Genomic DNA, 57,671 nt, shown 5'->3' with positions numbered 1-57,671 from the left:
ACTCTTTTTATATGAGGTACTTGGTGAATTGAAATTCCAAATTTAGAATCGATATGTCCAACAGATATTTTACTATTTCCACCTGCCATAACATGTGGATTGATACGAATACACACAGGTATTGTTGGGTGCTTTTGTCCGAATAATTCTAAAATAGATAAATTATCAATGTTAATTTGAACACCTAACTTAGCAACATCTTCTATTTCTTGAAGAGAAACACCGTTAGGAGTGTAGATAATTTCATGAGGTTCAAACCCTGCTAATAAACCTAATTTTACTTCTTGAATAGAAACTGTATCTAATCCGCTATTAAGCTTATTAAACACCTTTAATATATTAATGTTAGATAACGCTTTTACGGCATAATTAATTTTTACATTTTTCACTTTTGAAAATGCAGAGGTAATCTTCTTGTATTGAGAAATGATTTTTTCAGTGTCGTAAACATACAAAGGAGACTGATACTTATCTGTCAACTTTAAAAGGTCTCGTCTATTCATTTAATTATTATTTGCCACAAAAATAGATAGGTGTTATTTTGCAAAAAATTAAATAAAAGAAATATACAAATTTGTGTTTTTTTGTGAAATAAGGGGTTTTTAAGATAGGTAAAAGGGAATTTTCCTGTTTCTAAGCTTTTTAAAAAGGTACATATTTGTGGTGAAATAAAGTTAAGGGGATTTATTTCAAAAACTATGATATTTTCTTTAAGGGGTAGATGATATCATTAAAAAAACTCTAGCTGCAGCTAGAGTTTTTAATTTTATAACGTAGTAATAGATTATTGGAATTTTACTGCTACTTTTTGAGCAATACCAACAATAACCTCACTAGCTTTTACAATACTTTCTGCAGGAACGTATTCATAACGTCCGTGGAAATTATGTCCACCAGCAAAAATGTTCGGACAAGGTAATCCTTTGTATGATAATTGAGAACCATCAGTACCACCACGAATAGGTTTGATTAACGGAGTAATTCCCATATCTTTCATTACCTCTTCAGCAATATCAACAATATGCATTACAGGAGTTACTTTTTCTTTCATGTTGAAATATTGATCTTTAATTTCAACAGAAACTAATTTTTGTCCACGTTTAGCATTCAACACTTCGGCTAAATCTAACATAGCTTGCTTACGGTTATTGAATTGATTCATGTCGTGATCTCTAATAATATAGTGTAAAGTTGTTTTTTCAACTTCACCTTGCATGTGGTGTAAATGGAAGAAACCTTCATAACCAGTAGTTTTTTCTGGCACTTCATCTTCAGGTAAAGCATTGATGTACTCACTAGCAATTAACATAGAGTTGATCATTTTTCCTTTCGCGTAACCTGGGTGTACAATTTTACCATTAATAATAACTGTTGCTCCAGCAGCATTAAAGTTTTCGTACTCTAATTCTCCAATCTGACTTCCGTCCATAGTGTAAGCCCATTCTGCACCAAATTTTTCAACATCAAACATGTGAGCTCCTTTACCAACTTCTTCATCAGGAGTAAAGCAAATACGGATTTTACCGTGCTTAATTTCTGGGTGTTGGATTAAGTATTCCATCGCTGAAACGATCTCCGTAACCCCAGCCTTATCATCAGCACCTAATAAAGTAGTACCGTCAGTAGTAATAATTGTTTGACCTTTGTATTGTAATAAATCCTCGAAATAATCAGGAGATAAAACGATGTTTTCTTCCTTGTTTAATAAGATGTCTTTACCGTCGTAATTCTCATGAATTTGAGGTTTAACATTGGCTCCTGTAAAATCTGGACTAGTATCTATATGAGCAACAAAACCAATAGTTGGCACTTCGTAATCTAAATTACTAGGTAACGTTGCCATTAAATAACAATTCTCATCTAATTCAACATCTTCCATTCCTATTTCCTTCAATTCTTTTTCAAGAACTTTGGCTAAGTCCCATTGTTTTTCAGTACTAGGAAAAGCAGGATTGTTAGGATCACTTTCAGTATCAATAGTTACATACTTAATAAATCGGTCAATTATATGTTGTTTGTTCATCGTAGTATTTTTAAAGCCTCAAAAATAGCTATTTCAAATGTATTTAGTGAAGTGAAATAAGATGAATTTATGTTAATATTCATTTTTAAAATAAGCAATCAATAAATCGACAACATAGCTATACGATTGTATTCCTTTTGATTGATTGTTGGCTTTTAAATAAGAATTGTACCCTTTTTTTAGGTAAGGTTCAATAGGGTTTTTAAATTGTTGCCAATGTACGTAACTAGCTTTATAATCTTTATAAACACCTTCATTTAACGTTTTAGCCAGTTCTTTCCCTAATTCTTTATCTCTTTTATACACTTGACGAATACAATAGTTGTAAGCCATACGGTAACCAGAATATTTAAAGTAGAGGTCATCATTTGCTACAGAAGCTAAAAACCCCACAAAATTAGCATCATTTTCTGCTGCCCAGCCAATTTGGTGTGCTATTTCATGACAGGTAGTAGCTGGATAACCTGTTTTAGGAATCATATCATTTACTTGAGCCTCACCGGTTAATGGATTAAGGTATCCTGAAGTTCCATTGTACGATTGAAATAAACTTACCAAAGAACTTTTTATTGATGAAGTTTGATAGTTTAACTGTGGGTAAATGGCTGATAACGATTTAAAACCATTAGGAGCCAATTTATATATTTCTTTTTGAGAATAAGGAACGACCACTTTTACAGAATCGTTAGAGGTAATTTGTAGGTGAACAGCGTTTAATTCTTTAATAATATGTTCTGTTGTAGAAACTAATTCTTCGGTAGTGTAGTTGGATTGCTGTAAGCCTAAATTCTTAGCTAAGGGCTCTCTAAAATAATTCAAACCCCAAAAAGCATAAAAACAACAATAAATAATTGATAGAATCGCTGTGGATTTTATTAAATTAGGAAGCGTGTTTTTAAAACGTTTTTTTATGACTTCGTATATTTTTTTTAGGAATAAAAAAAGGAATATAAAACCTAACACATCACCAACAGAAAAAGGAATCCAACCAAAAAAAACACGAAAAAACCTAGAAAAATAAGGGTAGACACCAGTGCTATAATAGTGTTCAATCCATTGCGGATTTTGGCGTAAAATTTGCACTAAAATTATCTGAATTGGAAGTGCTAACGCAATGTAAATATATTTTTTTTGATGGCTCATACGTCCAAAAATAAGAAAGTTGATACGTTATCAACAAGTTAATAACAGTTTTGTTTACAAAATTTGTGCAAAAAGAAATTTAAGTAATGCTCCTACAAATATCATCTTAATAATATACATTTGCTGACATGGAAAGAACCCAATCTCTAAAAGGAACAAAAATTGATAAAGCTAGAATTATTAGCTTAGAAAAAGGAAAATTACCACCGCAAGCCTTAGAATTAGAAGAAGCTGTTTTAGGAGCTATGATGATTGATAAAAAGGGTATTGATGAAGTAATTGATATTTTGCATCCTGAGGCTTTCTATGACAAAAGACACCAAGAAATTTATGCAGCAATCTATGCTTTATTTCAAAATTCAGAACCAATCGATTTACTTTCGGTTTCTAATCAGTTAAAAAAGAACGGGAAGTTAGATATAGCAGGAGGAGATTTTTATTTAATTGGATTAACGCAAAAAGTAGCCTCTTCAGCGCACATTGAGTTTCATTCGAGAATTATTCTTGAAAAATACATTCAAAGAAGATTAATAACCATTTCTTCAGAAATTATCGAAAATGCCTATGATGAAACCATGGATGTTTTTGATTTATTAGATGATGCCGAAGGAAAACTATTCGAAGTTACACAAGGAAACTTAAAAAAGGGAGCAGAGAGAGCCGATTCGTTAGTACAACAATCCATTAATAAAATCCAGGAGATTTCTACCAAAGAAGGAATGAGTGGTTTGGCAACTGGTTTTACCAAATTAGACGCACTTACCTCTGGTTGGCAGCCTACCGATTTAATTATTATTGCTGCACGTCCTGGTATGGGTAAAACGGCATTCGTAATTTCGATGGCTAAAAATATGGCGATAGATTTCGGACATCCTGTAGCATTATTTTCGTTAGAGATGTCTTCGGTACAGTTAATTACGCGTATGATTTCTTCGGAAACAGGATTAACTTCTGAAAAATTACGTAAAGGAAATTTAGAACCACACGAATGGGAGCAATTAAACGTAAAAGTTAAAAATCTTTCAGAAGCGCCTATTTTTATTGATGATACACCTGCCTTGTCCATTTTCGATTTACGTGCTAAAGCGCGTCGTTTGGTGTCGCAACACGGAGTTAAAATATTAATTATTGATTACTTACAGTTAATGACAGCTGGAGGAGCAGGAGGTAACCGTGAACAGGAAATTTCTACGATTTCACGTAACTTAAAAGCTTTAGGTAAGGAATTAAATGTACCTGTAATTGCACTTTCTCAGTTATCGCGTGCGGTTGAAACTCGTGGAGGAAGTAAACGTCCGTTACTATCCGATCTTCGTGAATCGGGAGCAATTGAGCAAGATGCCGATATTGTATCGTTTATTTATCGTCCTGAATATTATGGTATGACAGAATGGGATGATGATGATCACTCACCATGTGAAGGTCAAGGAGAGTTTATTGTAGCAAAACACCGTAACGGTGGATTGGACAATATCCGTTTGAAGTTTACAGGACACTTAGCAAAATTCTCAGATTTAGAAGAAGGGTTTAGTAGTGAATTCCAATCGAGCATGAACTCTGGATTTAACGATGAAGTAGCATCTAGTAACTTCGCTTCACCAGAAGATGCTTTTGGTCCGAGTGACGATGATGTTCCGTTTTAGACTTTAAATAAAACTTAAAATATGATAGAATACACAATTGCTAAAAAGTAATTGTGTATTTTAGTTTTTTAAATGAAGCAATTTACATACATACTCACTTTTTTCTTGTTCTCAAACACGATTTGGGCTTCCTTTATTTATGTGCCAATGAGTAATGAAAATCAGAAAAATCATTTAAAGGCGTATGGAATTGTGTATTATGTACTCCAAAATGGATTAAAAGCAAAATGGTTGTTAAATTATGATGGTGGCGCTTTTTTAATTGAAAACAACGAAGCGGTTGAAAATGAGTGTAAAATCCGAGGTGTTTCCTATCAAATTATTTCAGATGCTAAATCACAGTTAATTTTAGAAGAAATTTCTTCACCTTCAAAAAATCAAGAAGCGGTAACTTTAGAAAAAGCTCCGAAAATAGCGGTGTATTCTCCTAAAGATAAAATGCCTTGGGACGATGCGGTAACCATGGTGTTGACCTATGCAGAAATTCCTTTTGATGTAGTATACGATGAAGAAGTATTAAATGATAAACTGTTATTGTATGAATGGCTACACTTGCATCATGAGGATTTTACAGGACAATATGGACGATTTTATGGAGCTTTTAGAACCGCACCTTGGTATATCCAACAAAAGAAAGATGCAGAAGCCTTAGCCAAGAAACTAGGATACAATAAAGTGTCAGAAGAAAAAGGAGCTGTAGCCAAGAAAATACGTGATTATGTAGTTGGTGGTGGATTTATGTTTGCCATGTGCTCAGCAACCGATAGTTTTGATATTGCCTTAGCAGCAGATGGGGTAGATATTTGTGAAGCAATGTTTGATGGTGATGCCTCAGAGCCTAGTTATCAATCTAAAATAGATTTTAATAAAACCTTTGCTTTTAAAAATTTTGAGCTGATTCGTAATCCGACTACGTATGAATTTTCTACTATAGATATGACTCGAAAAAGGAGAATTAATAAAGAAGTAGATTATTTTACGTTGAAAGAGTTTTCAGCCAAATGGGATCAAGTTCCAACTATGCTTACTCAAAACCATACCATGCTGGTAAAAGGTTTTATGGGGCAAACGACTTCATTTGATCCAAATACTATAAAATCGACTATTGTTGTTTTGGGAGAAAACAAAACCAACAAAGAAGGCAGGTATATTCATGGAACGAAAGGGAAAGGAATGTTTACTTTTTATGGAGGTCACGATCCTGAAGATTACCAACATAGGGTAGGAGATCCGAAAACAGAATTAGATTTACATCCAACTTCTCCAGGATATCGTTTAATATTAAACAATGTATTATTTCCTGCAGCTAAGAAGAAAAAGCAAAAAACGTAAGTATTATTTAGAGATGAAATTCTAAATTAGGTAGAATCTTTAGTAAATATCAATACTTAGATTACATTTCAGGTAATGTGAAATTTTTCCAAAAATTAGTATTTATTTCGGTATCATTTAAAACAGTGTTTATTTTTTCATTTTCATAATTCTCGTAAGAAATTTCTTTAACATCATTTAATTCAAAATCAAATAAATAACTTTTAGAATTAAAGCTAGAGTTTATTGTTTTTTTACTGTTAAAAGTGACTTCACTATAATTTTTATAATCAAAATTACTAACATAGTACTTATTCTCAATTTTTTTATTGAAAACAGCTATGCTTTGTTCTTTTAATTTTATATCAATAATGTTCCTATGTTTAGTCTTATTAAGATAATAATCTAAATCATTATTTTTAAGAATACCTTCCCATTTTTCAATAATTTTGGCTATCGAAAAATCATTTTTTCTTATGTAAATTGATCCAAAATAGGCTGTAGGATAAGATTTATTAGTGAAATTCCAGTCATCTTTTTCGGTTTTAAATGAAATAATATAATATTGTTCCTCTTCTTTTTTGTTGGTTGTAGCAAAATTTAAAGTAAATTTTTTATGCTTTCTTTTATGCAAAATGTTGGCATATTGTATTGGATTTTCTCTATAGGCAAAAAGTTGAGAAGTATATTTTAAGGTATTGGTTGTGTCTTTTGTTATCCAATTAACACTTTCTAACCCTAAAGTAGTTATGTATTCTTGTCTATACCCAAAACTAAACTCTTTGGCTACAAGTTCTAACTCAAAAATATTAATATCATTTTTATTAGAAAGTATTTTGCTGTAGCGTTTATAATTATGTGGATGCGTAGGGTGGTTTTCTTCTAGTTTTGAAATTACTTCTTTCAGTATAGATTCGGGCGATCTTTTAGTTGTTATAATAACTTCATTTAAAATATCAAAAGAGTTTTCTAACAAAACTTTAGGGGCAATATTCTTTAAAACAATTTTCTTTGTTTCAATACCAATTCCACTAAAAACAATTGTATCATTTAAGTGACTGGTTAGATACGGAAATTCTATTTCACCATTTTCATTAGAAATTCTGTAAATCTGTCTTTTAACATTAGAAATATTTACAAAGGGTATAATTTCTTTATTCTTTTCATCTATCGTAATAGTTGATACGTATTGGTAATCTTCTGTTTTAGTGGTGTTTTGAGCATTTACATTTATAAAATGCAAGAGTAAAAGGAGTAATAATTTTTTCATAGTAAAATGTTTCGTTGTTAATTAAAACAATAGTATAATTTTGAAAATGTGTTTTTGTTAATAAAAACCAAATTAACAATACTTTATAAACTTCAAGTTTTTTTCAAATCTCTAAGTTGATTTTGTACATTTGTGGGCATAAAACAAAACAATAATGCCAACAACACAACAATTACAAGATTTTACACAACAAGTTCGTAGAGATATTGTACGAATGGTACATGCTGTAAATTCAGGACACCCAGGAGGTTCTTTAGGATGTGCAGAATTTTTCACTTGTTTGTATCAAGAAATTATGGATTATTCTACCGATTTTACCATGGACGGTACAAATGAAGATTTATTTTTCTTGTCAAACGGACATATTTCACCTGTATATTATAGTGTACTAGCTCATAGCGGATTTTTCCCTGTAGCTGAGTTGGCAACTTTTAGAAAGTTAGACTCTCGTTTACAAGGTCACCCAACTACGCACGAAGCCTTACCAGGTATTCGTATTGCCTCAGGATCGTTAGGACAAGGAATGAGTGTTGCTATCGGTGCTGCTGAAGCAAAAAAGTTAAATGGAGACGATAAAATTGTATATTCATTACATGGTGATGGAGAGTTACAAGAAGGTCAAATTTGGGAAGCTGCTATGTATGCTTCTGCCAAAAAGGTTGATAACTTAATTTCTACAGTTGATTTAAACGAAAAACAAATCGATGGTTCTACTGATGAAGTATTACCTATGGGAAGTTTAAAAGCTAAGTTTGAAGCTTTTGGATGGGATGTTGTAGAAATCAAAGAAGGAAACAATGTTGAAGCTATTTTAGCAGGAATGGCAGAAGCAAAATCTCGCACAGGAAACGGAAAGCCAGTTTGTGTATTATTACGTACTGAAATGGGGAATGGTGTAGATTTTATGATGCACACTCACGCGTGGCATGGTAAAGCACCAAATGATGAACAATTAGCATCTGCTTTAGCTCAAAACCCTGAAACATTAGGAGATTACTAAATTACAGATAATTTATAGATTAAAAACGCCATTACAAACTACGTAATGGCGTTTTTATTTTATGAATTTCTTTACATATAAACGTAAGTAATACCGTAAATTTACGTCATTAACTATATTCTAAACTTAAAAATAATCAAACAGTAAACATGAAAATAGGAATTGTATGTTATCCAACCTTTGGTGGAAGTGGTGTTGTAGCAACTGAATTAGGAATGGCTCTTGCTGATAAAGGTCACGAAGTACATTTTATAACTTACAATCAACCTGTTCGATTAGATTTCTTTTCACACCGTTTACACTTTCATGAAGTTGTTTTAGAAGAATATCCACTATTTCAATATCAACCTTACGAATTGGCTTTGTCTAGTAAAATGGTAGAGGTAGTAGCAAAATATGAGCTTGAAGTTTTACATGTACATTATGCTATTCCACATGCCTATGCAGCTTATATGGCAAAAAAAATGTTAGAAGATAAAGGTATTGATGTAAAGGTGGTAACAACGTTACATGGTACTGATATTACTTTGGTAGGAAGTCATCCAACCTATAAAACAGCGGTAGAGTTTAGCATCAATAAATCTGATGAAGTTACGGCAGTTTCTAACAGTTTAAAAGAAGATACCCTTCGTTTATTTAATATTGAAAAAGATATTAAAGTTGTCTATAATTTTATTGATGGTGAAAAGTATGATAAAGCGCATGAAGGAGAGTGTAAAAGAGAAGCACTAGCGAAACCACATGAACGAATTTTAACACATATTAGTAATTTTCGTCCTGTAAAACGTACCGATGATGTAATTCGAATTTTTAATAAAGTTCAAAAAGAAATTCCTTCAAAATTATTAATGGTTGGTGATGGACCAGAACGTTTAAAAGCTGAAAACTTAGCGAAAAAACTAAAAATAGAAGATAAAGTACTATTTATGGGAAATAGTACCGAAGTAGCTAAAATTTTATGTTATACCGATGTGTTTTTATTGCCTTCGGAAACAGAAAGCTTCGGATTGGCAGCTTTAGAAGCTATGGCGGCAAGCACGCCAGTAATTTCTACCAATACAGGCGGGTTATCAGAAGTAAATATTCAAGGAGAAACAGGTTTTTTAAGTGATTTGGGTAATATTGATGAAATGGCAAATAATGCTATTAGCATTTTAAAAGATGAAGCTGTTTTAAATCAATTTAAAGAAAATGCGAAAGAACATATTAAATCCTTTTCATTAGAAAATATTTTACCTGTGTATGAAGACATTTATAAAAGTTGCTCTAAAAAAGCGGTAGACATAAGAAAAGCAGGAGTTTAACCTGCTTTTTAAAAACTATCTACTATTTATTATTCTACTTCTTCTAACTTTTTAACGAATATGGCATCATTTAAAATCATATCTCGTTGAGATTTGATTAAGTTTAAAGTAGATTCTGGTAAATGTAACTCCGAGTTAATAACTTCGTTATACTCTTCTAGAGCTGCTTTTTCTCCTCTTAAAGCTTCTTCTAGCATAGCTTCTTCGTCTTCATTAGAAAAAAAAGCTTTGGTGTCCATCCACATTCTGTGGGCTTTACCAGTAATACTTCCGCCTTTATCAGGTTTTTGGTTAAAAGATGTTATTTCTGCTTTAAGTTCTTTTCCAAAATCTTTACGTTCATTAGCTCTTCGATTAAAAAAGTTTGTTAAAGATTCACTTTTAACATTATTTGCAGCTGTTTCATAACCTTTAACAGCATCATAATTCTTTTCTAAAAGGTTATTTAATTTTTCGGCAACTTCTTGTGTGTAACTATACATAATTTAAGATATTTTAATGTTAAGAGTATGTTCTTTTTTGATGCTTACTCATTTTGCATCAATGCTATTCATTGTATTTTTTTGATGTAAAAAAAGATACTAGTAAAACAACTATACCTAAACCAAGTGTTATATAAGCATCTTTGTTGTTTTGTTCTGTAAATTCTGCGATTCCTATATCAACAGATGCCTCTGGAGATACAATTTTAAATACTCCATATAGTGTTAATACTACACCTATTACTATTAGAATTAATTTTATAGTCTTGTTCATTTTTTTGGTTTTTATTAATTATTATTAAAATTGGTATCTAATACCTAATGCGATATCTAAATCTAAATCATCACTATAATCATTGGTTAAACCTAACTCAGGTCTAACATCAAGTGAGATTACCCAAGGGGCATCAAAATTATATTCAATACCAACATCACCAGCAACTAAAGCAAAAATCCCATCGTTATTAGGTGTTTCATACGATCCAACACCTGCACCCGCACCAATAAACCAATTAAATCTTCCGTCTAATTTATTCACCCATTGGTATAAACCAACTAATTTAAATGCATCTACATTGTTAGAGTTTCTAAACCCTAAATCAAATTCTAATCGATTATTTTCTTTTAAATAATGTTGATATGAGATTTCACCTCCAAATCCGTCATTATCACCTAATCTAACACCTAATGCATTTTTAGATATCTGTTGAGCTGATGCTCCAATTGTAAAGAATAATAATGCTCCTGCTATTGCTGTCTTTAATAATTTCATTTTTATGTGTTTTAATATTATACCACAAAATTATATGAAGATAAGAGTTTGCATTTGCTCATATCTTTTTAATCTTTGCTCATTTACAACAAAATGTTTATTTTTTTTATTTAATTATTAAACAAAAAGTATTAATTTTATTGCATACAGCTATAGCATGACTACAATTAATATTACTGCTAAAGATACCAAGGGTACAGTTGAGCAAATTCGAGAAGTAATAGGTGGTACTATTACCGAACGATGGGGTGAGTACATTTTAAATGTTGATAGTGAATTTGCCAAAGGAACTATTACTTTTTTAACTTTTAGTTGGGGTGGAAGCTCACTTCAATACGACATTACTTTTTTAGACGATGTAACACTTGTAAAAGACGCTTCAGAATTTAACCCAATTCTTTTTAATTATACAGTAGAAGGACACAGTTATCACAGGTTTGAACTAGAAAACAAAAAGAGAAAGCTAGATCAATACCAATCTGTTATTATTACTAGTAAAGATGGTGGATATAATTATATGTATTTACAAAAAAATATAAAACTTAAAATCCATCAGATACAAATAAATAGGGTAAAGTTTTTAAAGAAGCGTTTAAACGATGCTTCTTTATTGAATAAGAGACTTTATGAAGTTTTTCACGATCAACAGCATGAAAATGTTTTTGCTTATTTTGGAACCTATAATTTAAAATTAGCAAATCTAGTAAAGCAATATAATAAGATTAAACAAAAGGGAATGATTCGTATTTTGATAAAAGAAGGTATTGTATACCAAATTTTATCAGAGCACATGTTGCAACACAATAAAGATGTTAAAAGAAAAAGAAAACCAGAAACTACTTTAACAAAAAAAGAAATTAGTTTGATTAGAAAAACAGGTCAAAAAATTCTTAATAATGTTGCAGAAGAATATAATGTAGAAGAATTAGCTAATGAAATTGGACTAACGCAGGCTAAATTGCAAGAAGGTTTTAAATTGTTGTTTTCTAGAACTGTGATAGAATATATTAGACACGTACGCTTAGAGAAAGCTCGAGATTTAATGAACTCAACAGATTATAACATCTCACAAATTGTATATTCGATAGGATTTTCAAGCAGAAGTTATTTTTCTAAAATATTTAAACGTAAATACGGAATTAGCCCCAGTGAATTTTTAAAAAACAAGCAAGAAATTAGTGCAGTTAAAATAGCTTAACAAAGAAGAAAGCAAAAAATGATAAAAGAAAAGTATGGGTGTTCTATTGAAAAATTAAAAGATTTAGACCCTAAAACCCCTATAAATTTGGTATTAAGTGGAGGTGCAGAAAAAGGAGTAGCTCACGTAGCATTACTAGAAAAGTTAGAAGAGTTACATATTAAAATCAACGCTATATCTGCCTGCAGTTCTGGTTCGTTAGTAGGATCTATGTATGCATCAGGTATGAAACCTCAAGAAATATTAAATTTTTTCAGGACTACTGAAATTTTTCAATATTCGTGGATTACAATTGCTAAACCCGGAATCTTCAATTCGTATAATTATGCTAGGCTAATTCAAGATAAAATAAAGTCAACTTTTGAAGAATTAGAAATTCCTTTAACAGTATCGACCACCAATTTGAATAAATGTGCTACACAATATTTTTATGAAGGAGAACTGTTAAAACCTGTATTGGCTTCATGTGCAGTACCTGGACTGTTCAACCCTATAAAAATAGATGACATGTTATATTCTGATGGAGGTATTATTGATAATTTTCCTACTACACCTTTTGAAAACTCAGAGTACCCAGTTATTGGAAGCTATGTAGTTTTTCCTTCAGCAAAAGAAAATAAAGAGTTAAACACAACAATTAAAGTATTGGCACATACCTCTAAATTGTTGATGTTATCATCTGAAGAATACAAGTTTTTTAGCACCTATGCAACTATTTGTTATCCGTTAGGAGAGTTTAGCGGATTCAATATTAAAGAGGTAGACGCTATTTACGAAACAGCTAAAAAATACATCGAAGATAAATTTGCAAAATAAGTAAGAACTAGCTCTATAAGATAGTTAGTTCTCTTTGTTTTCAAGTTATTATCTTCTGAATATTGTATTTTGCGTCGTACGGATTGTTAATTAAATACTCTACATCACTCATATCGGTAGAACGATCTAACCACATCTTTTTAAAGGTTCTTGGTATTTGAAGTGGCATTATTTCATACAGATTATTAAATGAATTTAATTCTTCTGTTGTATTTGTATTGATTACTGAGCAAGTAACAAAACCGTCTTCTGTGGTATTATAAACCCCAGCTAAATAAAAAGGCTCTCGTTTATCTTTTTCTACTAAATAATTTTCAATACTGCCATCAATTACTTTATGGGCGTAAAACCCCGTAACAATTAACAAACATCGTCTAAAAAGCAATGCTTCTTTAAATAAAACACTCTTCTTGATCTCTTCCCTTCTAACGTGTAACGTACGCTTTATTTGCTGAAACTTATTCCAATTATCAGCGTAATTCTGAGGTAGCATTCCCCATATTCCTTGGGTGATTTCTAATGGATTATCCATAGTGATTATGTTTACTGTCTGCTCTTTCAATCCATTAATCTTACGCCTCGGTTTATGTAAATGCGGATACTTAAAATTAAGTTTAGTAAAATCTTTAATTCTTTCTTTACTTGCTATGTTAGATAGCTTATAACTCATCGTATACTTATTTATTTACATTCATAAAAAATCATTACAAGTAGTTGGTAACTACTCAATTAATCCACTACAAATTTACATGAAGAACCCAGGTAAAGTTTGTTCAAAAGAAATAAACTTTAGCTCATTTCCTTGTTTTCAAATGAGTTAACATTCTTATCAAATGAGTAAAAGAAGACTCTTAATCGGTTATAATTTTGTAGTGTACAAAAGATGTACTTCAAATTATTAACCTAAAAACTAAAATTATGTTACGTTGGACAATCACATTTATTATTATCGCAATTATTGCTGGAATCTTAGGTTTTGGTGGAATTGCAGGAGCAGCTACAGGATTTGCTAAAATCGCATTCTTTATTTTCTTAATACTATTTGTAATATCATTACTTACAGGTAAAAAAAGAGTATAATCAAACCTTAACAGCTAAGCAAACTCAAAATTATGCAAGCACGAATTTTATTTACATATTTTAAATGTACCTCATATATGTTTGTATAAAATTGATTTAAAACACGAAAAACACCCTCTATATTATGAAATGAACAAAAAACAAAATTGAATGAGCTAAATAACTTAATACATCTCAGCTAATTTTGTACAAGACAAATAACCTAAGTTCAAAGTCATAAAAAAGAATAGAGATTTAAAATATATCAGATGTTAAAAAGTAGACATCTTAAAAACAAGCTACTTATAATTTTAATTTAAACATAGTAAAAATGAAAAATTTAATAGTAGGTTTATTGTTTATCGCAGGTATTATGACGGTAAACGCACAAACAGAAGTAATCAAAACCACAGAGGTTAAAAAAGCTAAAAAAGTTAACGAAAAAGGTGAAACTTACGATACCAAAGTAAAAGTTGTAACCACAAAAGAGAAAAAAGTAAAGTTTGACCCTAAACAAAAACACCAGTTGAATCAAGGTGTAATCGAAACACCTGTTGCAGTTGAAAAAACAATTATGGTTGATAACGATAAAGATCCATTTTACGATTCAAAAACTAAAGTAAATTACTTTAAATATAAAGGTAAACAATATGGTTTTTTAATTGATCAAAAAGATTTATTAATTACCCGCAAAGTTAATAACGAAGACGTTACTTCAGCCAGAGCTTATAGATCGATTAATAACGATTTTTATGTAGTACAAGGTGATGAGTTTAACGGAGTAGGATACTTCAATAAATACGGTGATTTTATTATTGAGTATAGAAATAAAGAAACTAACAAGCTTGAATATGCAATTTTCGAAACAGTTAAAATGTAATATTTAAGAAATCGATAAACAAAAAGAGGTGAATTAATTCATCTCTTTTTTTTATACAATTCTTTTTAATTTTTTGAAATGAGCAAACATCAAAATTGATAGAGCAAAACAACACTGTATACATAAATTAATTTTGTAATAAACTTATTATTAACCTAAAAAACATATAAAATAATGAATTATTTAAATATGCAGAGCGAAAACATATTACCTGTAGCAAAAGAGTTAAATCAATTGTTAGCAGATTACCATGTATATTATCAAAAACTAAGAAACTTTCACTGGAATATTGTCGGGAAAAATTTCTTTGAGTTACATGAAAAATTTGAAGAAATGTACGTTGACGCAAGAAGTAAGATTGATGAAATTGCAGAACGTATTTTAACCTTACAATATCACCCAATAAGTAGATACAGCAGGTATTTAAAAATAGCTACAATATCAGAAGAAAGTCCTTTTCAAACAGATTCTGACATGGTATATATTTTATTAGATGATCATAAAACATTATTAACTCAAATGTCTACCGTAATTAAAAAAGCAGAAGAAGCTGGTGATGAAGGTACAATCGATTTAATAGGTGGTTATATCGCTTCTTTAGAAAAAACTAGCTGGATGTTAAGCGCATGGACAAAAAGCACCGTAGAACAGTTAAAAGAAGACTTGGTAATGTAATTTATGTAAATCTAATTTCTAGCAACACTAAGTAATAACATTAAAAACAATAAATGAACTTTAATAACACTATAAATAAAATCAAAACAGCAACTGAAGAGTATTGGAATGAGTTTGTGTCTCAAATACCCGGTATTATAATCGCAATAATTATAATTGCTTTAGGTATTTTGTTAGCAAATTTTATTTCATCGCTTTTTAGAAAAACGATATCTAAAAAAACTCATGATCCTTTAATGACAAATTTTTTAAGTAAAACTATTAAAATAGGGTTAATTACTCTGGTTTTAATGTTGGGGTTAAAAATAGCAGGATTAGGTAGTATAGCAACCGGTTTATTAACAGCAGCAGGTGCATCAGCTGTTATTTTAGGTTTTGCTTTTAAAGATGTTGGAGAAAATTTTATTTCAGGTGTTATTTTATCTTTTAACAGACCTTTCAATGTAAATGATACAGTTAAAATCGGAGATATTTTTGGAAAAGTAAAGATGATGGAGTTTCGATTTAGTAAACTAAAAACCTTCGATGGAAGAGATGTATATATTCCGAATAGTGACATTGTAAAAAAACCAGTTTATAACTATACTGAAGACGGATTTTATCGTTCAGATTTTGTTGTTGGTATTGATTATGATGACGATATTGATACTGCAAAAAAAGTAATTATTGATGCAGTAATTAGCACAAAAGGAGTAATAAATACCGATGAACATCAATGTTTTGTTACGGTTGATAGTTTAGGTGTTAGTACCGTTAATCTAAAGGTAATTTTTTGGACAAAAACTAAAGAATACAAACGTGGTACTTTAGAAATAAAAAGTGATGTTATTAAAAGTGTAAAAAACGTAATTATTAAAAACGGATTAAATATGCCAGCCGATATTACTGAGATCAAGTTATACGGTTCTCAAGATAGTATTCCAATTACCGTTACCAAATAAAATAAAAAAAGAGCAACTTTAAAGTTGCTCTTTTTTTATGCGTTATAAAATGCTAAACTTTCATTAATTAATTCTTCGGAAGCTTTGCAGTTGATTTTAAAATTTTCATAATCATTTAATAAAACAAAGTTTATTTCACCAGCCACATTCTTTTTATCATGCTTCATCAACTCAATAATAGGCTGAAAATCGTCTTTATCGATCGTTACTTTTCCGTAAATCTTAATAATGGCTTCTTTTATTTCTGATACTTTTTCCTTTGAAAAACCTAAAATTTCAGAGGACAGATAAGCCTCACAAACCATTCCAATGGCAATAGCTTCACCATGTGTTAGAGCTTCCTTTTTCGGGTTCTCTAAAAAATAAGACTCTACACCATGCCCAATAGTATGTCCCCAGTTTAAAACCTTACGAACACCTTGTTCTTTAGGGTCTTCTATAACAACTTCATTTTTTATTTCAATTGAACGGTGGATTAAATCCACAATATTTACCTGATCGTTATCCTTAATTTCATTGAATAATTGAATGTCATGTGTCATTCCATACTTAATAATTTCAGCAGTACCTGAACGAATTTCACGTGCGGAAACAGTATGTAAGTATTCTGCATCAATCACAATCATCTCTGGGTTTGCAAAAACACCAATCTGGTTTTTTAAAACACCTAAGTCAACACCTGTTTTTCCCCCAACAGAAGCATCTACCATGCTCAATAAAGTGGTAGGAATGTTTACAAAATCAATCCCTCTTTTAAACGTTGAAGCAACAAAACCACCTAAATCTGTAATAACACCGCCTCCTAAAGTAATAAGTAAACTTTTTCTATCGGCGCCCAATTCAGTCATCACGTTCCAAACACCCATACAAGTTTCGATGTTTTTATGAATTTCACCAGCGTCAATTTGAATGACTTCAATAGGCTTATCTGTAGCAAATAATTGCATAAATCGAGGATAACAGTGTTCTAAAGTATTATCATCAACTAAAATAAATACAGAGGAGTAATTTTTTTTAGAAACTAAAGAAGTTAATTCGTTATAAGCTTTTTCATCAAAATGAATAGGATATGTAGCTGCGTTAATTGTAGTCATTGTTATTAAAAATATACAGCGAAATTAAATAGAAAAAATTAAAATATATCACTCTACTCATTTATATTTGTCTTTAAATATAAGACATTAATATTACCTCGATAATGAGACTTTTTGACAACACAGAAACTGCTTTTAAATTAAAATCTGATTCAGAGCTAGAGCGTGCCTATTTTTTATTTAAAATGATTCAAAGCCAACCAATGGTCCGTATTGGTACTGCGGTAACTAATTTTGCTTTGAAAGCTCATTTACCAGTTGAAGGTTTAATCCGATCAACAGTTTTCGACCATTTTTGTGGAGGAGTAACAGAAGATGACTGTTTACCTAACATCGAAAAGATGTATGAAAAAGGAAACGTTCATAGTATTTTAGATTATTCTGTTGAAGGAAAAGAAGATGAAGCACAGTTTGATGATGCTTTAAAAATGACCTTAAAAACAATAAATTTTGCTGAAGAAAAAGCAGCTATTCCTTACGCTGTTTTTAAACCTACAGGTTTTGGTCGTTTTGCTTTGTATCAAAAATTAACTGAAGGAAAAGAATTAACTTCTGAAGAAAAAGTAGAGTGGAATAGAGTAGTAGAGCGTTTTCATACAGTATGTAAAGCTGCGGTTGCTAAAGATGTACCACTATTAATAGATGCAGAAGAAAGTTGGATGCAAGGTGCAGCAGATGATTTGATTGAAGAATTGATGGAAATTTATAACAAAGAAAAAGCCATCGTTTTTAACACGTTACAAATGTATCGTCATGATCGTATGGATTATTTGAGAGACTTACATCAAAGAGCCCACCAAAAAGGATACCATATTGGTATGAAAGTAGTACGCGGCGCATACATGGAGAAAGAACGTGAGAGAGCTAATGAAAAAGGATATGAATCTCCAATTTGTGTAGATAAACAAGCTACTGATGATAATTATAACGAAGCAGTTCGTTATATGATGGATCATAAAAATATGGCAATTTTTGCTGGAACTCACAACGAAGAAAGCTCTTATTTGTTAATGGATTTAGCAAAAGAACACAACATAGCAGCTGATGATAAGCGTATGTGGTTTGGTCAATTATATGGTATGAGCGATCATATTAGCTTTAACTTAGCTAAAGAAGGATATAATGTAGCAAAATATGTTCCTTTCGGACCTGTTCGTGATGTAATGCCTTACTTAATTCGTAGAGCAGAAGAAAATACTTCAGTAGCAGGACAAACTTCTAGAGAGTTAAATTTACTTAAAACTGAAAAAGCCCGTCGTAAGCTGTAATGAATACAGTTGATGAAATAAAAGAGGCTATCTATAAAAATAAGAAAAGATTAGCTAAAGAGCTTCAAGAAAGCAAAGAGCTAGTCTTTCTTATTAGAAAATCATTAACTACATCGTTAACCGATGAAGAAAAGGCAAAAGTAAAGCAACAAACACTCGATATTTGTAAAGCAATACCTGCTTTTACTGTGTTTATGCTTCCTGGTGGAGCCATACTTTTGCCTTTACTAATCAAATTAATACCCGACATACTTCCTAGTGCTTTTAGAGCAGATGATGAAGAATTAGAAGATACAAAACCAGAATAATGTATCTCTAAATAACTAAAAATCGAGTATTTACTTCACTTTTTCCATAGAAAAAAGGCAATCAATTAAAACTATAAAATTGCTTTAAAAGCAAAGAGAAAGTATATAAAGATGTTATAAAAAAGTACTTTTTCTAAAGCTTTAAATTGAATATTACGAATTCAGTAATAAAAAATCGTGAATCGTAAACAATAAAATACTACTTTTGCAGCTTCAAAATAAGCACGAATGCAATCAATAAGAAACATTGCTATTATAGCACACGTTGACCACGGTAAGACAACCTTGGTTGATAAAATTATAGATCAAGCTAAAATTTTAGACGAGCGTAAAGAGCGTACAGATTTATTGCTAGATAACAACGACTTAGAGCGTGAAAGAGGAATTACCATTTTATCTAAAAACGTATCAGTAAATTACAAAGGTGTAAAAATCAACGTAATTGATACTCCTGGTCACGCCGACTTTGGTGGAGAGGTAGAACGTGTATTAAAAATGGCTGATGGTGTTTTATTATTGGTTGATGCTTTTGAAGGGCCGATGCCTCAAACACGTTTCGTATTAGGAAAAGCTATCGAATTAGGATTAACTCCAATCGTAGTAGTAAACAAGGTTGATAAAGAAAACTGTACTCCAGATTTAGTACACGAAAAAGTATTCGACTTAATGTTTGCTTTAGAAGCTACGGAAGAGCAGTTAGATTTTACTACCATTTACGGTTCTGCAAAGAATGGATGGATGAGTACTGATTGGCAAGATCCTAAAGAAGATTTAGTTGATTTATTAGATGCTGTAATCGAGACAATTCCTGAAGCTCCATATCGTGAAGGTTCTCCTCAAATGCAAATCACGTCTCTAGATTATTCTTCATTCAAAGGAAGAATTGCGATTGGTCGTGTTTTCCGTGGAGATTTAGAAAAGAACAAAGATTACATGCTTTGTAAAGCAGACGGAACTACTAAAAAAGTTCGTATCAAAGAATTACACGTTTTTGAAGGAATGGGTAAAGTTGAAACGGATAAAGTTCGTAGTGGAGATATTTGTGCTGTTACCGGAATTGATGATTTTGAAATTGGAGATACGATTGCAGATTTAGAGAATCCAGAAGCATTACCAAGAATTGAAGTTGATAAACCAACGATGAGTATGTTATTTACCATTAACAACTCCCCATTCTATGGTAAAGAAGGAAAATATGTAACTTCTCGTCACTTACGTGACCGTTTATATAAAGAAACTGAGAAAAACTTAGCTTTACGTATCGAGGATACTGATACAGAGGATAAATTCAACGTTTTCGGACGTGGAATTCTACATTTATCTGTATTAATCGAAACTATGCGTCGTGAAGGATATGAATTACAAGTAGGTCGTCCGCAAGTAATTTTAAAAGAAATTGACGGAGTTAAATGTGAGCCATACGAAACTTTAGTAATTGATGTTCCTGAAGATTTAGCTAGTAAAGCTATTAACTTAGTAACAATGCGTAAAGGTGATTTATTAGTAATGGAACCTAAAGGAGACTTACAACACTTAGAGTTTGATATTCCTTCTCGTGGTTTAATTGGTTTACGTAATAAATTATTAACAGCTACGCAAGGAGAAGCAATCATTAACCACCGTTTAAGAGGGTATGATGCTTACAAAGGAGAGTTTTCTGATTTAGTAAACGGAGCAATTATTTCTTCGGAATCTGGTAAAGCGACTGCTTATGCTATCGACCGTTTACAAGATAGAGGACGTTTCTTCATCGATCCTAACCAAGAGATCTATAAAGGTCAGGTAGTTGGTGAAAACGCAAAACAAGATGATTTAGCGGTAAACTTAATCAAAGGAAAGAAATTAACAAACGTACGTGCATCAGGTTCTGATGACGGAGTTAAAATAGCTCCTAAAGTAGATATGTCTTTAGAAGAATGTATGGAATACATTAAAGATGATGAATACTTAGAAGTAACTCCTGAAAGCTTACGTATGCGTAAAATAGATTTCAGATAATAGAATAATTGTTTTGCTAAACTCGATTTAGCATGACAGAATAATACTAAAACCACTTGATATTCAGGTGGTTTTGTTTTTTTATAAAAAAACTTGCACAATTAAATTTTTATTTCAAATCTTTGTAGCAACAATACAAAAGACATGAGTTTTATTCAATTACATCATCATCATTTTCATACTTGCACTCAAGCGAGCTGAAAATGTATTGAATAAAATCAAGATATATTTTAAACCCGTTTGAGTAAATCAAACGGGTTTTTTATTTTCAACAAGGCGCCACGAAAATACTTCTCAAAAGATTTGCTCAAACCTATTCAACATAAAAATGAGTAAATTAAAAATAGCCATACAAAAATCAGGAAGACTTAACAAAGATTCCTTACAAATACTAAAAGATTGTGGTATTTCTATCGACAATGGAAGAGACCAACTAAAAGCTTCTGCAAACAATTTTCCTTTGGAAATATTTTATTTAAGAAACGGAGATATTCCTCAGTATTTAAAAGATGGAGTTGTAGATGCTGCCATTATCGGAGAAAATTTATTGATTGAAAAAGGAAATGGAATTCAATTTATTGAAAAGCTAGGTTTTTCAAAATGTAAAGTTTCTTTAGCTATACCTAAAGGAGAAAACTACAACGGGATTAGTTATTTTCAGAATAAAAAAATAGCGACTTCTTATCCGAATACAGTTCAAAGTTTTCTAGATAAAAATAATATTCAAGCACAATTACACATCATTAATGGATCTGTTGAAATAGCTCCAAATATAGGGTTAGCTGATGGTATTTGTGATATCGTTTCAAGTGGATCGACACTTTTCAAAAACAATTTAAAAGAAGTAGCAGTTTTATTGACTTCGGAAGCTGTTCTAGTTGTTTCTCCTCAACTAGGAAAAGAACAACAAGATATTCTAAACAAATTGCAGTTCAGAATTCAATCAGTTTTAAAAGGTAGACAATCAAGATATGTCTTATTAAATGCCCCGAATGAAAAGTTAGAAACAATTATCAAAATCTTACCAGGAATGCGTAGTCCAACTGTATTGCCGTTAGCTGAAAAAGGTTGGAGTTCCGTACACTCTGTATTGAATAAAAATGAGTTTTGGGAAATTATAGACGAACTAAAAGCTAATGGAGCAGAAGGTATTTTGGTTTGTCCTATAGAAAAAATGGTTGTTTAATCGCAGGGCGATAGCCAAGGATAGTTAAAAAAATAAAACTAAACAGATGAAAATAATAAATAATCCATCAATACAAACTTTGAGTTCTTTGTGTAAAAGAGCAACAATCAATGAAAATAGTTTGAAAGAAACAGTGCAAACCATCTTAAATGATGTGAAAAATAATAAAGACAAAGCATTAACAAAATACGCTCAGTTGTTGGACAATGTTTCTTTAAACTCTTTTAAGGTTACTCAAGAAGAAATAGAGAAAGCTAAAGGTTTAGTTTCCGAAGAGTTACAGCAAGCCATTCAATTAGCTAAAAGTAATATTGAAACATTTCACAATTCACAAAAAGAAGTTCCTAAAAAAGTAGTTACAACAAACGGAGTTACTTGTTGGAGAAAAAATGTAGCTATTGAAAAGGTGGGATTGTATATTCCAGGAGGTTCAGCTCCTTTGTTTTCAACTATTTTAATGTTAGGGATTCCCGCAAAAATAGCTGGATGCAAAGAGATTATTTTATGTACGCCACCTAACAAAGAAGGAGCTATTAATCCTGCTATTTTATACACTGCTTCTTTAGTAGGAATCACTCAAATTTTTAAAGCTGGTGGAGCTCAAGCAATAGGTGCTATGGCATACGGAACAGAAACAATTCCAAATGTGTATAAAATTTTAGGCCCAGGAAATCAATTTGTTACGAAAGCAAAAGAATTAGTACAACAACAAGGCGTAGCTATTGATATGCCTGCAGGTCCAAGCGAAGTACTGGTTATAGCTGATCAAACAAGTAATCCGGTTTTTGTAGCTGCCGATTTATTGTCGCAAGCGGAACACGGAGCTGATAGTCAAGCTATTTTAGTAACTACTTCTAACGATGTAGCTCAAAATGTGATAGCAGAAATCAACAAACAAATAGATGAGTTACCTAGAAAAGAATTAGCTAAAAAAGCAATAGAAAATAGTTTTGCTGTTGTTTTAAATTCGTCTGAAGAATGTATTCAATTTAGTAATGAATATGCTCCAGAGCACTTAATTATAGCTTCTGAGAAAGCTTCTGAATATATTGAAGGAATTGTAAATGCTGGTTCAGTATTCTTAGGAAACTACAGTTGTGAAAGTGCTGGTGATTATGCTAGTGGTACCAATCACACCTTGCCAACCAATGGTTATGCAAAAAATTATAGCGGAGTTTCGTTAGACAGTTTTGTGAAAAAAATCACTTTTCAAGAAGTGACTAAAGAAGGTATTAGCACCATTGGAAAATCAATAGAATTAATGGCAGCGGCAGAAGGCTTACAAGCGCACAAAAATGCAATTACAGTAAGATTAAAAGAATTAAATAACTAAGAGTCATTTCGAACGAATAGGAGAAATCTTAATTAAACAAACCTCAAAATAATTAACGATGAATGAATTCAATTTAAACAAGATCATACGCCCTAATATTCAGAAGCTAAAGGGGTATTCTTCTGCAAGGGATGAATTTAAAGGAGAAGCAGAAGTGTATTTAGACGCTAATGAAAATCCGTTTGGAACTTTAAATCGTTATCCAGATCCACAACAAATAGCTATCAAAGAGCGATTATCAGCAATTAAGGATGTTGATAAAAATCAAATTTTTATAGGAAATGGAAGCGATGAAGTTATCGATTTAGCATTTCGTATTTTTTGTGAACCTGGTAAAGATAAAGCGTTAACTTTTGTTCCTTCTTATGGAATGTATAGTGTTTCTGCTGCTATTAATGATGTTAAATTAGTAGAATTACCTTTAACATCTGATTTTCAAATAGACGTAGAAGAATTGAATCCATACTTGAAAGATGAAACGCTGAAACTCATTTTTATCTGTTCACCTAACAATCCAACAGGTAATTGTTTTGAAGATAAAACTATACAGTACATTCTTAGAGAATTTAAAGGAATTGTAATTATTGATGAAGCCTATATTGATTTTAGTTCTAAGGAATCGTATATCAAACAGTTGAACAGTTACCCAAATCTAATTATCAGTCAAACATTTAGTAAAGCTTGGGGCTTAGCAGGAGTTAGAGTAGGAGTAGCCTATGCAAATTCGGCAATTATAGACATATACAATAAGGTCAAACCTCCTTATAATATCAGCACTTTAAATCAAGAAGCTGTACTTAAGAAACTAGACAACTTGGCACAATTTGAAATTGAGAAAAACATCATTTTAAATGAAAAAGAAAAGTTAGAAAAACAACTGCAAGAAATTGAACTCATAAAAAAAGTATACCCATCTGAAGCAAACTTTCTTTTGATAGAAGTATCAAATGCTAATGAAGTGTATAATCAACTTGTAAACCAGAAGATTATCACAAGAAATAGAAGTAACTTAGTAAACAATTGTTTACGAATTACTATAGGTAGTGAAATAGAGAATAAAAGATTGTTAAGGGCTTTACAATTTATAGATGTTCTCTTGAGTAATGTTGAGAGTTCTTTTTAAAATAAAAAAAATGAAAAAAGTATTATTTATAGATAGAGATGGAACCCTAATTAAAGAACCTGTTGATGAACAAGTAGATTCTTTTGAGAAATTAGAGTTTTACCCAAAAGTTTTTCAAGGCTTAAGTAAAATAGCCAAAGAACTAGATTTTGAACTGGTTTTGGTAACCAACCAAGATGGACTGGGAACGGAAGTGTATCCAGAAAATACCTTTTGGCCAGTACATAATTTTGTAATGAAAACACTTAAAGACGAAGGAATTGTATTTGCTAAAGAAATTATTGATAGAACTTTTGCTAAAGACAATCAACCTACCAGAAAGCCCAATACAGGTTTGTTAACCGTCTATTTTTCTGAGGAATATGATTTACAAAATTCCTTTGTAATAGGTGATCGATTGACCGATGTTGAGTTGGCAAAAAATCTAGGAAGCAAAGCTATTTATATCAATGATGAAACATATTTAGGTTCTGATGAGATCACCATAAAAAGAACAGAATTAGATCAATATATCGCTTTAGAAAGCAATGATTGGAATGCTATTTATGAGTTTTTAAAATTAGAAGAACGTTCAGCATCTATTGAACGAAATACGAATGAAACTCAGATTAAAATTGATTTAAATTTAGATGGAACGGGGAAAAGCACGATAGATACTGGTATTGCCTTTTTTGATCATATGCTAGATCAAATAGCACGTCATGGTCAAATGGATCTAAATATACAAGTGACAGGTGATTTAGAAGTAGATGAACACCACACCATTGAAGATACAGCGATTGCTTTAGGAGAAGTATTTAACAAAGCTCTTGGTAATAAATTGGGTATTGAACGTTACGGATTTTGTTTACCTATGGATGATTGCTTAGCACAAGTAGCTATTGATTTTGGAGGAAGAAACTGGTTAGTTTGGGAGGCTGAATTTAAAAGAGAAATGATAGGAAAAATGCCAACAGAAATGTTTTTCCACTTTTTTAAATCGTTTACCGATGGCGCTAAGTGTAATTTAAATATCAAAGCTGAAGGAACAAACGAACATCACAAAATAGAAGCCATTTTTAAAGCTTTTGCTAAAGCCATAAAAGTAGCGGTAAAAAGAGATGTTGACAAGATGATTTTACCATCAACAAAAGGAGTTCTATAAAATGATAGCCATTATAAAATACAATGCAGGTAATATCCGATCGGTACAAAATGCGGTAAATCGTTTAGGGTATGAAAGTATTATTACTGATAATCCAACTAAAATTAAGGCAGCTAGTAAAGTAATATTTCCTGGAGTAGGAGAAGCAAGTTCTGCTATGGAATATTTGAAAGAGCGAAAATTAGATGAACTAATTGTTTCTTTAAAACAGCCTGTTCTAGGAATTTGTTTGGGCTTACAGTTGATGTGTACATCTTCTGAAGAAGGAAACACTACCTGTTTAGGAATTTTTGATACACAAACAAAGCAATTTCCTCCAAAAGATAAAGTACCGCACATGGGGTGGAATAATTTTTCAGAACTAAAATCTTCGGAAATACTTAAAGATGTAAAACTAGAAGATGATGTGTATTACGTCCATGGTTATTACGCAGAACCTTGCGAAAATACGTTGGCTATTTGTAACTATATCGTTTCTTTTAGTTCTATTATACAGAAAGATAATTTTTACGCTATGCAATTTCACCCAGAGAAATCAGCAGATGTAGGAGAACAATTATTAAAAAACTTTTTAAACCTCTAAACAGGTTAACTTTTAAACTTTACAACTTTCAGCTTTCTAACTAATAAAAGATGAGAATTATACCAGCAATAGATATTATAGAAGGAAAATGTGTTCGGTTGACCAAAGGAGATTATGCAACACAAAAAATATACAATGAAAACCCATTAGAAGTAGCAAAAGAATTTGAGGCTAACGGAATACAATACTTACATTTAGTTGATTTAGATGGCGCAAAATCCAATCGTATTATAAATCACAAAGTATTAGAACAAATAGCTACTAAAACCAATCTAAAAATCGATTTTGGAGGTGGTTTAAAATCAAAATACGATGCACGTATTGCTTTCGAAAGTGGAGCTAATCAAATAACAGGAGGGAGTATCGCTGTTAAGAATCCTGAAATTTTCATGGAGTGGATTACCCAATACGGACGTAATAAAATAATCCTTGGTGCCGATTGTAAAGATAGAAAGATAGCTACTCACGGTTGGTTAGAGACTACAGAACTCAATGTTGTTGACTTCATCAAACAATATGAGTTAAAATCGGTAACAAACTGTATATGCACTGACGTAGCCAAAGATGGAATGTTGCAAGGAGCTTCTGTAGATTTATACTTAGACATCTTAAGTAAAACTGCTATCAACTTAATTGCAAGTGGAGGCGTTTCTAGCACTAGTGATTTACTTCGATTAAAAGAAATAGGCTGCGAAGGTACTATTGTAGGAAAAGCTATTTACGAAGGAAATATCAGTTTAAAAGAGTTACAAGAATTTGTTAACTAAAAATCAAATAATCCAAAAATCTAACAGTCTGAAAGATGTTAAAGAAAAGAATCATACCTTGTTTAGATATTAAAAATGGAAGAACAGTAAAAGGGGTCAACTTTGTGGATATAAAAGATGCAGGAGATCCCGTTGAGTTAGCCAAACAGTATGTAAAAGAAGGAGCTGATGAATTAGTTTTTCTAGACATTACGGCTACGTTAGAAAATAGAAAAACTTTAGTAGAATTAGTAAAAACGATAGCACAAGAAATTAATATTCCATTTACTGTTGGTGGAGGCATTAGTACTGTGGAAGATGCAGTGGCGTTAATACAAGCTGGGGCTGACAAAGTAAGCATCAATTCTTCCGCAGTAAAAAATCCGCAACTAATTACTGATTTAAAAAATCGATTCGGAAGTCAATTTGTGGTAGTTGCGATTGATACGAAAAATGTAAAAGGAGAATGGAAAGTGTTTACAAAAGGAGGCACTTTTGAAACCGAATTAGAAACTGTGAGTTGGGCAAAAGAGGTAGAAGAATTAGGAGCTGGTGAAATTCTATTAACCTCTATGAATAGTGATGGTACAAAAAACGGATTTGATATTGAGGTAACCAATGCAGTAAGCAAAGCTGTAAATATTCCTGTGATTGCTTCTGGTGGTGCTGGAAAAGTAGAACACTTTACTGAAGTATTTACTAAAACTCAAGCTAGTGCAGGATTAGCTGCTAGTATTTTTCACTTTGGTGAAATCCCTATACCTGTACTAAAAAACAAATTAAAAACCCAAAACATACCCATACGATGAACATAGATTTTATAAAAGGAAACGGATTAGTTCCAGTCGTAATTCAAAATAATATTACTTTACGAGTGTTAATGTTAGGTTATATGAATGAAGAAGCATTAGCTAAAACACAAAAAGAAGGTAAAGTTACTTTCTATAGCCGAACTAAAAATAGGTTGTGGACAAAAGGGGAAGAATCAGGGAATTTTTTATGGGTAAAAGACATTCAAGTTGATTGTGATAATGATACGCTATTGATTAAAGCCACTCCTGGGGGGCCAACCTGCCATAAAGGAACTACATCTTGTTTTGATGAGGAGACTTCTAAAGGTTTTTTGTACTCATTAGAAAGCATTATTGCTGATAGAATTGACAATGATGTAGAAACTTCTTACACGAATAAACTTTTTAAAAGAGGCATTAATAAAGTAGCTCAAAAAGTAGGAGAGGAGGCTGTAGAAGTAGTTATTGAAGCAAAAGACAATAATGATGAGTTATTTAAAAACGAAGCAGCCGACTTATTATATCACTATTTAATTTTACTAAAAGCCAAAGGTTTTTCAATTACTGATATTGAAGAAGTTTTACAAAGTAGAGTAAAATAAAGATAGTATTTTTGCAACATGAAAGAAGCCTTACATCAACTGTTTACTGAATTTCAAAATAGTATTCAAAAAAATGATTTTGTAAAACTAACAGTAAGTAAACCTATTCGTAAAAGTGACGAATTGTCAAATGTGTATGTTCGACAAATTGAATTAAAAGGAGAAACACATTTTCAGTTTTTATATAGATATACTACAAATGACCAAGTTAAAAACTATGATTTTGAAGAAAGTGTAGAAGAATTAACAAATTTACTTTCTGAAAAATTTAGAGCTGCAACTTTATTTACACTATCGAACGATTTGTTGGTCTTTATATCAAAAAAGAAAAAGGTGAGCTTTAAAACTACAAAACCAAGTTTTAAAAATAAATTACCTGAAACACACGATAAACCTAAAGAAAAGAGAGCAGAAAATAGTGCGTATTTGTATCACTTAGGTGTAACAGATAAAGAAGGAAGGGTAATTCCTAAAATGGCGGATAAATACCGTCAAATTAACAAGTATTTAGAAATTATCGAAGCGCAAATACAATCGGTTAAGTTACCTAATCATATCAATATTGTTGATATGGGTTCAGGAAAAGGCTATTTAACTTTTGCTTTGTATGATTATTTGGTGAATCAGAAAGGGTATACAGCAAGCGTTACAGGTATTGAGCTACGAGAAAGTTTGGTGAATTACTGTAACGATATTGCCAAAAAGTGTGATTTTAAAGGCTTATTGTTTGTAGCACAACCAATTCAGGAGTACGATAACAATAAAATAGACATTTTAATAGCTTTACATGCTTGTGATACAGCTACAGATGATGCTATTTACAAAGGTTTGGTTTCTAAAGCTGAATTGATTATTTGTGCTCCGTGTTGTCATAAACAAATTCGTCAACAGGTAAAAGGAAAAGAACAGGAGAGTCCCTTATTAAAATATGGAATCTTTAAAGAACGTCAGTTTGAAATGGTTACCGATACTATTAGAGCGTTGATTTTAGAAAAAAATAACTATAGCACTAAGGTTTTTGAATTTATAAGCAACGAACATACACGTAAAAATATAATGTTGATAGGTGCTAAGTCATCTAAAAAAGTAGATAAAAAACGTATTGAAGCTAAAATTTTAGATTTAAAAGAAGCTTATCAAATAGAGCAACACTATTTAGAGGGATTACTATAATGTTTTTATAATGTGTACATCTGTTAGAAATGTATTTAAAGATCTTCAGTTAGAAAATGAGGAATTAAAAGTAGTTGAGAGTATTTTTTCGGAAGTAACCTATAAAAAAGGGGATACCATTTTACATACTAACGAAAAAGTATACTATCAATATTATGTGGTAAAAGGGTGTTTACGAACATTTTTTATGGATGCTAAAGGAAAAGAGCACACGATACAATTTGCTATTAATGATTGGTGGATTAGTGATTATATAGGTTATTTTTCCGAATCAGAATCTGTACTTTCTATTGAGTGTATTACAGATGCTACTGTGTTAAAAGTAGCCAAGAGTGATTTGGATAGTATCTATGAAAAAGTACCCAAAATAGAACATTTTTTTAGAAAAAAGTTAGAACGTTCAACGGTACGATTTCAGAAGAGAATTCTAAATAACTTAGTATTATCAGCTAAAGAAAGGTATCATTTATTTTTACAAACCTACCCAAATATAGAGCAGCAAATTAAAAATTATCATTTAGCATCTTACTTAGGAATAACAACCGAAAGTTTAAGTAGAATACGAAAAGAAACTTTATAAAAGCCTTTATTACCATACATCAATTTTTTTTCACCTTTCATATACTAATTTTGAGGTAACTTAAAAATAGAAATAATATGAAAAAAGTAGTATTTGTGCTTACTAGTCATGAAGAATTAGGAAATACAGGAGAAAAAACAGGATTTTGGATTGAAGAATTTGCTGCACCTTATTATTTATTAAAAGATAAAGGAGTAGAAGTAACTTTAGCATCTCCAAAAGGAGGACAACCACCAATTGATCCAAAAAGTAACGAACCAGATTTTCAAACACCAGCTACACATCGTTTTAATAAAGATGAAGAACTTCAAGCTGTATTGGCAAACACAATGAAATTGAGTGAAGTTAAAGAGGGTGATTATGATGCAATTTTTTACCCTGGAGGACATGGACCTTTATGGGATTTAGCTGAAAATAAAGATTCTGTAGCTTTAATAGAAGCTTTTTATGCTAATAGTAAGCCAGTAGGGGCTGTTTGCCATGCACCTATAGTATTAAAAGATGCTAAAGTAAATGGAGTTCCTTTAGTTAAAGGTAAAAAAGTAACTGGTTTCTCTAATACAGAAGAAGATGCAGTGCAATTAACTTCAATAGTACCATTTTTAGTGGAAGATGAACTAAAAAATAATGGAGGAATTTATAGTAAAGCAGGAGATTGGCAAGAATATGTAATTGAAGATGGTCATTTAATTACAGGACAAAATCCAGCATCATCAGAACTAGTAGCTGAAAAGTTATTAGCAAAATTATAATTATGTAAGAATAAATATTTAATCAAAATCGTTTAAAAATATTTTTAAACGATTTTGATTTTTTAGGAACAAGCAAAAAGGTTTTATTGTACTTTTAGCTCGTTAGAATACCAAAAAATGAAAGAATCTAAACTACTAATTATAACTGCATTTATTGCTATTTATGTTATTTGGGGATCAACTTATTTACTGAACAAAATAGTTGTTACAGAAGTTTCTCCACTGTTATTAGCAGCCATTCGTTTTTCTATATCGGGAGCGCTAATAATGCTAATAGCTAAACTTTTAAAAAGAGAAATAAAAGTGACTAAAAAACAACTTTTAAATTCTGCGATAGCTGGTTTTCTTTTTTTAGTATATGGAAACGGAATGTTTGTTTGGGCACTGAAGTTTGTAGATAGTGGTTTTGGGGCATTATTAGCAGCTACACAGCCTTTATTTGTATTGTTACTTTTACGTTTGATTGATGGAAAGAAAATGCAAAGACAATCTATTATTGGAGTTGTTTTAGGAATCATAGGAATGTACTTATTAGTGAGTCAAAATGAAATAACAACTTCAAAAGATATGTTAATAGGAATTTTTATGATTTTTTCATGTGTATTAAGTTGGAGTTATGGTAGTGTATTTGTGGCTAAAGCAAAACTTCCTAAGAACTTTTTTGTGAGTACAGGGTATCAAATGCTCTTTGCAGGAGCTTTTCTCTTTATAGGTTCTTTTTTACTAAAAGAAACTTGGTCTTCCCCTTTAGATTGGTCTTTTAAAGCACAAGGAGCTATGTTTTTATTAATTGTTTTTGGAAGTATTGTAGCCTTTACATCTTTCAATTATTTATTGAAAATTGTTCCTACTGAAAAAGTGTCAACATCAGCGTATGTAAACCCTGTTGTAGCCTTGTTTTTAGGATGGTATTTTTTAGATGAAACTTTAACAACGCAATCAATTATTGCATCAGTAGTATTGTTGTCTGGAGTTTATTTTATTACTTCAAGAAAGCGAATTTCAAAATTGAAAGTTACCACCAAACCACAAAAAATTTAAGGAATTCTCCATTGGTTTTTTTCAACCAACAAAGAGGTGCATTTTCTTCATTTAAAAACTGTTGAAGTTTATTTTGATACGATTCAAAGTTTAACCAATCAACGTTAGGGTGTGGATTAACCAACCAGTTGTGTTTGTTAGGGATGTAAAACTTGTAATCAGAAAATTGAACTAATTCCTTTGGGTAAATATAAAATCCGTAGATACATTCCTTATTTACCAAAGAAAATTCTTTGTTTATATCTTGAAGAGGTACAAATAATTGTGCTTTAAAATATACTTGTTGCGTAATTTCAGTTCGGTCTAAACCCAATTCATCTAAATACTTTTTAGATTGCTTAGAGTAGAGTAGCGGTAATTGTTTTTCTTTTAATTTACTTAGTTTTTGAACGAAAGAATCTCGCCTGTTAGGACCAATCCAATGCTCAATCTCAGAATCTCCAACAGTAGCATCATACAAATAGAACTTGTAAACTATTTCTAAATGAATAGGTTTTTCGTTTTGTTTTAGAATACAATCCAATTCACCCAAGGTTATTTTTTCTTGCTGAATTTGAATGTTTTCTGTGAGAATGGTTATTGAGGAATCTTGCTGTAAATCAAAAGAAACAAAACGTTCTACTAACTTACCTAAGCGTAATTTCTGTGTAATTTCTTCGGAAAAAGAAGAGGTTATAACTTTTGAAACACAAAATTGTTCTAAATCAAAAACACCTTTTCCATGCCATAGAAAAGGTGTTTGTAAAAATCCTTCGTATTGTAATTGTAAGTCTTTTTGTTTTTGGTACATAAAGAATTACTCTTTAATTCCTAGTTTGTCTAATACCAATTTTGTGATATCAAAACGCTCATCAAGATATCCAAATTCATTTCCTGTAGTTGTTAAAATTTGGGTATAACCATTTTCTTTAGCTACTTCAGCAATTACTTCACTTACTTTTTTATATAACGGACGTAAACTTTGTTCTCTTTGAATTTGCATCATTGCTGTTCCGTTTTGACGAAATTTAGCCATTTCTTGTTCAAGCACCTGTATTTCTTGAAAACGTGTTTTTTTATCATCATCCGTCATTATTTTTTCTTCCGCTTTAAAAGAATCTACCTTTGTTTTATACTCTGTAGCTTTAATTTGAAAACTAGAATCTAATTGTTTACCATAGTTTTCTACGCGTTGTAAAACACCTTTCATTTGCGGCATTTTACTAATAATTAATTCACTGTCTACTGTACCTACTTTCGTTTGTGCATTTGTAAATCCGATAAAAAATAAAGCGAGTATAAATGTGATTTTTAATTTCATAAATTTCTGTGTTTTGTGACAAATATAAAAAAGTGGTTAATGTACGAACCTTAAAATTCGTTAAATTTTACTTTTTACTCTCAATGTTTGCGATAATGTTATTTACATCTTCTTGAAAATCGAACCAAATAATTTCAAGGTCTTTACGGAACCAAGTTCCTTGGCGTTTGGCAAATCTTCGAGAGTTTTTCTTGATTTCTTTAATTGCAAATTCTTTAGTAAAGTTACCTTCGAAATATTCGAATAACTCTCGGTATCCCACTGTTTGTAATGCATTTAACTCTTTATGTTGGTGCAATTTTTGGGCTTCTTCAATCAAACCGTTTTCAATCATAATATCTACTCGACGATTTATACGGTCATACATGATTTCTCTATCTGCTTTTAAACCAATTTTTATAGTTTGAAAGTTGCGTGGAGCTTTTGGCTTGTTTTTAAAAGAACTGTATGTTTTTCCTGTTCCGAGACAAATTTCTAAAGCACGAATTAATCGATGCGGGTTGTCAATAGCAATTGTATTGTAGGTTTCAATATCTAATTCTTTTAATTGCTGTTGAAGATGTTCAATTCCTTTGTTTTCAAGCTCTGCAGTTAAATCAATTCTAATTTGAGGATCTACATCTGGAAACTCATCAAAACCTTTTAAAACCGCATCAACATACAATCCACTACCACCTACCATGATTTGAATAGGATTCTTAGCAAATAGTTCATCAAGCTTAGCTAAAGCGTCTTTTTCAAACTGACCGACTGAATAATCTTCAAAAATGCTACGATTTTGAATAAAATGGTGTGGGGCAGCAGCAAGTTCATCAGCATCTGGAACTGCTGTTCCTATAGTCATTTCTTTATAAAACTGACGAGAATCGCACGAAACAATATCACAGTTAAAGTGTTGAGCTAGTTTAATACTTAGTGCTGTTTTTCCTATAGCCGTAGCTCCTACAATGGTAATTAAGGTGTTTGTTTGTGGCATTTAGTTCAGTTTTGTTCCGCAATGATAACAAAATTCGGCATCATCTTTATGACCTTCGTATGAGCAATTCGGACAAGATTGTGTGTTTAAATCTACTTTCTTTTTTGTCATTTCAGAACTTACAATTCCTGTTGGAATGGCAATAATAGCATAACCTATAATAACTGTTATACTAGCTATAAATTGCCCTAAAGCTGTTTGTGGAGCAATGTCACCATATCCAACTGTGGTAAGAGTTACGATAGACCAATAAATACTTCTAGGAATGCTGGTAAAACCATTTTCTGCTCCTTCAATAAAATACATGATAGAACCTAAAATGATACAAATAATGAGTACAAAATAAAGAAATACTCCAATTTTTGCTTTACTGGCATTTAATGCTTTAATAAGTTGATTAGACTCACCTATATATCTTGATACTTTAAGGATTCTAAAAACCCTTAATAAGCGTAAAGCTCTTAAAGCTATTAAACTACTATGAGAACCTACAAAGAAGAAGGTTAAATACATAGGAATTGTAGATAAGAAATCTATTATACCATAAAAGCTAAAAATATATTTAGTAGGTTTATTAATAGATATGATTCTTAGGATGTATTCTATTGAAAAAAGAATTGTAATAATCCACTCAGATACATATAAAAAAGTATGATGTTTTTTATCAAAACTATCTACACTTTCTAGCATTACTAATATAATGCTTGCTAAAATAGCAAACAATAAAACGATATCAAATAACCTTCCAGCAGGTGTGTCTGCTTCATAAATTATTTCATGTAATTTATCTCTCCAATTAAGTGATTTTTCTTCCAAAACAGTAAATTATTGAGTGGTTTACAACAATATTACAAATTATTTTCAACTTGTAATCGCACAATTTTAGACACTTTGTTTTTTAACAAGTAGTTCTTAATTATTGTTTTTGCTAGTTCTTTATTTTCAATAGGAGTTAGCATTGATTTTAAGATAGATAACTGATTTTCTTGAAAAGCTAAGTTTGTATATGTATAACCTATAACCTCGTTGTTTTCTATTAAAATTACAGCATGTTCTTCAGGAATACGACCTTTATCGATAATCATCATATGATCATGATTAAAGTTTCTATCCGCAATTTTTTTTCTTCTGATAATATTGTATTTAGGTCTTAGTTTTTCTAGCTCTAAATGATATTTAAGACGTGTAAAAAGTAAATTGCCAGTTTCGTTAAAAGTAACTTCCGAAGCTCTTTTTACTATTTTTAATCCTTTTCTCGTTTCAGTCAAAAAAAGTTTATTTACTTCGTGTTTCATGTTGTTTCCTCTACCGATGTAAATAATACTTCCTTCTTTATTGTGTATATAAAACACTCCTTGTTTTTCAGGAAGACTGTCTAATATTTTTTGAATTCGAAATTTCTCATGTCGATTATCAAAATACTTGATAGATTGTTGGATAATCTCTTTTTCGGTGTCTTTTTCTAATAATAACTTGAATAACTGTACTGTTGCCAATGCATCTCCTGTTGCTCTATGACGATCAGACATTGGTATTCCTATAAACCTACACAACTTACCTAAACTGTGCGATGGAGCTTCAGCAATTAATTTTTTACTAAGAGTTACAGTACATAAGGTATTACGCTTATAATCATAACCTAAACGGTTGAACTCTGTGCGTAAAATTCGATAATCGAAGTTAGCATTATGAGCAACCACAAAACAATCTTCAGTAATTTCAACGATTCGTTTAGCTATTTCATAAAACTTAGGTGCATTACGGAGCATTTTGTTGTTAATTCCTGTTAGTTTAACAACAAATTCTTGGATATCTCTTTCCGGATTCACTAAACTAATAAATTGATCTACGATCTGATGTCCATCAAATTTATAAATAGCAATTTCAGTAATTCCTTCTTCGTTATACTTTCCTCCAGTAGTTTCTATGTCTAAAATAGCGTACAATTCTCTCTTTTTTTTAGCAGATTTATGTAAATCTAAGCAATATAATTTCTAACTCCAAAAATTGAGCTTCCTATTCGTACCATATTGCTTCCGTTTTCAATGGCTAATTCATAATCTCCACTCATTCCCATAGATAGAGTAGTTAAATTCAGATATTTTTCCTGATTTTTATTGAAAAAGCTCGCTAATGATGAAAACTCCTCTTGTAATTGCTCTTGATTCTCAGTAAACGTTGCCATTCCCATCAATCCAACAATTTTGATGTTCTTTAATTCTTTTAATTCATCGGAAGCTAAAATTTTTTCTATTTCGTTAAAAGGTAAACCAAACTTAGTGTCTTCTTTAGCTATACGAGCTTGTAATAAACAATTAATAACCCTATCGTTTTTCTTCGCTTGTTTATCAATTTCTTGTAAGGTTTTAAAGCTATCTACACCGTGAATTAAATGCACAAAATGTGCCATGTATTTAACTTTATTACGTTGTAGGTGCCCAATCATGTGCCATTGAATATCTTTAGGAAGTTCATCATACTTGGCAACCATTTCTTGGATCTTGTTTTCTCCAAATACACGTTGACCTGCATCGTAAGCTTCCTGCAAATCGGAAACAGGTTTCGTTTTTGAAACTGCCACTAGCGTTACATGTTCTGGTAAACTTGATTTTATTTTTTGAAGATTTTCTTTAATTCCTGTCATGATAATAACTATATGTACTGATATGGTACTAAAATTCGTAAATAGTTAAAGCACTTCTTAATTTAGGCTCTATATAGGTGGTTTTAGGAGGCATCATTAAACCAGCGTCTACGATTGTTTTTAATTCTGATATGTTGGTAGGCAGCATTCCAAAGGAAACTTTAAATTCCCCACTATCTACCTTGGTTTTAAGTTCTAATCCGTCTGATTTATTTTGTGAATACACAATTTTAGAAGCGTTTCTAATGTCGTCTATTCCTAAAATAGGTTGTAATACGGTGGTATATAAAATATAAGCATCTAGCTCGCTTAAACAATCAGTGAATTTGTAAAGTGATTTACGTAAATACAAGGCATAAAACTCACCGTTTAAATACATACTAAAGTGATGCTTTTCTTTTGGTTTGTAGAGCTCTTGCCCACGATTTTCTATTCTGAAATGTGTGTCTAATTCAATCAGTAATTCTTCAGGAGTTAATCCGTTTAAATCTTTAATAAATCGATTGAACTCATAAATTTTCAACTGACTTTCAGGTAATAAATAACTCATAAAATAGTTGTAATCTTCTTTACCTGTGTGCTCTGGATTGTTTTCTGCTAAATTTTGAGCCAATAAACAAGAAGAGGTAGAACGATGATGGCCGTCAGCAATATATAAAGTGTTAACTTGTTGAAATGCCTCAGAAATTTTAGCTACATCGTTGCTGTCATTCACCACCCATAAAAAGTGTAAATCTCTATCAGAAGTAGAAAACTCGTATTCTGGTCGCTGCTCCTGATATTTTTGTATAATTGAATTTATTACATCATTATCAGGGTAGGTTAGTAGCACTGGTTCAGCATTAAAGCCTGTGTTTTTTAAGTAATTTTCAAACAATAACTCACGTTCTCTTAAGGTATCTTCATGTTTTTTTATCACATTATTATGATAATCTTCAACAGAAGTTGCTGCTATAATTCCGCAGAAATTATCTGAAGGAGTTATTTTTTGATATACATAAAAAGCGGAAGTTTCATCTTGTTTAAAAACCTCATTTTCTTTAAATTCTAAATAACGGTTGTGTACCAATTTAAAACGTTGTTCACCCGTTACATCTTGTTTATGGTATTTATATCCAGGGTTAATTACATGTAAAAATGTATACGGATTAAAGTCTAGCTTTGCTCCAATCTCTGCAGGAGTATAAATTTCATATGATTTAGAGGATACTAACGCCACTTTATCACGTGTAGCTCTTACTGCTTTAAATGGTTTTACAATCGCCATGAATTATTCGCTTAATAGTTTTATAATTTTATTAGCTAATTCAACTCCAATTCTTTCTTGTGCTTCAATAGTAGATGCTCCAATATGTGGTGTCATAGAGATTTCTGGATTCATCAATAATTGAATTTCAGGTGTTGGCTGATTCTCAAAAACATCTAATCCAGCATATTTAACTTTACCACTTTCAATAGCATTTACTAAATCAACTTCATTTAAAACACTACCTCTTGAAGTGTTGATAATTCCAACTCCGTCTTTCATTTGATCAAACTGAGTAGCAGCTATAACGTACTCTTCTTGTGCTGGTAAATGCAAGGTTACAAAATCTGATTTAGATAAAACCTCTTTTAACGATTGAGTTTCTACAGAAAAATTAACTACTTGTCCATCGAAAAAAGGAATTGTAATAGTAGCATTTTCTACTTCAGTGTCCGTAGCAATTATTTTCATTCCTAATCCTAATGCCATTTTAGCTACCTCTTGTCCGATATGACCAAAACCTATAATACCTAAAGTTTTACCTCTTAATTCAATTCCTTGAGAAAACTGTCTTTTTAAAGAGTTGAAGCTCATATCACCTTCTAAAGGCATTTCTCGATTCGATTGATGTAAAAAGCGTACCATACCAAATAAATGTGCGAAAACTAATTCAGCAACTGAAGGAGCAGAGGCTTCTTGAGTATTTACAACATGTACACCATTATCGATGGCGTATTCAACATCAATATTATCCATACCAACACCTGCACGACCAATTAATTTAATACTTGGGCAAGCTTCTATCAATTCTTGACGTATTTGCGTAGCACTTCTTACTATGATAGCATCAATACTGTGTTCGTTTATATAGTTTTCAAGTTGTTCTTGAGCAACTTTGGTATTTAATACTTCAAATCCAGCTTTTTCCAAAGCCTCAATTCCGCTAACGGAAATTCCATCGTTCGCTAATATCTTCATCTTTGTATTTTATAAAATATGTCATTATGATGAACAAAATGACATTATATCTAACTTATTCTTTCTAATTCCTGCATTACATCTACCAATGCTTGAACGCTGTACAAAGGTAATGCGTTGTACATACTTGCGCGATATCCACCAACACTTCTATGACCGTGTAATCCATTAATATTGGCTTCTTGCCACATAGTATCAAACTTAGCTTGTAAGTTTTCATCGGTTAAAGTGAATGTCGCATTCATGTGGCTGCGATCTTCTATAGCTGCAACTCCTTTAAATAAAAGGTTTCTATCTATCTCATTATATAGTAAAGCTGATTTCTTCTCGTTTACTTTTTCAATAAATTCAATTCCCCCTAAATCTTTTAACCAATCCAATGTTAACATAGATGTATATACTGGAAATACAGGAGGTGTATTAAACATGCTATCTTTATCAATAAACACTTGATAGTTTAACATAGAAGGTATTTGACGTTCTACTTTTCCTAAAATATCTTCTTTTACAACCACTAACGTTGTACCTGCTGGTCCCATATTTTTTTGAGCTCCGGCATAAATCAAATCAAATTTTGAAAAATCTAACTGACGAGAAAAAATATCAGAACTCATATCGCATACCATTGGAATTGAAGTTTCAGGAAAACTCTTCATTTGTGTTCCGAAAATCGTATTGTTACTGGTACAGTGAAAATAGTCTACATCGGTAGGGATTTCATATCCTTTTGGAATGTAGCTGAAGTTTTTATCTTTTGAAGAAGCAACTTCCACCAATTCACCAAATAATTTAGCTTCTTTAATCGCATTACTACTCCAAGTTCCAGTATTTAAATACGCAGCTTTTTTATTCAATAAATTGTAGGCAACCATTAAAAATTGCATACTTGCACCACCTTGTAAAAATAATGCTTTGTAGCCTTTATTTTCTAGTCCTAATAACTCTAAGGCTAAACTTCTTGCTTTCTCAATCACCTCCACAAAAGGTTTACTTCTATGAGAAATTTCAATTAAAGAAAGGTTGTCATTATTAAAATTAATAACTGCTTCAGAAGCTTTTTGAAGCACTTCCTCAGGTAAAATACAAGGACCCGCGCTAAAGTTGTGTTTTTTCATTTGTGTTGTTGTGTTTTGTTACACAAAGGTGCAAATTTATATAGAGAGGTTGTTATAAATTTTCGATAAAAACTCTAATGTGTTTACCCCATCAGCATAGTCCCATAACTTTGGGTGTTGTGTTTGTCCGAATTCAATTTCATTTTCAATAAAATTGTTAGCCACCACACATTGAATTTGCTCCCTATCTTCCCAAAGTTTTATCTTCAAATCATCAGAATTGTCGTAGTATTCATAGAAAACAGAAGCGATAGGAGAGGCGTAACTCTCATCTTCTTTAATCATTAAAAAACCATTCTCTAAAATATCAAACTCACTCATTAAATACACCGCTTTGTTATAATCGTAATTATTAGCGTACTTAACATTATTGATGATTTCGCGTTGTTGATACATTCCATTGAAAAAAGCGTCGAAATTATAGTCTTTCGGAATGAATACTTTTGAAACTGAACGACAGCCTAACCCGAAGTAACGAAAAACATCTTCACTTAAATTTTGCATTTGTTCTTCCGATTCATTTCCTGTTAATACAGCTACAGAATTTCTGTTTTTTCGGATGATACTCGGTTTCCCTTTAAAATAATATTCAAAATAACGAGCTGTATTGTTACTTCCTGTAGCAATTACAGCATCAAAACCAGTCAATTTTTCTTCAGTAAATGAAATTTTTCCTTTTAATTCAGGTTCAACATATTCCAAATACTTAGCTAAAAAAGGAAGTAAATGTTTATCATTAGACGATTGCTTCACTAAAACTGAATGCCCAGATATTAATACTGATAAAAAATCATGAAATCCTACTAAAGGAATATTTCCAGCCATAATAATAGCAATTAACTTAGCGTCGTTTTTTCCTAAATCTTCTTTAGAAACCCATTCAGTTAAATTATCAATGGTCAAGGCTTTTGCCCAGTTTTCTACTGAAAACAACAGGTTTTCTTTGGTAAACCATGTGTTATTTTCTCCAGCTATTTTAAGTTGATGTTTAAATCCATCAAAAAATAACTCATTATGTTCTATATTTTCTTTTTTCTCAACTTTTTCTTGAGAAAACTGACTTAAAAATTCTCCTAGTTTATGAAAAGCGTTAATTCTACTTTTTATACTATCCATTTATTTGGTTCTAAATTAAATTGGAACTATTTTTGCAAATGCAAAGTTACAAAACTGAAAGAGATTAATTATGGCAATTATAATAACAGATGAATGTATAAATTGTGGGGCTTGTGAACCTGAATGTCCAAACACAGCTATTTACGAAGGAGCAGATGATTGGAAATATGCAGACGGTACTGATTTAACAGGAAATATCGTTTTACCAAACGGTAAATCTGCCAATGCCGATGAAGATCAAGAACCAATTTCTGATGAAATTTATTACATTGTTGCTGACAAGTGTACTGAGTGTAAAGGTTTTCATGAAGAGCCACAATGTGCGGCAGTTTGCCCTGTAGATTGTTGTGTTCCTGATGAAGATAATGTTGAAACAGAGGAGGAGCTATTAGCGAAACAACGTTTTATGCATAACGATTAGTAAGTAGACCTTAAGAAATATTAGAACCTCGATAGATTTCGAGGTTTTTTTATGAATAATAATTTATATTTGCACTCGCAAAATTTCAATAAAAACATAGAATGAAAGCTGGAATTGTAGGATTACCTAACGTAGGGAAATCAACCTTATTTAACTGTTTATCAAACGCGAAGGCACAGAGTGCTAACTTTCCGTTTTGTACCATTGAACCAAACTTAGGAGTGGTAAATGTACCAGATACTCGTTTAGAAAAATTAGAAGAATTAGTTAATCCTGAAAGAGTATTACCTGCAACTGTAGAGATTGTAGATATTGCAGGATTGGTAAAAGGAGCAAGTAAAGGAGAAGGTTTAGGTAATCAATTCTTAGCAAACATTCGTGAAACGGATGCTATTTTACATGTATTACGTTGTTTTGACAATGATAATATTGTGCACGTTGATGGATCTGTAGATCCTATCCGTGATAAGGAAACTATTGATATTGAACTTCAATTAAAAGATTTAGAAACAGTTCAAAAGCGTTTAGAACGTGTAAAAAGAACTGCTAAAACTGGTAATAAAGAAGCGCAAGTAGAATTAGAAATTTTATTGAAAGTTGAAGCTACTTTATTAGAAGGAAAGTCTATACGTTCTATTGAATTTACTGAAAAAGAAGAAGAGTTTGTACACCCATTACAGTTCATTACTGCAAAACCAGTATTATATGTATGTAATGTTGATGAAGGATCAGCAGTTTCTGGAAATGCTTATGTTGATAAGGTAAAAGATAATGTAGCTCACGAGAATGCAGAAGTTATTGTGTTAGCAGTAGGTACAGAAGCTGATATTACAGAATTAGAAGACTACGAAGAGCGTCAAATGTTCTTAGCTGATATCGGATTAGAAGAAGCAGGTGTTTCTCGTTTAATTCGTTCGGCATATAAATTATTAAACTTACAAACTTATTTTACTGCAGGTGTTAAAGAAGTAAGAGCTTGGACAATTCCTGTTGGAGCAACTGCACCACAAGCTGCAGGAGTAATTCACACCGATTTTGAAAAAGGATTTATCCGTGCTGAAACTATCAGTTATGACGATTATGTTGCGTTTGGTAGCGAAGCTAAAGTAAAAGAAGCTGGTAAAATGAGAGTAGAAGGAAAGGAATACGTTGTTAAAGATGGTGATGTAATGCATTTCAGATTTAACGTGTAATCTACACCTAATATAAAACACAAACTCCACTAGATGATAGTGGAGTTTTTTTGTACCTTAGAATTTCAAATTCGCTTAAAATGCAAATAGATAAACAAACATTTCAATTTTTAAAAGACTTAAAAGAAAATAACAATCGTGATTGGTTTACTGAGCATAAAAAAGAATTCACCAAAGCTCAAAACAATGCAAAAGAGGTGTACAAAACCATTCAAGAAAAGCTGAATAAACACGATGAAGTTGATAAGCACAAGTTGTTTAGAATTTATAGAGATGTTCGTTTTTCAAAAGATAAAACTCCTTATAAAACACATTTTGGAGGTTCTTTTCATAGAAAAAAGCCTGAACTAAGAGGAGGCTATTATTTGCATATTTGTCCAGGAGATAGTTTTTTAGCAGGTGGATTTTGGGAACCAAACAAAGAAGATTTACTTCGTATTCGTAAAGAATTTGAAATGGATGCTTCTGAAATTAGAGAAATTTTACAAGAGAAAAATTATGCACAATATTTTGGAGGTAAGCTTGAAGGGGATGAACTAAAAACAGCTCCAAAAGGATTTGACAAAGAACACCCAGATATCGATTTGATTCGCAAAAAAGGGTATATCGCTATTCAACATTTTTCAGATGAAGAAGTTCTTGCTCCAGAATTTTTAACAAGAGTAGATCATGCTTTTAAAGCTCTTCGTCCTTTCTTTGATTATATGAGTGATGTTTTAACCACGAACTTAAACGGAGAAAGTCTTTTAGATTAATTTAAGTTCAATCGAACTTCTCTTTTTAAATAAATATAAGTAACCAAAGTTGATGAAATATCAGCGATAGGAAACGACATCCACACACCATTTACCCCATAAAACTTGGGTAGTATATATACCAAAGGAATTAAAAAGATTCCTTGTTTTAAAAGTGTTAAAAGTAAAGCAGGCAACGCTTTTCCTGCTGCTTGAAAATAGGCAGCACCAATTAATTGGGTTGTAATTACAGGAGTTGCTAAAAAAGCAATAATTAACGCATTGGGTGTGCTGTTTAACAGTTCTTTATCTTCAGTAAAAATACTTACCAATTGAGTTGGAAACAACATGATAGCGATAAAAATAATAATAGCTATTCCTGTACCAAAAAGTATCGAGGTTTTAATACTCTCTTTAACTCGTTCAATATTATTTGCTCCATAGTTATATCCTGCAATGGGTAAGAAGCCTTGAGTTACTCCTAAAACAGGAAAAAGGGCAAACAGCATAACTCTGTTAATGATACCATATATAGCAATAGATATTTCCCCTCCGTATTTAAAAAGTGTGTAGTTTAAAACAATAGTAAGCAAACTTATGGTTCCTTGCCTTACTACCGTTACACCACCTAAAGAAACAATTTCTTTTACGATAGAAAAATTGAGTTTAAAGTATTTAGGAATCACTTTTAGTTGAGTATTCTTAGAAAAGAAAAACCATAAAATAAATAATCCACTAACAGCATACGATATAGAGGTTGCTAATCCTGCACCAAATATTCCTAAATTCATGAATTTTATAAACACAACATCTAAGAATATGTTAGCAATGGCAGGAAATAACATAGTAAGCATCGCATAATTAGGTTTTCCTACAGCTCTAATTACAGGATTTCCCATCATTGCAAAAGCTAAAAAAGGAACTCCCCAAACAATTACATTAAAATATTCAGTAGCAGGTACAATTATATCTCCATTCGCACCAAAAAGTTGTAAGATAGGCGTGCTAAAGAAGGTTCCTAAAAGCACAAATATTACTGAAAGTACAATAGTAAGTGATATCTGATTTCCGAATACTTCAAAAGCCTTATCAGATTTATCAGCACCCAAAGCTCTTGAAATAATAGAGCTTCCTCCAATTCCGACTCCCATTCCTATAGATGAGATTAAAAAAGCAATAGGTAGCACAACAGTAATTGCAGCAATAGCTAAAACACCTATCCATCTTCCAACAAAAATAGTATCTACTATCATGTTAATAGACATGACCAAAATACCAATGGAGGCAGGAATAGCTTGTTTTAAAAGAAGTTGACTAATACTTTTTGTTCCTAAGTCGTCAGCGATTCTATTCATGTTGCCTAAATTAACACGAATTATCGTTCTAATTTAAAATCTACGTTATATTTAAGTAATAATTAACATCAAACCTGTAAGTTTGTTATATGAATGTATTTGAACAAAAACATATTGTAACAGCTAATGAAATAGATGAGTATAACCATGTAAACAATGTGGTATACGTGCAATGGATGCAGAATATTTCTGATGCTCATTGGAAAGAGCTATCAAAAAAAGCGACAAATATTGATTATGTTTGGTTTGTTATTCGTCATGAAGTTGATTATAAAAATCAAGCTGTTTTGGGAGATGAAGTAACGCTTAGAACTTGGGTTGGTAAAACCGAAGGAATAAAATCTATTCGTCATTTTGAAATATATAGAGGCGAAACTTTATTAGTAAAATCACAAACCACATTTTGTTTATTAGATGCTACTACTAAAAAACCGAAAAGAATTACGAAAGAAGTAACAAACTTATTATTACCGTAAAAAAGAACAATATCTTTGCACTTATAAATTTATACAATGACAACATTTACCGCATTAGGAGTACGAAAAGAGTATGTAAAAGGATTAAAAGAGTTAGGAATAACAACTCCTACTGAAGTGCAAGAAGAAGCGATACCTTACTTGCTTGAAAATAATTCAGATTTTATTGGATTAGCACAAACAGGAACTGGTAAAACAGCTGCATACGGTTTACCTATCTTGCATAAAATAAATCCTTCTAAAGGTCATATTCAAGCGTTGATTTTAGCTCCGACAAGAGAGCTAGCACAACAAATAAAAAAGCAATTATTTAAGTTTACAAAATATGTAGACGAACGAATTTTTGTAGAAGCTGTTTTTGGAGGTGAAAAAATTGATCGTCAAATCAATAGTTTAAAAAGAACTACTCATATTGTGGTAGCTACACCAGGTCGTTTAATTGATTTAATAGAAAGAGGTGAGGTTGATTTAAAAAATATCAACACTATTGTACTTGACGAAGCAGATGAAATGCTAAGCATGGGATTTAAATTAGAATTAAACCGTATTTTAAAATATACTTCAGGTACACGTAAAACATGGTTGTTTTCTGCTACAATGCCAGAAGAAATCAGAAGTATCATAAAAAAATACATGAGTTCTTTTGCTAAACAAGTAGAAGTAAACAAGAATTCTTTGGTAAATGCTAATATTACGCATCAGTTTGTAACAACTACGATTCCTGAAAAAACCGATGTTATTGTTAAGTTTTTAGAAAAACGACATACTGAAAGAGGTATTATATTTACAAGAACCAAAGCAGGAGCTCAAAAGTTAACAAAAGAGTTAAAAGAAGAAGGATTTTCAGTAGAAGCTCTAGAAGGTGACATGCAGCAAAAAGAGCGCGATAAAGTAATGCGTGCTTTTAAAAATGAAAGTCTTCAAGTATTAGTTTCTACTGATGTAGCTGCAAGAGGAATCGATGTTCAAAACTTAGGTTTTGTGTTACATCATCAATTACCAGAAAAGTTAGAATATTATACACACAGAAGCGGTAGAACAGCCAGAGCTGGTAAAAGAGGAGTGTCTTTAGCTTTAATTCTTCAAAATGAAAGAAATCGTATTGCTGAAGTAGAAAAAGAATTACAAATACAATTTTCAGAAATATCAATATAAATGAGCATCATCTACGCCATAGACTTAGCTGGAACTTTCGCCTTCGCCATTAGTGGAGCACTAGTGGCTATTCGAAAAAAATTTGATGTTTTTGGTGTGCTCATTATAGCTTTTGTTACTGCTATTGGTGGTGGTATGACGCGTGATGTTCTTATTAATGCGCATCCTATAAATTGGATAGGCGATATCAATTATATCTGGATAATACTCACAGCAGTAGTGGTTACCTTTTTATTTAGAAGTAAAATAGCTCCGCTAAGAAAAACAATGTTTTTATTCGATACGATTGGTATTAGTGTATTTACATTAATAGGCGTTCAAAAAGGATTAAGTTTTGATTTACATCCGTTTGTAGCGTTAGTTATGGGGATGTCTTCTGCTGTTATGGGAGGAGTTATTAGAGATGTGCTAACAAATGAAATTCCGTTGATTTTCCATAGAGAAATTTATGCTTCCGCTTGTTTAGCAGGAGGAATGGTGTACTTACTTTTACATCCTTTAAATATAAATGAAGATTTACTTTTTGTAATTTCTGCCGGAATAATTGTTACTATTAGGACCATTGCTGTACAATATAAATTAGAATTGCCTAGAATTAAGAAGGATATTTTTGGAAAATAATAAGCACTATGAAAAAACTAGTTTTTGAAAATTTAGAAGAACTTTCTAGTTTAGAAGGAAAACAATTACCGGTAGGAGAGTGGTATACTGTTACACAGCAAATGATTAATGATTTTGCTAATGCAACACTCGATAAGCAATGGATTCATATTGATGAAGAAAAAGCGTCAAAATATTCTCCTACAGGAACTACTATAGCTCACGGATTTATGTCGGTTTCTATGCTTTCTGAATTAATTTCAAAGCAATTTGAGGTTAAAAGTATAAAAATGGGATTGAATTATGGATTGAATAAAGTACGTTTTCCAAACCCAGTTCCTGTAAATAGTGAATTACGTTTAGTAAGTTCATTAAAACATTTAGAGGATTTTCAAAATGGAAAAAAACTCACATTTGGTTGTACAATAGAAATAAAAGGACAAGAAAAACCTGCCTGTGTTGCTGAGTTTATCTTTGTCTTATTCGAATAAAAAAGCTGCTTTTTATAGCAGCTTTTTTATTGTTGTTTGTGTTTTAGATTAAGACAACCAGCCTTTTTCAATAGCTTTTTTAGAATACATTAATAAAAAGACTCCAATAAGAATAACCATCACAGGCATAATAACTCCACCAGGACCATATACTTCGGCAGCTTTACTCATAAATAAACTGTAAGACATTTGTGCTAGAATTGCTATTAAAGAAATTAGAAAAACAAATCTAGCTGCTTTTTTTCTCGCTAATAAGAAAATGCTACCTAGCAAACCAGCAAAGACTGCTATAGCAAATGCGGCTGTTACCCAAGCAGGAATGTTTTCGTATAAAGCTCTTTCAGTTTCTGGTAAAGCAGCTTTTACTTCATCTGTCATAAAAGCTTGTCCGATGTAAGACATTACACCTAAACCATTCCAAATAAGTGCAGCAACACCAATAATCCAAAACAATGTAGTAGGTTTGTTTGAGTTTGTCATAAAAATAGGTTTAAAGTTAGTTATAGTTAAATGTAATTATAAATAACTAAAAAAACAAAACAAACTGTAAATCAATACTTAACAAAATAGGTTTTTAAACGCTTTCTTAAAATAATGTTAAAGCTAAGATGCTTGTGTAACGAGCCGTAAAAACAAACGTCTTATGAGTATATAATTACTTAACAAGTAATGTTTAGTATTAGTTAGTTTTTAATAGTTGATTGAAAAAGGCTCGAGATATTATCCCGAGCCTTTTTTATATTTATTTTCTTGATATAGAAATCTAAGAATCTAACAATCCAAAAATCTAATCAGTTTATTTTCTTTCTAAAAGAGCCATATAAAATCCGTCATATCCAGATTTGTGCGACAATACTTTTTCATCTTTCACAAAAGTAAAATCTTTACCGTCATCAGATGCTAAAAAGAATTCTACTTGTTGTTGATTTTCTGAAGGTAATACTGAACAGGTTGCATATACCAATTTACCTCCTGGTTTCACCATCTTTGAGTATTGTTGCAATACTTCTTGCTGGGTTTCTCTAATCTGATCTAAAAATTCTGGTTGTAATTTCCATTTACTATCAGGATTTCTACGGATAACTCCTAAACCAGAACAAGGAGCGTCGATTAAAACTCTATCTGCTTTTCCATGTAGTTTTTTTATCACTTTAGTAGAATCAATTACACGAGTATCGATGTTATGAACACCGTTTCTACGAGCACGAACTTTTAACTTTTTCAATTTACTCTCATAAATATCCATCGCTATAATTTGCCCTTTGTTTTTCATTAATGAAGCTAAATGTAATGTTTTACCTCCAGCACCTGCACAAGTATCAACTACTTTCATACCTGGTTCAACGTCTAAATAAGCTGCAACTAATTGTGAAGAAGCATCTTGTACTTCAAAAAAACCTTTTTTAAAGGCTTCCGTTTTAAATACGTTTGCTCTTTCAACTAATTTTAAAGCATCATCATATCCTTTAATGAATTCAGTATCAATTCCTTCAGAAGCTAATTGTTTTTGTAAATGAGCTTTGGTGGTATTTAACGTATTTGTACGTAAGATAACTTCTGCTTGTTTATTTAAAGCCGCTATTTCTTTGGTCCAAACTTCTTCTCCTAATTCTTGAACTCCAACTTCATCAATCCAATCAGGAATAGATTCTCTAAATTTTCTAATTTTTAATAATTCATCAAATTTCCCTTTAATTCTTCGAGATGGAGTAGGTTCTATCTGGTTCCAATCTGGTAATTGAATTCCCTTTAATACACACCAAACAGCGAACAATCTCCATAAATCAGGACGAGCGTAAGGAGCTTTTACATTTGCTATTTCAGCATACAATCGTTTCCAACGAACAATATCATAAATTGTTTCAGCAACAAATTTTCTATCGCGTGCTCCCCAGCGTTTATCTCTCTTTAACGCTTGTTCTACAGCCTTGTCAGCATATACATCTTCATTAAAAATATCGCGTAAACTATCTATAACCGCGAAAACTAAATTTCTATGTAATCTCATTTGATGAATTTAAGAATGCAAAGATAGTTGATTTTAATGGCTTTTTGTATTTTCGTTCTCAATGAATTTAAACCATCCAGTAACATACATTAAAGGCGTAAGTGTAGCAAGAGCGGAGTTGCTATATAGTGAATTAGGTATTAAAACCTGTGGGGATTTATTACACCTGTTTCCGTTTCGATATATAGATAAAACACAGTTTTATACTATTAGTCAGTTGCAACAAAACTCTGCTGAAGTTCAAATTGTTGGAAAAATTACAGGAGTAAGAACCGTAAAACAAAAGAGAGGAAGTCGATTAGTAGCTACTTTTTCTGATAATACAGGTGCTATGGAATTGGTATGGTTTAAAGGAGCGAAATGGATAAAAGATAGCTTGAAAGTGGATGTTCCGTATGTAATTTACGGAAAGTTAAATTGGTATAACGGAACTCCGAACATGCCGCATCCAGAAATGGAAACGGTTAAGGAGTACAAAAGCAAGCTACAAATGGCTATGCAACCTGTGTATCCATCAACTGAAAAACTAGGTACAAAAGGAATAAGCAATAAAGTTATGCGTGGCATGATTCAAAATTTGTTTCAGCAGGCGTATGGTAGTATTGAAGAAACTTTTCCGCAATATTTTATTGAAGAACATCAGTTTTTAGGTAAAAAAGAATCACTATTAAATATTCACTTTCCTAAAAATCAAGAATTATTAGCCAAAGCACAATATCGATTAAAGTTTGAAGAATTATTTTTTATTCAACTCCAGTTATTACAAAAAAAGCTCATTCGAAAATCTAAACTAAAAGGATTTGTTTTTGAGCATGTAGGAGAGGAGTTTACTAATTTTTACAACAATCATCTGCCTTTCGATTTAACAGGAGCTCAAAAACGAGTATTAAAAGAAATCCGTAAAGATGTTGGTTCTGGAACTCATATGAACCGCTTATTACAAGGTGATGTCGGTTCAGGAAAAACCATTGTAGCTTTATTAACTATGTTATTAGCTATTGATAATTGTTATCAGGCTACGATTATGGCTCCTACAGAAATTTTAGCTATACAGCATTATAATGGAATAGTTGACTTGTTAAAAAACACGAATATTCATGTTGATTTATTAACAGGATCTACAAAAACCAAAAAGCGTAGAGAAATTCATGCTAGTCTTGAAGATGGATCTCTTCATATTTTAATAGGTACACATGCTATTTTAGAAGATAAAGTACAGTTTAAAAATCTGGGAATTGCTATTATTGATGAGCAACATCGTTTTGGAGTTGCACAGAGAAGAAAGTTATGGGAGAAAAGCCCATCAGATGGAGGGGCTATTGTTCCTCCACATATATTGGTGATGACGGCAACACCAATTCCTAGAACATTGGCTATGTCTGTGTATGGCGATTTAGATATTTCAGTTATTGATGAATTACCTCCTGGACGTAAAGAAATAAAAACGGTGCATCGTTATGATAGCAATCGTTTAGGAGTTTTTAAATTCTTAAAAGATGAAATAGCTAAAGGGAGACAAGCTTATGTAGTTTACCCTTTAATTCAAGAGTCTGAAGCTATGGATTATAAGGATTTAATGGATGGATACGAAAGTATTTCTAGAGAATTTCCTTCTCCTAAATATCAAATCAGTATCGTTCATGGGCAAATGAAACCGGCTGATAAGGATTATGAAATGGAACGTTTCGCAAAAGGAGATACGCAAATAATGGTAGCAACAACAGTAATTGAAGTAGGAGTGAACGTACCAAATGCTTCGGTAATGGTTATTGAAAGTGCAGAGCGATTTGGGTTAAGTCAGTTGCATCAGTTGAGGGGTAGAGTAGGACGTGGAGCAGAACAAAGCTATTGTATCTTATTATCTAGTTACAAATTATCTTCTGACGGAAAAACTCGATTACAAACTATGGTAGAAACTACAGACGGTTTTAAAATAGCCGAAGTAGACTTGAAACTTCGTGGTCCCGGAAATATTATGGGAACACAACAAAGTGGAGTGTTAAACCTTAAAATAGCGGATGTTGTTAAGGATAGTCCAATATTACATGTAGCGCGTAAAGCTGCTATAAATTTACTTCAAGAAGATCCTAGTTTATCTAAAAAAGAAAATGCCAACTTGCTAAAAACGTATGAAAAACTACGCAAAACAAGTGGCATATGGAGTAATATTAGTTAGAATTAAGTGCTAGCTGGAGCTAGTACTTAACTCTTCATCATTCATAGTGTTATCAGTTTTATTATACCTTAGTATCAGATATCCTATTATTGCTGAAATAAGAGACCCTAGTAAAACACCTATTTTAGCAGAACCCAAGAACTCTGGGCTTTTTGCAAAGGCCAAACTAGCAATAAAAATTGCCATGGTAAACCCGATTCCTGCTAAAAACGATACACCAACAATATGTTGCATATTAATATCTTTAGGGATCTCTATTATTTTAAGTTTTTTAACTGTGGTAATAATTGTAGTAATCCCTATACTATTTCCTAAAATTAAGCATAAAGCTATATGTATTATTAATGCTGAATCTAAATGCGCATTGCTATCAAATATTAAAACTCCAGCATTAGCTAAAGCAAAAATTGGAATAATTACATAGGCAACAATGTCGTGCAATTTGTGCTCTAAAAGCTGAAGAGGTGATTGATAATCTTCTATCCAATGATCTAAATTATCTATTTCAGAAATTTGTTCTTTAGAAAGTATTGGCATAGAGGTGTCTTTAGCATTTTTAATATTCTTTATTATCTGCGATAAGTTATCTATAAACTTAGGAGTGTCTACCTTTTGTCTAATAGGAACAGCAAAAGCCATTAAAATTCCCGCAACAGTTGGATGTATCCCTGCTTTAAGGAATAATACCCAAATAACTGTACCAAACATAAAGGTTATATAATGAGAATAAAAACCTCTGTGAGCAATAAAATAAAGGAAAGCTAACAACCCTATCGCAATTGAAATTAAGGTAACGTCGATACTACTGCTATAAAAAAGAGCAATTACTAATACAGCACCAATATCATCAACAATTGCAAATGCAGTTAAAAATACTTTTAAACTCAAAGGTACCCTGCTACCCAAAGTATTTAAAACAGCTAACGAAAAAGCTATATCTGTAGCCATAGGAACTCCCCAACCATGAGCTGTTTCTGGATCTTCATTTAAAATAACAAAAAACAAAACAGGAAACAACATTCCACCTACAGCTCCAAAAAGTGGGAATGCTAGTTTCTTTGTAGTGTTTAATTCACCTATTAAAAATTCTCTTTTAATTTCTAATCCAATTAAAAAGAAGAATACTGCCATTAAGCCATCATTTATCCAAAGTATAAGCGGTTTGTATAATTCAAAATGCTCAGACTTGAACCCTATTTTGTATTCCCAAAGAGCTTGATAACTGTCTTTAAAAGGAGAGTTTGCCCAAATAAGGGCTAATAAAGTAGCTGCTAATAGCAAAATACCACTAGCACTTTCTGTTTTAATAAACTTTTGCAGTGGAGATATTATTCTCTTTTTAATCATATGTATATATAAATTGTGACTTACTAATTTTTGAAAAAAGTAAATATATTAATTCTTTTTGTTTTGGAAAGCGAAGATAATTTATCAAAGTTTAACGAAAGGTTAAATTTTTAAATTACTTAACACTTAAAAAGGAAAAACGATACGAAATTCCTAAATTTAATTGAGTGCTACTTAAGCTTCCCCCTCTTGCTTTTACATAACCAGCACCTAACCTTAGATTTAAGCTACTCGTTAGTTTGTGATTAACACCAACACTAGGTTTAATTATTAATCCTTGTCCTGTACTAATGCCACCACCACCGGCTGCACCACCTAATACTTGCGCGAAAAGAGAGGTTTTACCCTTAAAAAACTCATTGGTTTGAGCTCCTAATCCTACAACTCCTTCAGCATAAGCTCCTGCATCACCAAAATCGGCAAATGAGGTTTGACCTGCTGCGTACAAATACTTATTTAAGAAGAAATTTAGCTGTAATGAAATTTGATGCATGTTTTGATTAAATCCGCCATCTCTTGCTGCATCTAGGTATAAATCTTGCTTAATAATAGTTTCAAAACCTTTAAACTTACCTTCTGTAAATTTTCTTTCCTCAGGTAAAATACCATCTCTGTCTACATAATATTTTAGCCCTAAACCGAAAGTAGATGAAACGAAGTGTGAGTTAGGACTCATCATATATCCCTTATTAATTGAGGCGTAAACATTATCAAATAATTTTTGCTCTAAAGAAATATCAGGATAAATTAAAAAACCTCCTTTGGTATCCACTCCGCCACCACCTCCGGCGCCTACCCCAAATTTAGTTAAAATATTCGTACGATTTTTATTCATTGATAAATGATATCCACCACCTAAGAAAACATCCATATAACCTGCTTTAATTCCATGGTATGCACCATCAGCTTTTACGAAAAAGAAAAAGTTATCTGTGATATAGGAATTTAGCTCAAAACCAGCTAAACGTATTGTGTTTCCTTCAAAAGAACCTTTTGTTACTTTGGCGTTGTTTAAGTGAACCAATAATGAAATTCGATTACTTAAAGTATTCCATGAAGTTGGTTTTAAATCTTCTATAGAGAAAGAGTTTTCTCTATCTTTAAAATTAGCTGTTTTAAATGATAAAGGGACTTGTACAGCAACATTAATTTGGCTACTATTAATTGTTCCTCCATCAAAAAAGTCTACATAACTATATCCTGCTGTTGCTGAAAAGTGTTTAAAGTCATACCCCAAATTAAGGTGAGGTAAAATGAATGCACCTCCACCATCAGGGGCAGATGCGCCACCGCCACCTCCAAAATGAAGTCCAGCATCTACAAATAACCTATCTGTTATTTTTTGTTGAATTCCAGCATTAACTCCCAAAGTAAAGAAACCGCCACGAATACCTCCTACAGCACCATATAAACCAACTCCAGCATAACTCCAATCGTTCAGTTTTAGGTTGTAATGGAGTCCTGTATAATCCATATTTTGTTCTCCTTCGGGCATTTTAATAGACAAGAAATCTATTTGTCCGAAACCTACTTGTGTTTTTTGCTCTGGAATGGTGCTCGTTTGAGCATAAAAAAAATGAACACTCATTAGTAAATTTACTATGAGTGCTCTTTTAAAAAAAATGTTTAGCATTTTTGCTTATTTAATTATGTATTTGCTGACGTTCTCCGTTTATATATGAAGCGATAAAAGCATCTTCAAATCCTACTTTAATTAGTTCTTTCTTTAATTCTCTTGCTTCCTCTAAGGTTAAGAATAACCCTAAAGAATATTTAAAATAACCGTCTGCATTAGCTACTATTGAAGGAATAACTTTTGAAGATAATAAAGGGTATTGATTGTTTGATAACACCCCTATTTGAACAGAGTAAATAGTTTCTCCTCTTGTTTCTTCTGCTATTTCATTTGTAGCTGTTTCAATATCAATATTAGATATTTCTGCATCTCCGCTTCTTGCTGCTCTTGCGTCAGCTCTACTAATACTATCTAACACTCTATATGCTTCTTGTTTTTTTACAGCTTCAACATCTATATTGTTAATAGCACTGTTTCCACCGTAGGCATAAAAGTAATAAGCTGCTCCTGAAGCTACTCCTAATAAAAGCCCTAAAAAGATAGATAATCCTCTGGAGCTTCTTTTAAATGCTGAAAATTCTTCTTGCGTGCTGGTTAATTCATTTTCAGCGTTTTCTCTTTGTAATTTTGAATTATCTAAGTCTTCTTGTATTAACTTAAACTTTTCTTCTTCTATAAAAGGCATAAGTATTGTGGGTTGATTAGTTAATATTTTAGTGCACTAAAATACAAATCTTTTTTTTATCGTTAAGTTGTGATGAAAAACGTTCTTTTTTATGGTAATATCCTTTAAAATTAGGATAAAAATTGAGGATTTGCATAAACAGTCATTTTATCACCTCTGCTAAAACCAATTAAGCAAATTCCGAATTCTTTGGCAAAATCTACTGCTAATGATGAACAAGCTGAAACAGCTATTATAAACGGTATTTTAGCTAAAAAAGCTTTTGATACAATTTCGTAAGAAACTCTACCACTTACTAACATGTATTTCGCTTCTTTAAGTTGCGAATTTCTTATTAAATCACCTACACATTTATCAACTGCATTGTGGCGACCAATATCTTCTTGTATGGTTAAAAGTACATTTTTTTTATTGAAAATTGCGCAGGCATGACTTCCTCCAGTTGTTTCAAATACTTTTTGTAATTCTTTCATTTTTAAAAACATATCACCTACAACATAAATAAAAGATTTAATATTTTCAGAATCTTCATTTTCCAGAGAATTTCCTGATACTTTTAAATCTTTTAATTCTTTTTTTCCGCAAATACCACAAGAAGAAATAGATAAAAGAGTACGTTTGTTTAAATAGCCCTTTCCTAATTTTTCTTTCGCAATAGTTACATTCATTATGGTAGAAAAATCTTCTTCTGTTTTTACAACACTCAGTTTGAAGTCTTCATTTTTCTTACAAATATCTTCTGCAAATAATAAGCCTTTTATTAAGGCTTCATCACTTCCAGGAGTACGCATAACAACCGTGTAAGGTTCATTATTTATATTGATTTGCAAAGGAGCCTCAATAACAAGAGAGTCTTCTATTTTAACAGAAGAGTTCTTAGATAACTTTACAGATTGATATATGCTTGATTGTTTCGTCATAAAACAAATTTATATAAAAGGTAGCTAAAGAAAAAAGCCTTGATTTAAGTATCAAGACTTTTAAAATATTTTGCTTCCCCTAATAACAAAATATTTCTTAAATATAAGGAAGTTATGTTAGTTAGGCAACTTTATTTTTTTACGTAATACTATGGAATAGTAGTTTTTACACAATTAACAACTATTAACTCATTGTTTAAATTTGTTGAAAAGAAAAGAAATGTATCTCCACCATCTTTTAATTTAGTTTCTTTTCTTATTTGTGCCACTGTTTTCGGAAAATTACGGGTCGTGATATTGGCTTTATCTACTTTTATCTCTCTTTTTAGTTTCTTTTTGTTATATGGAAAAACAGAAATAATTTCAAAAATCCTTCCAGGGAAATCTTCGATTAATTCTTCAGAAGTATACAAGTGAGAATGTTGATGTAGTTTATGTACTTTTAATTGACTTGCAACTTCATTAAAACCTCCAGACTTTAAAATAGCTGTATTAGGTTCGTATAAGTATTTCTGAGGTAAAGAATAATCAAAAAAAACTTCATTTTCTAAATTGAAATTAAATTCTTGGTCTTTGTTTTTCAATAAGTTAATTGTTTTAACTTTAATCAAGCCTTTAAATTCTTTTTTTAATAAAAAAAGTAATTCTTTTACCTCATTATTAACAGCTACGATTTGAATTTCTTTAACAAATTTTAATTCATTTATAGTTGAAGTTATATCTAAAATAGGAGAGTTCTTAATTAAAATAGTCTCTGATTTATCGAATAAAAAATCTAAATTTTCAGGTACATTAGGTAAACAATCTTTTAACAAAAAAACCTTTCCTTTTACGTCATTTCTTCGAGATGGATCTATATAAATACAATCAAATTTTTGAGGTGTGTCTTTTAAGTATTCTAATCCGTCGCCAGCTATCGT

General features: G+C 31.5%; 60 protein-coding genes (2 of these 60 running past the window's edge). 33 read left to right on the top strand and 27 right to left on the bottom strand.

What is annotated here, in order from left to right:
- The 3 genes from lysA to ACR9ES_RS01895 form a co-directional block, all read right to left on the bottom strand.
- Positions 1-503: the 5' end (the start) of a diaminopimelate decarboxylase gene (gene lysA / locus ACR9ES_RS01905; protein WP_435254888.1), read on the bottom strand. The gene continues 703 nt to the left of window position 1, outside the view; 503 of the gene's 1,206 nt are visible here — the first part of the coding sequence; its start codon is at positions 501-503; its stop codon lies off the left edge, out of view.
- A gap of 281 nt (positions 504-784) precedes the next feature.
- Positions 785-2,023 carry a peptidase T gene (gene pepT / locus ACR9ES_RS01900; RefSeq protein ID WP_435254887.1) on the bottom strand — a complete coding sequence of 413 codons (1,239 nt, stop codon included), beginning with the start codon at positions 2,021-2,023 and terminating at the stop codon, positions 785-787.
- A 72-nt stretch (positions 2,024-2,095) separates the two neighbouring features.
- Positions 2,096-3,166 (bottom strand): DUF3810 domain-containing protein, encoded by a 1,071-nt coding sequence (locus ACR9ES_RS01895; protein ID WP_435254886.1) that lies wholly within the window; start codon positions 3,164-3,166, stop codon positions 2,096-2,098.
- Between the two features lie 128 nt (positions 3,167-3,294).
- On the opposite strand from ACR9ES_RS01895, the gene dnaB reads away from it, so the two are divergent.
- Together dnaB and ACR9ES_RS01885 are read left to right on the top strand one after the other, a co-directional pair.
- Entirely contained in the window at positions 3,295-4,809 is a 1,515-nt protein-coding gene (gene dnaB, locus ACR9ES_RS01890) for a replicative DNA helicase (protein WP_274635283.1), read from the top strand.
- A gap of 147 nt (positions 4,810-4,956) precedes the next feature.
- Positions 4,957-6,141 carry an asparagine synthetase B gene (locus ACR9ES_RS01885; RefSeq protein WP_435255612.1) on the top strand — a complete coding sequence of 395 codons (1,185 nt, stop codon included), beginning with the start codon at positions 4,957-4,959 and terminating at the stop codon, positions 6,139-6,141.
- A gap of 61 nt (positions 6,142-6,202) precedes the next feature.
- Here the strand turns inward: ACR9ES_RS01885 and ACR9ES_RS01880 are convergent, their stop codons facing one another.
- Positions 6,203-7,390, bottom strand: a complete 1,188-nt coding sequence (locus ACR9ES_RS01880; protein ID WP_435254885.1) for a hypothetical protein — start codon at positions 7,388-7,390, stop codon at positions 6,203-6,205.
- A 154-nt stretch (positions 7,391-7,544) separates the two neighbouring features.
- On the opposite strand from ACR9ES_RS01880, the gene ACR9ES_RS01875 reads away from it, so the two are divergent.
- Positions 7,545-8,390, top strand: coding sequence for a transketolase (locus ACR9ES_RS01875; RefSeq protein ID WP_435254884.1), 846 nt, complete (start codon positions 7,545-7,547; stop codon positions 8,388-8,390).
- A gap of 149 nt (positions 8,391-8,539) precedes the next feature.
- Entirely contained in the window at positions 8,540-9,694 is a 1,155-nt protein-coding gene (gene bshA / locus ACR9ES_RS01870) for an N-acetyl-alpha-D-glucosaminyl L-malate synthase BshA (protein ID WP_435254883.1), read from the top strand.
- Positions 9,695-9,723: 29 nt separating this feature from the next.
- On the opposite strand, the gene ACR9ES_RS01865 is transcribed toward bshA, so the two are convergent.
- From ACR9ES_RS01865 to ACR9ES_RS01855, 3 genes are all read right to left on the bottom strand, one after another.
- Positions 9,724-10,176, bottom strand: a complete 453-nt coding sequence (locus ACR9ES_RS01865) for a ferritin-like domain-containing protein (protein ID WP_274635287.1) — start codon at positions 10,174-10,176, stop codon at positions 9,724-9,726.
- A 64-nt stretch (positions 10,177-10,240) separates the two neighbouring features.
- On the bottom strand, positions 10,241-10,450 hold the full coding sequence (locus ACR9ES_RS01860; protein ID WP_435254882.1) for a hypothetical protein: 210 nt from the start codon (positions 10,448-10,450) through the stop codon (positions 10,241-10,243).
- Between the two features lie 24 nt (positions 10,451-10,474).
- The gene (locus ACR9ES_RS01855; RefSeq protein ID WP_299001644.1) at positions 10,475-10,948 is read right to left on the bottom strand and encodes a hypothetical protein; all 474 of its coding nucleotides are present in this window, start codon (positions 10,946-10,948) and stop codon (positions 10,475-10,477) included.
- A 157-nt stretch (positions 10,949-11,105) separates the two neighbouring features.
- On the opposite strand from ACR9ES_RS01855, the gene ACR9ES_RS01850 reads away from it, so the two are divergent.
- Positions 11,106-12,146: a helix-turn-helix domain-containing protein gene (locus ACR9ES_RS01850; RefSeq protein ID WP_435254881.1), complete on the top strand. Its 1,041-nt coding sequence runs from the start codon at positions 11,106-11,108 to the stop codon at positions 12,144-12,146.
- A gap of 18 nt (positions 12,147-12,164) precedes the next feature.
- Positions 12,165-12,962 carry a patatin-like phospholipase family protein gene (locus tag ACR9ES_RS01845; RefSeq protein WP_299001648.1) on the top strand — a complete coding sequence of 266 codons (798 nt, stop codon included), beginning with the start codon at positions 12,165-12,167 and terminating at the stop codon, positions 12,960-12,962.
- 40 nt (positions 12,963-13,002) lie between these two features.
- On the opposite strand, the gene ACR9ES_RS01840 is transcribed toward ACR9ES_RS01845, so the two are convergent.
- Positions 13,003-13,632 carry an SOS response-associated peptidase family protein gene (locus ACR9ES_RS01840; RefSeq protein WP_435254880.1) on the bottom strand — a complete coding sequence of 210 codons (630 nt, stop codon included), beginning with the start codon at positions 13,630-13,632 and terminating at the stop codon, positions 13,003-13,005.
- Positions 13,633-13,880: 248 nt separating this feature from the next.
- On the opposite strand from ACR9ES_RS01840, the gene ACR9ES_RS01835 reads away from it, so the two are divergent.
- The 4 genes from ACR9ES_RS01835 to ACR9ES_RS01820 all read left to right on the top strand — a co-directional run bounded on the left by ACR9ES_RS01835 (position 13,881) and on the right by ACR9ES_RS01820 (position 16,517).
- Positions 13,881-14,042, top strand: coding sequence for a DUF1328 domain-containing protein (locus ACR9ES_RS01835; RefSeq protein WP_299010422.1), 162 nt, complete (start codon positions 13,881-13,883; stop codon positions 14,040-14,042).
- A gap of 310 nt (positions 14,043-14,352) precedes the next feature.
- Positions 14,353-14,901 carry a hypothetical protein gene (locus ACR9ES_RS01830; RefSeq protein ID WP_299001651.1) on the top strand — a complete coding sequence of 183 codons (549 nt, stop codon included), beginning with the start codon at positions 14,353-14,355 and terminating at the stop codon, positions 14,899-14,901.
- A gap of 174 nt (positions 14,902-15,075) precedes the next feature.
- A complete protein-coding gene (locus tag ACR9ES_RS01825) occupies positions 15,076-15,576 on the top strand; it encodes a Dps family protein (RefSeq protein WP_435254879.1) in 501 nt (166 codons plus the stop codon).
- A gap of 53 nt (positions 15,577-15,629) precedes the next feature.
- Positions 15,630-16,517: a mechanosensitive ion channel family protein gene (locus tag ACR9ES_RS01820; RefSeq protein ID WP_299001655.1), complete on the top strand. Its 888-nt coding sequence runs from the start codon at positions 15,630-15,632 to the stop codon at positions 16,515-16,517.
- Positions 16,518-16,552: 35 nt separating this feature from the next.
- On the opposite strand, the gene aroB is transcribed toward ACR9ES_RS01820, so the two are convergent.
- On the bottom strand, positions 16,553-17,611 hold the full coding sequence (gene aroB, locus ACR9ES_RS01815) for a 3-dehydroquinate synthase (protein WP_435254878.1): 1,059 nt from the start codon (positions 17,609-17,611) through the stop codon (positions 16,553-16,555).
- Positions 17,612-17,715: 104 nt separating this feature from the next.
- On the opposite strand from aroB, the gene ACR9ES_RS01810 reads away from it, so the two are divergent.
- The 15 genes from ACR9ES_RS01810 (at position 17,716) to ACR9ES_RS01740 (ending at position 32,239) form a co-directional block, all read left to right on the top strand.
- Positions 17,716-18,879: a proline dehydrogenase family protein gene (locus tag ACR9ES_RS01810; RefSeq protein WP_274634995.1), complete on the top strand. Its 1,164-nt coding sequence runs from the start codon at positions 17,716-17,718 to the stop codon at positions 18,877-18,879.
- Complete coding sequence (locus tag ACR9ES_RS01805) at positions 18,879-19,187, top strand: LETM1 domain-containing protein (protein ID WP_274634994.1); 309 nt, start codon at positions 18,879-18,881, stop codon at positions 19,185-19,187. Before ACR9ES_RS01810 ends, ACR9ES_RS01805 begins: the two co-directional genes overlap by 1 nt.
- A gap of 228 nt (positions 19,188-19,415) precedes the next feature.
- On the top strand, positions 19,416-21,185 hold the full coding sequence (gene typA, locus ACR9ES_RS01800; RefSeq protein ID WP_274634993.1) for a translational GTPase TypA: 1,770 nt from the start codon (positions 19,416-19,418) through the stop codon (positions 21,183-21,185).
- 328 nt (positions 21,186-21,513) lie between these two features.
- Complete coding sequence (hisG, locus tag ACR9ES_RS01795; RefSeq protein ID WP_435254877.1) at positions 21,514-22,371, top strand: ATP phosphoribosyltransferase; 858 nt, start codon at positions 21,514-21,516, stop codon at positions 22,369-22,371.
- A gap of 46 nt (positions 22,372-22,417) precedes the next feature.
- Positions 22,418-23,704 (top strand): histidinol dehydrogenase, encoded by a 1,287-nt coding sequence (hisD, locus tag ACR9ES_RS01790; protein ID WP_435254876.1) that lies wholly within the window; start codon positions 22,418-22,420, stop codon positions 23,702-23,704.
- Between the two features lie 58 nt (positions 23,705-23,762).
- Entirely contained in the window at positions 23,763-24,827 is a 1,065-nt protein-coding gene (gene hisC, locus ACR9ES_RS01785; RefSeq protein ID WP_435254875.1) for a histidinol-phosphate transaminase, read from the top strand.
- Positions 24,828-24,837: 10 nt separating this feature from the next.
- Positions 24,838-25,971, top strand: a complete 1,134-nt coding sequence (hisB, locus tag ACR9ES_RS01780; protein WP_435254874.1) for a bifunctional histidinol-phosphatase/imidazoleglycerol-phosphate dehydratase HisB — start codon at positions 24,838-24,840, stop codon at positions 25,969-25,971.
- 1 nt (position 25,972) lies between these two features.
- Positions 25,973-26,554 (top strand): imidazole glycerol phosphate synthase subunit HisH, encoded by a 582-nt coding sequence (gene hisH, locus ACR9ES_RS01775; RefSeq protein WP_435254873.1) that lies wholly within the window; start codon positions 25,973-25,975, stop codon positions 26,552-26,554.
- Positions 26,555-26,604: 50 nt separating this feature from the next.
- Entirely contained in the window at positions 26,605-27,321 is a 717-nt protein-coding gene (gene hisA, locus ACR9ES_RS01770; protein ID WP_435254872.1) for a 1-(5-phosphoribosyl)-5-[(5-phosphoribosylamino)methylideneamino]imidazole-4-carboxamide isomerase, read from the top strand.
- A gap of 35 nt (positions 27,322-27,356) precedes the next feature.
- The gene (hisF, locus tag ACR9ES_RS01765; RefSeq protein WP_435254871.1) at positions 27,357-28,109 is read left to right on the top strand and encodes an imidazole glycerol phosphate synthase subunit HisF; all 753 of its coding nucleotides are present in this window, start codon (positions 27,357-27,359) and stop codon (positions 28,107-28,109) included.
- Complete coding sequence (hisIE, locus tag ACR9ES_RS01760; RefSeq protein ID WP_435254870.1) at positions 28,106-28,693, top strand: bifunctional phosphoribosyl-AMP cyclohydrolase/phosphoribosyl-ATP diphosphatase HisIE; 588 nt, start codon at positions 28,106-28,108, stop codon at positions 28,691-28,693. The genes hisF and hisIE overlap by 4 nt, the downstream gene beginning before the upstream one ends.
- Positions 28,694-28,711: 18 nt before the next feature.
- Positions 28,712-29,866, top strand: coding sequence for a class I SAM-dependent methyltransferase (locus ACR9ES_RS01755; protein WP_435254869.1), 1,155 nt, complete (start codon positions 28,712-28,714; stop codon positions 29,864-29,866).
- Positions 29,867-29,876: 10 nt separating this feature from the next.
- A complete protein-coding gene (locus ACR9ES_RS01750) occupies positions 29,877-30,446 on the top strand; it encodes a Crp/Fnr family transcriptional regulator (protein ID WP_274634983.1) in 570 nt (189 codons plus the stop codon).
- 77 nt (positions 30,447-30,523) lie between these two features.
- Positions 30,524-31,198, top strand: a complete 675-nt coding sequence (locus tag ACR9ES_RS01745; RefSeq protein WP_435254868.1) for a type 1 glutamine amidotransferase domain-containing protein — start codon at positions 30,524-30,526, stop codon at positions 31,196-31,198.
- A 117-nt stretch (positions 31,199-31,315) separates the two neighbouring features.
- Positions 31,316-32,239, top strand: coding sequence for an EamA family transporter (locus tag ACR9ES_RS01740; protein ID WP_435254867.1), 924 nt, complete (start codon positions 31,316-31,318; stop codon positions 32,237-32,239).
- Here the strand turns inward: ACR9ES_RS01740 and ACR9ES_RS01735 are convergent.
- The 10 genes from ACR9ES_RS01735 to ACR9ES_RS01690 all read right to left on the bottom strand — a co-directional run bounded on the left by ACR9ES_RS01735 (position 32,214) and on the right by ACR9ES_RS01690 (position 41,614).
- Entirely contained in the window at positions 32,214-33,029 is an 816-nt protein-coding gene (locus ACR9ES_RS01735) for a DUF1853 family protein (protein ID WP_435254866.1), read from the bottom strand. The two genes, ACR9ES_RS01740 and ACR9ES_RS01735, sit on opposite strands and share 26 nt — an antisense overlap.
- 6 nt (positions 33,030-33,035) lie before the next feature.
- A complete protein-coding gene (locus ACR9ES_RS01730) occupies positions 33,036-33,539 on the bottom strand; it encodes an OmpH family outer membrane protein (protein ID WP_299010358.1) in 504 nt (167 codons plus the stop codon).
- Between the two features lie 67 nt (positions 33,540-33,606).
- Entirely contained in the window at positions 33,607-34,515 is a 909-nt protein-coding gene (gene miaA, locus ACR9ES_RS01725) for a tRNA (adenosine(37)-N6)-dimethylallyltransferase MiaA (protein ID WP_435254865.1), read from the bottom strand.
- Positions 34,516-35,331 (bottom strand): ion transporter, encoded by an 816-nt coding sequence (locus ACR9ES_RS01720; protein ID WP_299001689.1) that lies wholly within the window; start codon positions 35,329-35,331, stop codon positions 34,516-34,518.
- A 32-nt stretch (positions 35,332-35,363) separates the two neighbouring features.
- Positions 35,364-36,461 carry an exonuclease domain-containing protein gene (locus ACR9ES_RS01715; protein WP_435254864.1) on the bottom strand — a complete coding sequence of 366 codons (1,098 nt, stop codon included), beginning with the start codon at positions 36,459-36,461 and terminating at the stop codon, positions 35,364-35,366.
- 32 nt (positions 36,462-36,493) lie between these two features.
- Positions 36,494-37,171, bottom strand: a complete 678-nt coding sequence (locus ACR9ES_RS01710) for a YggS family pyridoxal phosphate-dependent enzyme (RefSeq protein ID WP_435255611.1) — start codon at positions 37,169-37,171, stop codon at positions 36,494-36,496.
- Between the two features lie 16 nt (positions 37,172-37,187).
- Positions 37,188-38,426, bottom strand: a complete 1,239-nt coding sequence (locus ACR9ES_RS01705) for a DUF1015 domain-containing protein (protein ID WP_435254863.1) — start codon at positions 38,424-38,426, stop codon at positions 37,188-37,190.
- Positions 38,427-38,429: 3 nt separating this feature from the next.
- Complete coding sequence (locus tag ACR9ES_RS01700; protein ID WP_435254862.1) at positions 38,430-39,383, bottom strand: D-2-hydroxyacid dehydrogenase; 954 nt, start codon at positions 39,381-39,383, stop codon at positions 38,430-38,432.
- A 50-nt stretch (positions 39,384-39,433) separates the two neighbouring features.
- On the bottom strand, positions 39,434-40,498 hold the full coding sequence (gene serC / locus ACR9ES_RS01695) for a 3-phosphoserine/phosphohydroxythreonine transaminase (RefSeq protein ID WP_435254861.1): 1,065 nt from the start codon (positions 40,496-40,498) through the stop codon (positions 39,434-39,436).
- Between the two features lie 36 nt (positions 40,499-40,534).
- A complete protein-coding gene (locus ACR9ES_RS01690; RefSeq protein WP_435254860.1) occupies positions 40,535-41,614 on the bottom strand; it encodes an acyl-CoA reductase in 1,080 nt (359 codons plus the stop codon).
- A 70-nt stretch (positions 41,615-41,684) separates the two neighbouring features.
- Between ACR9ES_RS01690 and ACR9ES_RS01685 the strand changes: the two genes are divergently transcribed.
- The 3 genes from ACR9ES_RS01685 to ACR9ES_RS01675 all read left to right on the top strand — a co-directional run bounded on the left by ACR9ES_RS01685 (position 41,685) and on the right by ACR9ES_RS01675 (position 43,983).
- Positions 41,685-42,035 (top strand): 4Fe-4S dicluster domain-containing protein, encoded by a 351-nt coding sequence (locus tag ACR9ES_RS01685; protein WP_435254859.1) that lies wholly within the window; start codon positions 41,685-41,687, stop codon positions 42,033-42,035.
- Between the two features lie 101 nt (positions 42,036-42,136).
- Entirely contained in the window at positions 42,137-43,228 is a 1,092-nt protein-coding gene (gene ychF, locus ACR9ES_RS01680; protein WP_435254858.1) for a redox-regulated ATPase YchF, read from the top strand.
- A gap of 80 nt (positions 43,229-43,308) precedes the next feature.
- Positions 43,309-43,983 (top strand): DUF2461 domain-containing protein, encoded by a 675-nt coding sequence (locus tag ACR9ES_RS01675; protein ID WP_435254857.1) that lies wholly within the window; start codon positions 43,309-43,311, stop codon positions 43,981-43,983.
- Here ACR9ES_RS01675 and ACR9ES_RS01670 read toward each other — a convergent pair.
- Complete coding sequence (locus ACR9ES_RS01670) at positions 43,980-45,317, bottom strand: MATE family efflux transporter (protein WP_435254856.1); 1,338 nt, start codon at positions 45,315-45,317, stop codon at positions 43,980-43,982. The two genes, ACR9ES_RS01675 and ACR9ES_RS01670, sit on opposite strands and share 4 nt — an antisense overlap.
- Positions 45,318-45,406: 89 nt before the next feature.
- On the opposite strand from ACR9ES_RS01670, the gene ACR9ES_RS01665 reads away from it, so the two are divergent.
- The 4 genes from ACR9ES_RS01665 to ACR9ES_RS01650 are packed head-to-tail and all read left to right on the top strand — an operon-like array spanning position 45,407 to position 48,039.
- Entirely contained in the window at positions 45,407-45,793 is a 387-nt protein-coding gene (locus ACR9ES_RS01665; RefSeq protein ID WP_435254855.1) for an acyl-CoA thioesterase, read from the top strand.
- Positions 45,794-45,829: 36 nt separating this feature from the next.
- Positions 45,830-46,948: a DEAD/DEAH box helicase gene (locus tag ACR9ES_RS01660; RefSeq protein WP_274633651.1), complete on the top strand. Its 1,119-nt coding sequence runs from the start codon at positions 45,830-45,832 to the stop codon at positions 46,946-46,948.
- A complete protein-coding gene (locus tag ACR9ES_RS01655) occupies positions 46,949-47,569 on the top strand; it encodes a trimeric intracellular cation channel family protein (RefSeq protein WP_435254854.1) in 621 nt (206 codons plus the stop codon).
- An 8-nt stretch (positions 47,570-47,577) separates the two neighbouring features.
- Positions 47,578-48,039, top strand: a complete 462-nt coding sequence (locus tag ACR9ES_RS01650) for a MaoC family dehydratase (protein WP_435254853.1) — start codon at positions 47,578-47,580, stop codon at positions 48,037-48,039.
- A 48-nt stretch (positions 48,040-48,087) separates the two neighbouring features.
- On the opposite strand, the gene ACR9ES_RS01645 is transcribed toward ACR9ES_RS01650, so the two are convergent.
- Both ACR9ES_RS01645 and ACR9ES_RS01640 read right to left on the bottom strand, forming a co-directional pair.
- Entirely contained in the window at positions 48,088-48,519 is a 432-nt protein-coding gene (locus ACR9ES_RS01645; protein ID WP_435254852.1) for a hypothetical protein, read from the bottom strand.
- 316 nt (positions 48,520-48,835) lie between these two features.
- Positions 48,836-50,047 carry an RsmB/NOP family class I SAM-dependent RNA methyltransferase gene (locus ACR9ES_RS01640; RefSeq protein WP_274633655.1) on the bottom strand — a complete coding sequence of 404 codons (1,212 nt, stop codon included), beginning with the start codon at positions 50,045-50,047 and terminating at the stop codon, positions 48,836-48,838.
- 61 nt (positions 50,048-50,108) lie between these two features.
- On the opposite strand from ACR9ES_RS01640, the gene recG reads away from it, so the two are divergent.
- Positions 50,109-52,223, top strand: a complete 2,115-nt coding sequence (recG, locus tag ACR9ES_RS01635; protein ID WP_435254851.1) for an ATP-dependent DNA helicase RecG — start codon at positions 50,109-50,111, stop codon at positions 52,221-52,223.
- 9 nt (positions 52,224-52,232) lie between these two features.
- Here the strand turns inward: recG and nhaA are convergent, their stop codons facing one another.
- The 5 genes from nhaA to ACR9ES_RS01610 all read right to left on the bottom strand — a co-directional run.
- Positions 52,233-53,570, bottom strand: a complete 1,338-nt coding sequence (gene nhaA / locus ACR9ES_RS01630) for a Na+/H+ antiporter NhaA (protein WP_435254850.1) — start codon at positions 53,568-53,570, stop codon at positions 52,233-52,235.
- A gap of 115 nt (positions 53,571-53,685) precedes the next feature.
- Positions 53,686-55,158 (bottom strand): hypothetical protein, encoded by a 1,473-nt coding sequence (locus ACR9ES_RS01625; protein ID WP_435254849.1) that lies wholly within the window; start codon positions 55,156-55,158, stop codon positions 53,686-53,688.
- A 55-nt stretch (positions 55,159-55,213) separates the two neighbouring features.
- Positions 55,214-55,831, bottom strand: a complete 618-nt coding sequence (locus tag ACR9ES_RS01620) for a hypothetical protein (protein WP_435254848.1) — start codon at positions 55,829-55,831, stop codon at positions 55,214-55,216.
- A gap of 110 nt (positions 55,832-55,941) precedes the next feature.
- Positions 55,942-56,751, bottom strand: coding sequence for a formate dehydrogenase accessory sulfurtransferase FdhD (fdhD, locus tag ACR9ES_RS01615; protein ID WP_435254847.1), 810 nt, complete (start codon positions 56,749-56,751; stop codon positions 55,942-55,944).
- 149 nt (positions 56,752-56,900) lie between these two features.
- Positions 56,901-57,671, bottom strand: the 3' portion of a protein-coding gene (locus tag ACR9ES_RS01610; protein ID WP_435254846.1) for a THUMP-like domain-containing protein. The gene runs 417 nt beyond the window's last position; the window shows 771 of its 1,188 coding nt (coding positions 418-1,188); its start codon lies off the right edge, out of view — the gene reads right to left on this strand; its stop codon occupies positions 56,901-56,903.

Source organism: Tenacibaculum sp. A30 (genome assembly GCF_051200845.1).
Lineage (GTDB): Bacteria > Bacteroidota > Bacteroidia > Flavobacteriales > Flavobacteriaceae > Polaribacter.
Note: the sequence above shows the minus strand (reverse complement) of the source record. Positions and strands in the feature narration are given on the sequence as shown.

Coding starts and splice junctions, on each gene's coding strand:
- hisF (WP_435254871.1), top strand. CDS start 27,357: ATGTTAAAGAAAAGAATCATACCTTGTTTAGATATTAAAAATGGAAGA.
- ACR9ES_RS01685 (WP_435254859.1), top strand. CDS start 41,685: ATGGCAATTATAATAACAGATGAATGTATAAATTGTGGGGCTTGTGAA.
- dnaB (WP_274635283.1), top strand. CDS start 3,295: ATGGAAAGAACCCAATCTCTAAAAGGAACAAAAATTGATAAAGCTAGA.
- hisD (WP_435254876.1), top strand. CDS start 22,418: ATGAAAATAATAAATAATCCATCAATACAAACTTTGAGTTCTTTGTGT.
- ACR9ES_RS01895 (WP_435254886.1), bottom strand. CDS start 3,166: ATGAGCCATCAAAAAAAATATATTTACATTGCGTTAGCACTTCCAATT.
- ACR9ES_RS01855 (WP_299001644.1), bottom strand. CDS start 10,948: ATGAAATTATTAAAGACAGCAATAGCAGGAGCATTATTATTCTTTACA.
- ACR9ES_RS01620 (WP_435254848.1), bottom strand. CDS start 55,831: ATGCCTTTTATAGAAGAAGAAAAGTTTAAGTTAATACAAGAAGACTTA.
- ACR9ES_RS01625 (WP_435254849.1), bottom strand. CDS start 55,158: ATGAGTGTTCATTTTTTTTATGCTCAAACGAGCACCATTCCAGAGCAA.
- ACR9ES_RS01735 (WP_435254866.1), bottom strand. CDS start 33,029: ATGTACCAAAAACAAAAAGACTTACAATTACAATACGAAGGATTTTTA.
- ACR9ES_RS01660 (WP_274633651.1), top strand. CDS start 45,830: ATGACAACATTTACCGCATTAGGAGTACGAAAAGAGTATGTAAAAGGA.
- ACR9ES_RS01865 (WP_274635287.1), bottom strand. CDS start 10,176: ATGTATAGTTACACACAAGAAGTTGCCGAAAAATTAAATAACCTTTTA.
- ACR9ES_RS01840 (WP_435254880.1), bottom strand. CDS start 13,632: ATGAGTTATAAGCTATCTAACATAGCAAGTAAAGAAAGAATTAAAGAT.
- ACR9ES_RS01825 (WP_435254879.1), top strand. CDS start 15,076: ATGAATTATTTAAATATGCAGAGCGAAAACATATTACCTGTAGCAAAA.
- ACR9ES_RS01805 (WP_274634994.1), top strand. CDS start 18,879: ATGAATACAGTTGATGAAATAAAAGAGGCTATCTATAAAAATAAGAAA.
- ACR9ES_RS01860 (WP_435254882.1), bottom strand. CDS start 10,450: ATGAACAAGACTATAAAATTAATTCTAATAGTAATAGGTGTAGTATTA.
- ACR9ES_RS01655 (WP_435254854.1), top strand. CDS start 46,949: ATGAGCATCATCTACGCCATAGACTTAGCTGGAACTTTCGCCTTCGCC.
- ACR9ES_RS01700 (WP_435254862.1), bottom strand. CDS start 39,383: ATGAAGATATTAGCGAACGATGGAATTTCCGTTAGCGGAATTGAGGCT.
- ACR9ES_RS01875 (WP_435254884.1), top strand. CDS start 7,545: ATGCCAACAACACAACAATTACAAGATTTTACACAACAAGTTCGTAGA.
- bshA (WP_435254883.1), top strand. CDS start 8,540: ATGAAAATAGGAATTGTATGTTATCCAACCTTTGGTGGAAGTGGTGTT.
- hisG (WP_435254877.1), top strand. CDS start 21,514: ATGAGTAAATTAAAAATAGCCATACAAAAATCAGGAAGACTTAACAAA.
- ACR9ES_RS01640 (WP_274633655.1), bottom strand. CDS start 50,047: ATGAGATTACATAGAAATTTAGTTTTCGCGGTTATAGATAGTTTACGC.
- ACR9ES_RS01835 (WP_299010422.1), top strand. CDS start 13,881: ATGTTACGTTGGACAATCACATTTATTATTATCGCAATTATTGCTGGA.
- fdhD (WP_435254847.1), bottom strand. CDS start 56,751: ATGACGAAACAATCAAGCATATATCAATCTGTAAAGTTATCTAAGAAC.
- ACR9ES_RS01850 (WP_435254881.1), top strand. CDS start 11,106: ATGACTACAATTAATATTACTGCTAAAGATACCAAGGGTACAGTTGAG.
- ACR9ES_RS01705 (WP_435254863.1), bottom strand. CDS start 38,426: ATGGCGATTGTAAAACCATTTAAAGCAGTAAGAGCTACACGTGATAAA.
- serC (WP_435254861.1), bottom strand. CDS start 40,498: ATGAAAAAACACAACTTTAGCGCGGGTCCTTGTATTTTACCTGAGGAA.
- ACR9ES_RS01845 (WP_299001648.1), top strand. CDS start 12,165: ATGATAAAAGAAAAGTATGGGTGTTCTATTGAAAAATTAAAAGATTTA.
- ACR9ES_RS01745 (WP_435254868.1), top strand. CDS start 30,524: ATGAAAAAAGTAGTATTTGTGCTTACTAGTCATGAAGAATTAGGAAAT.
- recG (WP_435254851.1), top strand. CDS start 50,109: ATGAATTTAAACCATCCAGTAACATACATTAAAGGCGTAAGTGTAGCA.
- hisH (WP_435254873.1), top strand. CDS start 25,973: ATGATAGCCATTATAAAATACAATGCAGGTAATATCCGATCGGTACAA.
- ACR9ES_RS01810 (WP_274634995.1), top strand. CDS start 17,716: ATGAGACTTTTTGACAACACAGAAACTGCTTTTAAATTAAAATCTGAT.
- miaA (WP_435254865.1), bottom strand. CDS start 34,515: ATGCCACAAACAAACACCTTAATTACCATTGTAGGAGCTACGGCTATA.
- pepT (WP_435254887.1), bottom strand. CDS start 2,023: ATGAACAAACAACATATAATTGACCGATTTATTAAGTATGTAACTATT.
- ACR9ES_RS01740 (WP_435254867.1), top strand. CDS start 31,316: ATGAAAGAATCTAAACTACTAATTATAACTGCATTTATTGCTATTTAT.
- ACR9ES_RS01750 (WP_274634983.1), top strand. CDS start 29,877: ATGTGTACATCTGTTAGAAATGTATTTAAAGATCTTCAGTTAGAAAAT.
- ACR9ES_RS01690 (WP_435254860.1), bottom strand. CDS start 41,614: ATGGATAGTATAAAAAGTAGAATTAACGCTTTTCATAAACTAGGAGAA.
- ACR9ES_RS01645 (WP_435254852.1), bottom strand. CDS start 48,519: ATGACAAACTCAAACAAACCTACTACATTGTTTTGGATTATTGGTGTT.
- ACR9ES_RS01885 (WP_435255612.1), top strand. CDS start 4,957: ATGAGTAATGAAAATCAGAAAAATCATTTAAAGGCGTATGGAATTGTG.
- ACR9ES_RS01665 (WP_435254855.1), top strand. CDS start 45,407: ATGAATGTATTTGAACAAAAACATATTGTAACAGCTAATGAAATAGAT.
- hisB (WP_435254874.1), top strand. CDS start 24,838: ATGAAAAAAGTATTATTTATAGATAGAGATGGAACCCTAATTAAAGAA.
- ACR9ES_RS01670 (WP_435254856.1), bottom strand. CDS start 45,317: ATGAATAGAATCGCTGACGACTTAGGAACAAAAAGTATTAGTCAACTT.
- hisIE (WP_435254870.1), top strand. CDS start 28,106: ATGAACATAGATTTTATAAAAGGAAACGGATTAGTTCCAGTCGTAATT.
- nhaA (WP_435254850.1), bottom strand. CDS start 53,570: ATGATTAAAAAGAGAATAATATCTCCACTGCAAAAGTTTATTAAAACA.
- ychF (WP_435254858.1), top strand. CDS start 42,137: ATGAAAGCTGGAATTGTAGGATTACCTAACGTAGGGAAATCAACCTTA.
- ACR9ES_RS01675 (WP_435254857.1), top strand. CDS start 43,309: ATGCAAATAGATAAACAAACATTTCAATTTTTAAAAGACTTAAAAGAA.
- ACR9ES_RS01650 (WP_435254853.1), top strand. CDS start 47,578: ATGAAAAAACTAGTTTTTGAAAATTTAGAAGAACTTTCTAGTTTAGAA.
- ACR9ES_RS01820 (WP_299001655.1), top strand. CDS start 15,630: ATGAACTTTAATAACACTATAAATAAAATCAAAACAGCAACTGAAGAG.
- ACR9ES_RS01830 (WP_299001651.1), top strand. CDS start 14,353: ATGAAAAATTTAATAGTAGGTTTATTGTTTATCGCAGGTATTATGACG.
- typA (WP_274634993.1), top strand. CDS start 19,416: ATGCAATCAATAAGAAACATTGCTATTATAGCACACGTTGACCACGGT.
- ACR9ES_RS01755 (WP_435254869.1), top strand. CDS start 28,712: ATGAAAGAAGCCTTACATCAACTGTTTACTGAATTTCAAAATAGTATT.
- hisA (WP_435254872.1), top strand. CDS start 26,605: ATGAGAATTATACCAGCAATAGATATTATAGAAGGAAAATGTGTTCGG.
- aroB (WP_435254878.1), bottom strand. CDS start 17,611: ATGACTACAATTAACGCAGCTACATATCCTATTCATTTTGATGAAAAA.
- hisC (WP_435254875.1), top strand. CDS start 23,763: ATGAATGAATTCAATTTAAACAAGATCATACGCCCTAATATTCAGAAG.
- ACR9ES_RS01730 (WP_299010358.1), bottom strand. CDS start 33,539: ATGAAATTAAAAATCACATTTATACTCGCTTTATTTTTTATCGGATTT.
- ACR9ES_RS01880 (WP_435254885.1), bottom strand. CDS start 7,390: ATGAAAAAATTATTACTCCTTTTACTCTTGCATTTTATAAATGTAAAT.